The sequence below is a fragment of the Nocardioides sp. 616 genome (genome assembly GCF_002930065.1).
Lineage (GTDB): Bacteria > Actinomycetota > Actinomycetes > Propionibacteriales > Nocardioidaceae > Nocardioides > Nocardioides houyundeii.
In genome coordinates, this window is sequence record NZ_POAG01000011.1 from 1 (window position 1) to 55,780 (window position 55,780).

Consider the following 55,780-nt stretch of genomic DNA (forward strand, 5'->3'; position numbering starts at 1 on the left):
ATGTTGACGGGGCATAACAAACTAATTCGTCGACTATGACACACTGTTGAGTTCTCAAGGATCAAACGCGTCCCGGGCTTTTCCCTCTCGGGTCAAGCTGCGGGGCTTGTGTTCTTAGCTTAGCGGACTTTCTTTCCCGAAGCAATTCCGGGCTTTTCCGCTAATGGCTTTCCGAGATATTCGCTTTCGCGTTTCTCTCTTCGACCCGGTGAAACTTAGCGGGCGTTTGAGCCAGACGCAAATCCGGCCTTTTCCCGCATTCCTGCGCACAATTTCCGTCCGATTCCTGCGAGGCCGCTATCGCGCGCACTCGCCAACCTCGGACCGAGGTGTGTGAGGAGGTGGTCTGCCCGGGGCCGGGAGCCCGACCTGATGGTCTTGCTCCCCGCCGCTCCCTGGCGACGAGGAGAAACATTAGGTGACCACCCGAGGCTGCGCAAATCCTTCCGGTGTGAGTGCGGCCACAAGTGTGTTTGCGCAGGTCAGAGGTGGGTATGGGCGCTAAATCCGGTGTTGCCGGCGGGCTCAGGTCGCCCGCACGCCCGCGATCTTCTTCTTGCCCCGGCGCAGCACCAGCCAGGCGCCGCCCAACAGGTCGGCCTCACTCGGGATCAGGTCTGGGTCCTCGACCCTCACGTTGTTCACGTAGGCGCCACCCTCCGCGATGGTGCGGCGCGCCTCCCCCTTGCTCTTGGCCAGCCCCGACCCGACCAGCAGGTCCACCACCGACGGCATCTGAGCAGCCTCGACCTCGAGAACCCCGACCTCCGCCAGCGCGGCCGCCAGGCTGCCGGCGTTCAACGTCGTCAGCTCCCCGCCCCCGAACAGCGCGGCGGCCGCGGCCTTGGCACCCGCCGTCTCGCCCGCCCCGTGCACCAGAGTGGTGACCTCGTCGGCCAGGGCCTTCTGAGCCGCACGGAGGAACGGCTTCTCCGCCGTCTGCGCTGCCAGCTCCTCGATCTCACCGTGCTCGAGGAAGGTGAACAGCTTCAGCAGCTCCACCACCTTCTCGTCCTCCACGTTCAGCCAGAACTGGTGGAAGGCGTAGGGCGACATCATGTCCGGGTCGAGCCAGAGGGCGCCTCCCTCCGTCTTGCCGTACTTGGTGCCGTCGGCCTTCGTCACCAAGGGCGTGACGAACGCGTGCACCCGGTCGCCGTCCGCACGGCGGATGAGCTCCACTCCCCCGGTGATGTTCCCCCACTGGTCCGAGCCCCCGATCTGCAGCTCGACCCCGTGGGCACGATGCAGGTGGAGGTAGTCCATGGACTGCAGGAGGACGTAGCTGAACTCGGTGTAGCTGATGCCGTCCTCGAGCCGGTTGCGCACCACGTCGCGCGCCAGCATCCGGTTGACCGGGAAGTGCTTGCCGATGTCTCGCAGGAACTCGATCGCCGACATCCCGGCGGTCCAGTCGAGGTTGTTGACCATGGTCGCGGCGTTGTCCCCCTCGAAGGAGACGAACGGCTCGACCTGACCGCGCACCCGCTCGGTCCAGGCCTGCACGGTCTCCTCAGGATTCAGGGTCCGCTCTCCGGAGTCGCGAGGATCACCGATCATCCCGGTCGCGCCGCCCACGAGGACGAAGGGAGTGTGTCCCGCGCGCTGCAGGCGCAGCAGCGTCACGATCTGCAGCAGGTTGCCCATGTGCAGGCTCGGAGCGGTCGGGTCGAACCCCACGTAGAACCTGACACTGCGCTCCCCGAGCGCCGACCGCAGCGCGTCGAGGTCCGTCGAGTGCGCGACCAAGCCGCGCCACTCGAGGTCGTCCAGGATGTTGGCGCTCGCCACGGTGAGTCCCTTTCAGTGCATGGTTCAGTGCTTGCCTCAGTGCATGGTCCGGAGCCGTCGGGGACGGCGTACCCAGCCTGCCAGATGTGCCCCATCTCCTGGCACCTGCCTAGGGTGGCGGGTGTGATGGCAGACAGGTACGAACTCGGGCGCGAGATCGCCCGCGGTGGCATGGGTGCGGTCTGGTTGGGGCGCGACACTGTCCTGGACCGGGTGGTCGCCCTCAAGCGGGTCGGTATGGTCCCCGGCGGCTCGACCCCCGACCTGGCCCGCGCGGAGCGCGAGGCCAGGCTTGCCGCCGCACTGAGCCACCCGCACGTCGTCGCCGTGTTCGACCTGGTGGCGGACGGCCCCGAGCACTGGCTGGTGATGGAGTACGTCCCGGGAGCCAGTCTCGCCGAGGTGATCCGGCAGGACGGGCCGCTGCCTGCGGAGCGGGCGGCGGCGCTGCTGGCCCAGACCGCCGACGCGCTCACTGCTGCCCACGGGGTGGGGATCGTGCACCGGGACGTGAAGCCCTCGAACATCCTGGTCACCGCGCAGGACGAGGCGAAGCTGACCGACTTCGGGATCGCCCGTGCCGAGGCGGACGCCTCACTGACACAGACCGGACTGGTCACGGGCTCACCTGCCTATCTCTCCCCCGAGGTCGCCTCGGGGAGCTCGGCCACGCCGGCCAGCGACGTGTGGGCCCTGGGCGCGACCCTGTTCCACGCCCTCGCCGGCCGACCGCCGTACGACGCGAGCGACAACGTGCTGGGGGCGATGTACCAGATCGTCCACGAGACACCCCCGCGGCTCCCCGAAGCCGGGTGGCTGGGACCCCTGCTGGAGCACACGATGGCGACCGACCCGGCCGACCGCTGGTCCATGGCCCAGGTGCGCGACTTCCTGCACGACGGGGAGCAGCGTGCGGCACCCGGCCCGACGAGGACGCTTCCCGCAGTCACGCCCCCACCCGCGACCAGCCCGGGCTCGGGGGTGGACCAGACCACGGCCGTCCCGCCGGTCACGCCCGGTACGACGGCGACGCGCGCACGGCCGAGGTGGCCGGTGCTCGCCGCCGTCCTCGCGCTGCTCGCCGTGGGCGTCCTGGCCTTCTCGGTGGGCCTGCTCTCCTCGCCCGAGGACCGGGAGTCGCCGTCGGCGCAGACCACGGGCGCCCCGGAAGCCTCACCGGTCACGGGGTCGCCGTCGGCGTCCACCTCGCCGTCCACCTCGGCGTCCACCTCGCCGTCCGCCTCGGCAACGCCCGCGTCCTCCGCCGAGGCGGCGCAGGAGATGGAGTCGTTCGTGGCCGACTACCTCAGCACCGTCACCCAGGACCCCAAGAGCAGCTGGCAGCAGCTGACCCCGGAGTTCCAGAAGGCGAGCGGGGGCTTCGGCCAGTACAAGAACTTCTGGCGCACCGTCGCCGCCGCGACCGTGTCCCAGGTGCAGGCCGACCCGGAGAGCTCCACGGTCACCTACACCGTGACCTACGACATGGTCGACGGCGGACAGCGCACGGACAACCCCACCCTCAAGCTGCTGCGCGAGGGGTCCGGCTACAAGATCCTGAGCGAGGCCTGACTACCAGGTACGGACCCAGACACAGTGCTTCTGGGCACGCAGGCGCTCCAGTGATGCCTCGGAGAGCTCGCTCGCCGCGTCGGTGACGACGTAGCCGAGGTCGCCTCGCGTGGCCAGCTGCTGTCCGGTGACGTTGTCACCCTCGGAGGCAAGCATGGAGTTGAACTCCGCCAGCACTCCCGGGACGTTGGCGTGCAGGATGCCGATCCGGTGCTCGTGGACCTCGGGCGTCACGTTGACCACGGGCAGGTTGACCGAGAGCGCGGTGCTGCCGGCTTGGGCGAAGCTCACCAGCTTGCCCGCGACGAACCAGCCGATCTCCTCCTGGGCCTCCTGGGTCGATCCCCCCACGTGGGGGGTCAGGATCACGTTGTCCAGCCCCCGCAGCACGGACTCGAAGGGCTCCCCCTGGGCCTTGGGCTCGACGGGGAAGACATCGATCGCGGCACCCGCGATGTGTCCGGACAGCAGGTTGTCGCGCAGCGCCAGGTCGTCGACGACCATGCCCCGTGAGGCGTTGATGAACAGGGCGCGCGGCTTCATGGCCGCGAACTGCTCGGCCCCGAAGAAGCCCTCGTTGCCGAGCCGTCCGTCCACGTGCAGGCTGACCACGTCGGCCACGGACAGCAGCTCCTTCAGCGAGCGCATCCGCTGGGCGTTGCCGTGAGCGGGCCGGTCGGCGGTGTCGAAGAAGACCACTCGCATCCCCATGGCCTCGGCGAGGTTGGACAGCTGGGTGCCGATGTTGCCGTAGCCCACGATGCCCAGGGTCCGGCCGCGGACCTCGTGGCTGCCACGGGCTGACTTGTCCCAGACGCCGTCGTGCATGCGCTGGATCTTCTCCGGCAGGCGGCGGGCCAGGGCGATGATCTCCCCGATCACCAGCTCCACCACGCTGCGGGTGTTGGAGTACGGAGCGTTGAAGACCGCGACGCCACGCTCCGAGGCTGTGCGCAGGTCGACCTGGTTGGTACCGATGCAGAAGCAGCCGATGGCCATCAGCTCGGGCGCGGCCGCCAGCACCTGGGCCGTCACCTTGGTGTTCGAGCGGATGCCGAGCAGGGCCACGCCCTCGAGGGCCTCGATCAGCTCCGCCTCCGAGAGGGACTCGGACCGCAGCTCGACCTCCAGACCTCGACTCTCGAGCACGTCGACGGCGGCAGGGTGGATGTTCTCCAGGAGCAGGGCCTTCATGCGGCCACACTATGCGTTGCCCCTGGCAGTCTCGCGCCGAGTCCGCAGTAAGGCACCACCGCTGCTCGGGACTCCCCCGCCCAGCCCACCCACTCCTGCCCCGTCCCCGATAGGCAGCGTGCTCAGGGCTTGGGTGCGGCCAGCGACCAAAGAAGCAGATCGTGATCCGCAACTTCTTCACTGGCGGCGACTGAGATGGCGGAGGTGCGTTTGCCCGTGCGCAAGTCGTAGCTCTCGAGCGTGAGGCGATCGGACCCGTTGCGCTGGAACAGGATGGTGAGGCTGTTCCCGTTCCACGCGGACGCTGCCTTCACGGCGTCGCGGGCGGCACCGCTGACCCGGCCGACCACGCGAAGCCGCGCCTTCTTCAGCCGGATCCGCAACAAGTCACCCTGACCGTTGACGTTGTACAGGGAACCCTGGAACAAGTGCCCCGTGCGGGCACTCGCCCCCGGCGAGAGCCCGCTGGCCTGCTGGTCAAAATATCAATCAACACCACTGTCCGCATTCTGAAAAGTTCCCACCGACACGAGGGCCGGCTCAGTAGTTTCCTGTGAGCTGTTCCATCAGGGAACGGCTCCTTGGGAGGGAGCAGTAATGCGAAGACTATTTTTCCTCGGCTTGGTAACCACCTGCATCGCGGCGTCGGCTTCAACGCCATCCTTCGCGAAAGCCAGGATCACGGAAGAACCTGCGGGCAGCCAGAGTTTTACCCTTACATTGACCGAACCTCCAGCCAAGAGTCCTAATCCCAGCGAAGGGCCGCAGACGTTGGGCGGGATATCTCTTGGCGGGGGCACCCGCTCCCTCACTTGCAACGTGACCGTAGACAATCCACATTATTCTAACGGGGCCGCCGGAATGATCGCAAAAGTAAAGTACAGTTGCATGGGCAACATGTCTGGGACGCTGCGAGCTAGCGGTAATATCTACCGGTACAAGCCGGGAGAGTACGGGCCCTATGCCCCTCGGGCCTCCAACACGGGCAGCGCTGCAGTGGGCCCGTTGGCAGCAAGCACCCTAATGTACCTGCCAGCCGCCCCGGGCGGAATCCACTGCAACATGAATCACTGGTATTACGCGGACGCGTACCTCACGTTGGTTGCCGGACCGTCGGCCAACAGCACCTCCGTTACAAGCGCTACTGTCCACCCTCAGAAATGCGCATGATGTAGGAACCGCGTAGTGGGGCCTATGGATGGCTTCCCTTGGCCCCACTTCACGGCGCGTAGAACGAATCATTTAAGTCTCGCCCGACCAACCAAATCAATCCGCGCCCACAGCCAGGGTTGGTCTGCTCTGCCAAGGCATCGTCGTACACGAGTGCAACCCCAAAAGCCCTGTCAGAACCCGCCTTCGCAGCAGCCCAGTCGATCACACGCACAACGTCTTCACCAATAATGTCGTACGTCGCCGTGGAGTGCGACCGCCCAGGCGCTCCTTTCGTCTGCAGATATACGCGAAACCGCGGCGTCGTTGATTCCCAGTGACTGTCCCGTTCATCTACGAGGACAATCTCCATATCTGACTCCTCCATGTGCCCAGCGTCCCACGGACACTTGAGCTTGGCTACGTCGGCAGCTGCGCATGTCCGGGTGCGGCACCGGGGTCGTCCGGACACGAGGAAGCATGTGCCCCAACCCCCAGGTCCCCCGTCGTCCCCACCTAGGCCGAGGCCGAGCTCCTGTCCACGATGATCCACCACGGCGGCACTTTCTACTCAGGCGAGCCCGGCACAAGCCGCGCGACGGCCGCAGCTCATGACCATGGGCGTCAACGGCCTGGTCACCTTCCTCGACGCCGAGGCCGGCGACCGCCGCTACCTCTCAGAAGAGTCCATGGCGCTGCTCAACACCGACATGGATACTGGAGATCACGCCGCGATCGAGAGCGACGAGTGGGGTACCGAGGACACCTCAAAGCCCACCACCCAGCGGGGCTCAGTCGATCCTGACCATCGGCGAGGTCAATCATCACCGCGAGCGCTTCCCGAACAACGCTCTGGCCATCGTCCACTCGATCGAGCTCACCCGGATCAACCAAGCCCCGGTTGCTAGCGGTGGCGAGCTGCACATCACCAAGCCCGGGGGTTGTCGAGGAGGCCGACCTCGACCCGATGGCGTTCAAGTATCGGACCGGCCTGGCGTGGCCACGGGTGGGGTACGACCCTCCGTCGCGATGCCAAGGATGAATCTCGGATGAAGGATTACTGCACGTTTGAGGCGGGCCGCTTCCCCGCGATATCTCGCTGGTGTTCGTGACAGTACGAGGACGGTTGTCGGTGCGATGTTGCAAGATGATGGGGTGCCGGTCCGCAAACTACCTGACCTCAGCCCCGACCAGGTGTCGGAGCTCCAGGACGCCCTGCTTGCCAACGCAGACGCCCTACTGACCTCCGCACTGGCTGTGCTCGGTCTGGACCACACCGCGCTCGCCCGTTCCTTGGCCATCCTGGGTCTCGAGGAGTCAGGAAAGGCAATCGCTATACATGAACGCCGTGTGGAGATGACCTCAGCACCCGAGGGCGAACCTTTCCGGTGCGTTTGGCTGGACGAACTGTGGGCGAGCCACCAGCGAAAACTGGACAAGGTCCACGGCTTTCTTCTCCTGGAGAACTATTGGTTTGGCACCGAGCCCGCCGACCCCGCGGAGAACGCCTCCGCCCTTGGCGCGATCAAGACGTGGTCACGCCGCCATGACCGCTCCAAGCAACGCGGGTTCTACGTGGACCTGGGCTCTAACGGGACCATTCTGTCTCCAGCGGACGTGGCCGATGAGGAAGCCCTGCGCGACGTAATCGCCCACGTTCACCAGATCGGCTGGCAGATCCGGCTGGGCGAGCACATCGAAGGCAAACGTCAAGACGAGCAAGTGGCCGGGATGCCTCCCGCTACCGCTGAGGACCTGGCTTGGATGAAGGGTCGCGCGTGGTCAGACTCGTCACCGGCAGTGCAGCAGATCATCAGTAACGCGGTGGAGTCCTTGAAGGACGGCACCCCCGGCGAGCCGCTAAACAACGCTGAATACCGCTTCAATCCGCCCAGCGCTGACCGGACTCCGTTCCGCAACGTCGGCAAGCCCGGCTACGAAGCCGAGACCCGAGAGTTGCTGCGTTTGGAGGAAGAGCTCGACCGGGTGGCCGAGCGGGACAAGTAGCTGTGCCGAAGAAGGGCGATGAGTGAGTACCCAGACGCTGGCTGCGATCGGCACAACGGCTTGGTCCCCCTCAATACGGGGTTCCAATCGCGGGCAACCACTCTGGCAACGGACGTTCCCATGCAGGTTTCGTACAGATCCAGATCCCATCGAGAGAGCGTGCCTGCCGTATCCCGGCCTTGCCGCCCCGCGCGTGCGCGTTGGAAACCGGGGGGTTATGTGGAGACCTAGCGGCCGTCCTTGAAATCCAGTCGGCGAAGCTCGCCTCCATCGTCTCGGTCCATCAGGTGGTACTTCCGCACAGTCGCGCGGGCTGCGCTCTCGACGTTGCGATTGAGACCTGAGGGAACTCCCAACTCCTGAGCGTGGAGGTATGTCAGCAGGTTCCGGTACTCGGCGGGCCGCAGCTCCTTAGCAAGAGCGACGAGCTGCTCGGCGACCCGCACTCCGCCGTATGGATTGGACCACCCAACGCGCTCGAAGTAGACCTCGGCAACCTCCTCAAGCCGGTCAGCGACGCAGTCCGTCATGGTCAGCAGCCCTCTCTTCTTGAGCTCGGAGCGGCGGAGCTGGGCCTCGAAGCGCAGTTGCCCTTTGCTCACCTCAACCCATGCTTCCAGGAAACCCCGGTGGGCAGGGTTCCTTGTACGCCGCGCCAGGCGTGCAAGCTCGTACTCCTTGTCATACCCCCGAACGAGATAGTTCCGCTTGGTGCCCCGCACGATCGTCTGCATTCCCCCGTCGGGACGCAGGTAGTTCGCCTGGTCCTGCGCATATGCAGTGACGCGGTGGCTCAGGGCGGCGAGTACGGCAGTCGGCGAGGGGACGCGATGAAAGTCGCGCGTGAGATCAAGCCGCTGAAGGTCGAGTTGATCGCGCTGCGGGACGTCTGGCAGCCGTGCGCGAAGGTCGTCGAGCACGAGATCGACGACGTCCGCCAGCAGGTCCACGGCCAGGGGGTCGCGGTTGTGGCCCCGTAGCACGGTCGGGGCCGAGAACTCGATCGTCACCGTCGGCCCGGTGGGTGGACGACGGCCCTTGACCCTGGCGGTGCCTAGGCCGACCTCGAGAATGCCGAGCGCGCCGGTTCGGCGGTCGACTCGCTCTCCAGTGTCGTGGTTGTCGTGCGAGTGACGTTCTGGAAGAGCAGCTCGTCCAACAAGTCATCTGTGGTGGGAGCCTGGACGGCGATGGTGTCCACCCCGACCCCGCCCCATGAATCGTGGGTCCAATCGAACCTGTCAGTAGGGAGAAGGTGGCGTTCGTCGTAGACGACGGTGTCGAGATCGTCTCCGGCGAGTTCGACGATGGCGACGCGGGGGCCGGGAGATCGCCGGAAGAGCGTGCCTGGCATGCGTCCTCCATTCCAGGATCAAGGGGTCAGTGATGGCACGGCGATAGAGGGATGCGGGCAGACCTTGAAGTTGTTGTTGAACTAGGGATCAGTCATCCCTTTCGGCACCTAAAACACCAGGTCAGCGCGTTGCTGCTAACGGACTGCTACGGCGTCGTCGGGGTCCTCAGGGAGCCCAGCGAGCTTGACCCCAATGATCTGCGCGATCATCTCGTCGGGCAGGCCGAGGCGACGCAGGATCGCGTGCGTGGGCACTACCTTGCGCCGCCCGACCTTGATGCTCTCGATCTCGCCTCGATCGGCGCCGCGGCGAGCTCGCCGGCCTGACTTGGGCGCGGGTCGACCTCGACGCCGGGACCGTGGCGGTGGAGGTCTCCACGACGCAGCTCGGCAACGAGCGCGTGACCACGACCCCGAAGAACCACGAGCGCCGCACGATCGCGATCGACTCCCACATGGTCACACGCTCCGCACCTGGCGGAAGCAGCAGGCGACCGAGCGGCTCGCCATGGGTCCGGCGTACGCCGACCGCGAGGGCCTGGTCTTCACCTGGGAGGACGGCCGCCCAGTGATGCCAGACTACATCACGAAGGCGTTCGACTCGCTGCAGACGTCGTTGCGAAAGACGCTCGAAGCGGCAAGCGAGCCGGTGTTCCCCCGCCTGGTCGTGCACGAGCTGCGACACACTCACGCGACGCTCCTGCTGCGCGCCGGCGTGCCGGTGCACATCGTGGCGAAGCGGCTTGGCCACAAGGACCCGTCGGTGACGCTCAACGTGTACGCCGACGTTATCCCCGACGACGACACCAGTGCCGTCGACATCTTCAGAAAGGCAGTGTGGGGCGCATGAGCTTCGACGAGGAGACCATCCCTGAGCCGACGCCCCAAGACCTGGCCATCTGGGGCCGCATTAGCACCCACGCAGAATTCGGCGAGGCGACGGCTGATTGGCTCACGCGCAAGCATCCGTACTACCCCACGTACCTGTCACCCGGACCAGCAGCCGAATCGGCCGACCTGATCGAGGGCCTCGCGACGATCAACCGCTTGGGCTTCGTGACCGACAGTTCTCAGCCCGGCGTGCCCGTAGACGACGCAGGAAGCGGTCAGAGGGCCTACGTCACGGGTTATTGCGACGAGGCGACCGCAGAGACGATCGCGTCCGCGTTGCGCTTCTCCGACCTCATCGTCCTTCACTTCTCGCCCGACTCCCTCGGCGACGGGAGCATCGTCGTCAGCACCGACGAAGGCGAAGAGTTCACATGGGTGGGTCGCCGGGACTCGATCTCGGCGGCAGAGGGCTACAGGGAGAGGGCAGGGGACAGCTTGGCGGACCTCATTCTCGCCAGCTGGGAGCTGCACATCATTGACCCAGCTTGGGGCCGCAACGACCGACTGATCCCTGCCCTGCTCCATGCCCTGGGAGCCGACTCATGAACCGACACGTGCCGGCTGTTAGCAGATCCGTAGCAACCGCACCACGCCTGCTGGCTGCCGGCCCGGACAACAGGCCGCTCACCTGTGGTTTTCATGGTGGGGCGGGTGGGGCTCGAACCCACGACCCAAGGATTATGAGTCCTCTGCTCTAACCGACTGAGCTACCGCCCCGAGTGACATCGCAGACCCTATCGAGCACCAGCGCGGGGGCGACGAAGCGGTGGGCAGCGTCGCCGTGACGTGCCATGCTCCACAGCATGGAGCCTGACAAGCTGGTGCCCCTGGCCGAGGACTGGAACCGGGCGCTGTGCGTCGTCGCGCACCCCGACGACATGGAGTTCGGAGCCGCGGCCGCCGTCGCGCGCTGGACCCAGCAGGGCAAGGAGGTCGTCTACTGCATGGTGACCAGCGGAGAAGCCGGCATCGACGGGCTGGCACCAGAGGACTGCCGCCTGGTCCGCGAGCGCGAGCAGGTCGAGTCGGCGCGGATCGTCGGCGTCGACAAGGTCGACTTCCTCGGCCTTCCCGACGGCGTCCTGGAGTACGGCGTCGCGCTGAGGCGCGCCATCGCCGCACCGGTGCGCCAGCACCAGCCGGACATCGTGATCACCGGGAACTTCCGCGACACCTGGGGTGGGCGCAACCTCAACCAGGCCGATCACATCGCCGTGGGCCGCGCCGTGCTGGACGCCGTACGCGACGCGGGCAACCGGTGGGTCTTCCACGACCAGATCGAGCAAGGGCTGCTGCCGTGGGGCGGTGTCCGCGAGGTGTGGGCGTTCGGCTCCCCCCAGGCCGGTCACGGCGTGGACACCACCGACCACTTCGATGCCGGCGTCGCCTCGCTCGAGGCCCACGCGGCGTACATCGACGGGCTGGGGTGGGAGAACTGGGACGCCAGGGAGTTCCTCGAGGGCCTGGCGCGCGGAGCCGGCACCCGGCTGGGAGCCTCGTTCGCGGCGCCGTTCGAGGTCTTCCCCATGGGCTGGGGCGAGTAGCACCGACCCGCCTACGGGGCGCTGGCCAGCAGCTCCGCCGGAATCCACTCCTCCACCAGCGCCCATCGTCCGGGCCGCAGCTGAGCGGAGTAGACCACCCGCCCCTCCCACCGTCCGCGGGCACCCTGGCGCCATTCCAGCAGGAGTCCGGGGCGGGCGCGCGGGCCGTCCACCGGCACCGTGACCCAGCAGTGCCGCCCCGGGCGCCCGGCCGCGTCTTCGCCGTCGCCTCCGGAGCGCTCGGGGGGAGTCGTCGGCGAGGAGGCCGCCGGGTCCGAGCGCACCCGGTCGCTCAGCGGGACTCCGCTGCCCGATCCGTATCCGCCTCTTGCCACCAATCCATTAGAACATGTGTTCGAACGACAGTGGTGGGCGGTCAGGAGGCCGAGGCGTACCTGGCGACGTACTCCCCCGTGGTCGCGTCTAAGAACGCGTACTTCACGCCCTTGACGCGGCGGATCGTGGTCTCGTCCTTGCTCCAGCGCAGGTCCTCGAACCGGGAGGCGTAGCGTCCGTCGGCCCAGTCCAGGAGCCGCTGCCCGGAGACCATCGGCACCCCACGTGCCAGGGCTACGTCGATCACCTGGGATGTGCGTGCCGAAGCGCAGCGCCGAGGCCACGGACGCGCCCGAGTCGTCGCCGAGGGAGAAGTCCAGGTCGCGTGTGCCCTCGTCGAGCGGCTTGTCGAACACGACGAAGACCAGGGACGAGGCGGGCCCGTCTCCGCGCCGTTCGCGGGGAAGTGGCTGACTGCCCGGGGCGGGCGTGGGCGAGCATCCGCCAGCGACGTGCCCCTGGTGCCAAGGCGTTGCTCCGTGATCGCGCCACCCGCCAGCAGATCCAGTGAGTCTGCGAGCGGAGCCAGTAGACCAGCGCCACCAAAACGAAGAGGGCCTGACCCACGTTTCCGCAGGTCAGGCCCTCTCTCTTGCTCCCCCGGTTGGACTCGAACCAACAACCCTCCGGTTAACAGCCGAATGCTCTGCCAGTTGAGCTACAGGGGATCAGCTGCCCTTGCGGGCAGCGGAGAGAAGATTAGCAACTGTCGCGCTGGGCGGGCTAATCGGGTCGCCTCAACAGGGCGGCTCAGCTGTGCCCGACCTCGTTGCGGGCAGCGGCGATGGCCGTCCGGGCTGCCTCCCGGACCACCGGGTCGCTGGGGTCGGTGCCCTCGTCGTACTCCACGAACCACGACAGCTCCCTCGCGCCGGTGGCGCCGCGGCGCGCGATCACCCTGACCCCCCGGCCCCGCCCGAGCGACACGTGGCGCTGCAGCACGATGCTCGCCGTCACGCGCTCCCGCACCAGCTCGAGCACGCGACGGGGGTCTGGCAGGACCAGCACGTGCACGGGCCGCGGCTGGCCCCACTGACCCACCTCGCTGAGCCTGAACGTGGAGGTCTCCAGGTCCCAGTCGGCGGCCTCCACCTGCTCCCACGGGACCCGGACCGTGTCCCGGGCCGGCTCGGGGGCCGCCAGGTAGACGGCATCCCTGGTGCCTGCCAGCACCGTGCCGTCCTCGGCCTCGCACCAGGCCAGCACCCGCTCGCCCGGTGCCACGACCAGGGCTACGGGCGGCCGCTCGCGGCGCGCGGTCATCCTCATGCCCCCACCGCCTTGTCCCTCAGGTCGCGGCGGTGCTGCTCCAGCGCCACCAGCTCCCCGAACATCTTGTTGTAGTCACTGGCCTGGTCGACCGGGTTGGTGCGCTGGAGCCGCGACTTGAGCTCGCCGATCCGGCGCAGGGCCGTGAGCTCGCGCAACCGGTACACGTGAGCGTTGACGTAGCTCTCCCCCGGCTCGCCCGAGGACCTCACCGGCTCAACGCCGAGCTCGCTGATCGCCGAGGAGATGATCGGGTTCGACACCCCGTTGCGCACCCGCGCGGCCCAGCCGGGGTCGGCGGCCCCCTGGGCCACTCCCCCGGCCGCGACGATCGCCTCCCACACGTGCCGGTACGTCGGGTGGCTGAAGTCCTCCGACGCCAGGCCCGACGCGCTTCGCCCGACCGTCTCGGGATGCTGGATCACCAGCTTGAGCGTCTCCCGCTCGATGGAGAAGCGGGGGTCCCTCAGGTCCGGCAGCTCGCGTCGGGGCGGCCCGGCGGGGGCGCTGCCCTGCTCACCCCGGTGGTCCTGTCCGTCCGTGCGGCCTCGCTGCGGCCGAGCCGACCTGTCGTCGGGTCGGCCCCGCGCGGCGGCGCGGCGCACCTCGGTGCGGGCCTCATCGACGTCGACGCCGATCATGGCCGAGAGCTCGCGCGCGAACGCGTCGACCTTGGACTTGTCCCGCACGCTGGCCACCAGCTTGGCCGCCTCGCGCAGGGCGTCGATCCGGCCGTCGGCCCGGTCCAGGTCGTACTTGCTGGCCACGTTGCCCAGGACGAACCGGTACAGCGGCTGACGCCGCGCGATCAGCTCCCGCACGGCCGCGTCGCCCTGCTGGATGCGCAGGTCGCACGGGTCGAGGCCCGAGGGCTCCACCGCGACGTAGGTCTGGGAGACGAAGTTCTGGTCCCCGCCGAACGCCCGCAGGGCCGCCTTCTGCCCGGCCTCGTCGCCGTCGAAGGTGAAGATCACCTCGCCCCGGAACTCCTCGTGGTCGTGCAGGAACCGGCGGAGCACCCGGGCGTGGTCGTCGCCGAAGGCCGTGCCGCAGGTGGCGACGGCGGTGCCGACGCCGGCCAGGTGGGCGGCCATCACGTCGGTGTAGCCCTCCACCACGACCGCCTGGGAGCTGCGCGCGATCTCGCGGCGGGCCAGGTCGAGGCCGTAGAGCACGTGGCTCTTCTTGTAGATCGGGGTCTCGGAGGTGTTGAGGTACTTGGCGTCGATCCGGTCGTCGTCGAAGATCCGGCGTGCCCCGAACCCGATGGTGTCCCCGTTCGCCTCGCGGATCGGCCACAGCAGCCTGCCGCGGAACCGGTCGTAGGCCGACCGCCCGACCGCCACCAGGCCGGCGGTGGTCATCTCCTCCTCGGTGAACCCGCGCTGGCGCAGCAGTCGGGTCAAGGCCTCGCCGTCGCGGGGGGCGAAGCCGACGCCGAACGTCTCAGCCGCGGACTGGTCGAAGCCGCGGGTGGACAGGAACTGGCGGGCCACGATGGCGTCGGGGTGGGAGAGCTGGTCGGCGTAGAACTCCTGGGCCACCTTGTGCGCCTCGATCAGCCGGCTCCGCTGAGGCCCTCTGGGGCGCTGCAGCGGGGCGTCACCCTCCTCGCGCCGCAGCTGTACGCCGTACTTGTCGGCGAGCTGCTCCACCACCTCGGAGAAGCCGAGGCCGTCGATCTTCATCAGGAAGCTGATGACGTCGCCGCCCTCCTGGCAGCCGAAGCAGTGGAAGAACCCCCGAGAGGGCGTGACGTGGAAGGAGGGGGACTTCTCGTCGTGGAAAGGGCAGAGCCCCTTCAGCGCGCCGCCACCGGCCTTGCGCAGGGTGACGTAGGAGGAGATCACCTCGTCGATGCGAGCCTTCTCGCGCACCGCTGCGATGTCGTCCTCACGGATGCGGCCTGCCACGCGCTAAGTCTACGGTGCCGCCAGCAGGATCGTGCCCGGAGCCGATCCCTGTGCCCGCAGCCGGAGCGGGTTTGCCTCGGGGGGGTGCAGGGCACAGGGAGGCCATGAGCGCTCCGCAAACACCTCCCCCGGCCGGTCCCGGCCCGGGCGGGAACCACGACGAACCCACGGTGGGGGGCCTGGTCCACGACCTCACCCAGCAGGTGCCGGACCTGATCCGCTCCGAGCTCCGGCTCGCACAGGCCGAGATGACGGAGAAGGGCAAACGGGCCGGCCTGGGCATCGGCATGTTCAGCGCCGCCGGTCTGCTCGCGTTCTTCGGCCTCGCGGCCGTGATCACCGCCTGCATCGCGGCGCTCGCCCTGGTCCTGCCCACCTGGGCCTCCGCCCTGATCGTGGCGGCGGTCCTCTTCGCCGCCGCGGCAGGAGTCGGCCTGGCCGGCAAGTCCAAGGTGAGCGCGGCCACCCCGGTCAAGCCGGAGAAGGCCATGGAAGGCATCAAGGAAGACATCGACACCGTCAAGGGAGGCCACCACCGTGTCTGACCACAAGGACCCGGCCGACATCGAGGCCGATATCGAGCGACAGCGACAGGCCCTGGCCCAGACCCTCGACGAGCTGGGGACCAAGCTGGACGTCAAGCGGCAGTTCAAGGAGCGGGTCCAGCCCGTCCCGCTGGCCGCCGTGGGCGCCGTCGTGGTGGCTGTCATGGCCATCGCATGGTGGCGGAGCCGGCGCTGATGAGCATGGAACGGCTCGACAAGCGCTCCCTGAAGTACGTCGTGAAGCGGGCGGTGCGGGAGTTCTCCCAGGACCAGTGCACCGATCTGGCCGCGGCCCTGACCTACTACGCCGTGCTCTCCATCCTGCCCGCCGCGGTCGCCCTGACCGCGATGCTGGGCGTCGTCGGCCAGGCCGAGGAATCGGTCGACACCCTGCTGGAGGTGCTGGCTCCCCTGGTCTCCGACGACATGCTGGGCAACATCGAGCCCACCCTGCGGGACCTTGCCAACTCCCAAGGCGCCGGGATCGCCCTGCTCGTGGGTCTGGCCGGAGCCCTGTGGACCGCGTCCGGCTACGTCGGCGCCTTCTCCCGGGCGATGAACCGGATCTACGAGGTCGAAGAGGGTCGACCCATCTGGAAGCTCCGCCCCCAGATGCTCCTGCTGACCCTGGTGCTGCTCGTCCTGATGGCCCTGGTGCTCGTCATGCTGGTGGTCTCCGGCGGCCTGGCACGTTCCATCGGGGACGTCATCGGACTGGGCAGCACCGCGGTCACGGTGTGGAACATCGCGAAGTGGCCGGTGCTGGCGATCGTGGTGATGGTCATCGTGGCGATGCTCTACTACTTCACCCCCAACGTGAAGCACCCCAAGATCAAGTGGCTCTCGCCGGGCGCCATCGTGGCGCTGCTGACCGGAGTGGTCGCCTCGGTGGGCTTCACGTTCTACGTCGCCAACTTCGCCAGCTACAACAAGACCTACGGCTCGCTCGCCGGCGTCATCGTGGCCCTGCTCTTCCTGTGGATCACCAACCTGGCGCTGCTCCTGGGCGCCGAGATCGACGCCGAGCTGGAGCGCGGCCGCGAGCTCGAGGCAGGGGTCCCTGCCGAGGTCGAGCTGCAGCTGCCGCTGCGCGACAGCCGCAACGTGGACAAGTCCGCGGACAAGGAGCAGAAGCAGATCGACGAGGGCCGCAAGATCCGTCTCGAGTCCGGCATGGACCCGGCCCAGGACGAGGCCACCGAGACACCAACCACACAGATCTCAGACCACGACAAGGCACGGACGAAAGGTGATGTCAGATGAGGAAGTCAACTCTGCTACTGGCGATGGGGGCCGGATACGTGCTGGGCGCCAAGGCTGGTCGTGAGCGCTACGAGCAGATCCGCAGTGGGTTCAACAAGGTTCGCCAGAACCCCAAGGTCCAGGCGACCGCCCAGCAGGCGGCCGACGCGGCCAAGGACAAGGCCCCGGTGGTCAAGGAGAAGCTGGCCGGCGCGGCCGGCGCGGCGGCCGAGAAGGTCAAGCCCGGGGGCCACAAGGACGAGAAGGACGGACTGGAGACCCAGCTCAACCCAGAGAACGTCGCTCTCCAGGACAACCCCTACCCCCAGGGCACGTTGCCCTGAGCGTGCAGAGGTGAGTCGCTGGCCCCTCAGCGGGCCGTGACCACTGCGGCATGACGGGAGACGGCGCTGGCGTCGGTCAGGGAAGCAACCTGGTCGATGACCACGCGCCGTCTCCCGTTGTCGTCCTCGGCGTCCTCCCAGTCCTGCGCGAAGGGCGCGTCGAGGGATTCTGGGCCGCGCTGCCACATCGCCTCGACCAGCTCGGCGAGCAGCTCACGCTGGCGGGCCATCATCGCGACGCGGTCGTCCGCGCTCATCACGTAGTGCGCGGCGATGCCCTTGAGGACCGCGATCTCCAGCCGGGTCTGCTCCGGCACCACCAGGGTTCCTCGGTAGCGGACGAACGGGCCCGGGCCCGAGTCGAAGGTCGCCTGCTGCACGCTTCCGCAGAAGCGACCGATCAGGTCACTGGTGAGGTTCTTCAGGGCCGCCAGGTCACGACGCCCGTGAGCGTACGGCGTCCGGGGCCAGCTGTCCTGCGCCTGCAGGTCGTTGAGCACCCGGTCGAGCCGGTCGTCGGGCATGCCGGGCAGGTACCACTCCCGGACCGTCTCCCACAGCGCCGAGCGGTCCAGGCGCGTGAGGTCCACCCGGTCCGCCACCACGCCGTCCTCCACGTCGTGCACCGAGTACGCCACGTCGTCGGCGAGGTCCATCACCTGAGCCTCCAGGCACTGCGCGGTGCCCCGGGCCCCGGCGCGCATCCAGTCGAAGACCTCGCGGTCGTCGTCGTAGACCCCGAACTTCACCACCACCCGCGGAGTCCCGTCGCCGTGCACCCCGTGAGGCGGCTGGGCCGACGCCCGGGGCCATGGGTACTTGGTGCAGGCGTCCAGGGTGGCCCGGGTCAGGTTGAGCCCGACGCTGCGCCCCGTCGCGTCGAAGGTCTTCGCCTCGAGCCGGGTGAGCAGCCGCAGGGTCTGGGCGTTGCCCTCGAACCCGCCGCACTCCTGGCTCTGCTCGGCCAGCACCCGTTCGCCGTTGTGGCCGAACGGCGGGTGGCCGAGGTCGTGGGCGAGCGCGGCGGTCTCCACGATGTCGGGGTGACAGCCCAGGGCCCGGGCCAGGTCGCGTGCGACCTGGGCGACCTCGAGGCTGTGGGTGAGCCGGTTGCGCACGAAGTCGTCGGCCTGCGGCCCCATCACCTGCGTCTTGGCCGCCAGCCGGCGGGACGAGGCGGCGTGCACCACGCGCGCCCGGTCGCGTTCGAAGGCCATCCGCACGGGAGCGTCGACACGCTTGGGTGGCTCGGGGACGAGGCGCTCACGCGCGGAGTCGTCGTAAAGGTGCTCCATCGTCATCGGAGGCTACCGGGTGCCCCCGACACCGGCCCGGCCAGGCTCAGTAGACCGTGACGTGCACGTGGTCGTAGTGGTTGGCCGTGGTGGAACCGCGGTCCGACATCCCACGCCAGCCCTCGCCGCCGCGCTCGACGGACCAGATCTTCTGCGCGTAGATGAGGTACTCCACACCGAGCGCGACGTAGTTCGCCCGCACGAACTCCGCGATCTCCCACCCGCGCTCACCGCTGATCATGATGTCCACCGCCCGGCCCTGGCCGTGCTCACCGTCGTTGCGGAAGGTGCCGTACGAGGTCACGTCCGGGAAGGCCGCGCACACCGCCTGGTGCACCTTCGTCACGTTGGGGTCCACGCCGCTGGGCACCGAGCTGCCGTTGGTGCAGGCGCCGCCGATGCCGGCGACCGGCTTCTCATCGTCGAGGTAGCCCGCGGTGACCCACCGGGACCTGCCGTCGAGCACGATCTCCTGGCGCTCGGCGCTCTTGCGTCCTGTCACCAGCACTCGCTCGCCTGCCTCCAGCACACCGACCTGGTCAGCGTCGGCGCTCGGCCCGGTCCAGATGTTGAGGTCCTCGGTGGCCCAGAGCCGGGTGTCGGCCTGCCGCAGTGCGATCCGAGTCGCCTCCGCCTCCTGCTCGAGCTCCCGAGCGGCCTGTCGGGCCAGCCCGGCCTTGCGCGCCTGGCTGGCCTCGCTGGCCTTGCGTGCGAGCCCGGCCTTGTCAGCCTTGCGGTCCTTGACCTTCTCCTTCTTCGCCGCAGCCACGCGGGCCTTGGACCGGCTGACCGACGGCGCACGCACGGGAGTGGCGTCCGCCGCCGGAACCACGGTGTGCGCGAGCAGCTCGCGGGTGGGCTCCGGACTCTGGGTGATGACGCCGAACGAGACGGCTGAGACTGTCGCCAGGACGGCGACCGGCGCCGCGATGAGAGCGGCTCTGGACATGTTGCGGGGCATGGTGCGGGCTCTGGCGTCCCGCTTGTGGCGATGATTTGCCACAGCGCTGATCCTTCGCTGATTGCTGACACGGTCGCACCCGTGCAGCAGATCGTGCTTCGGGGTGAGATCGACGAGTCAAGCACACGACGGACCGGGCCGAGGCATCCGTGCCACGTTTTTCGTCGTGGGCATCATCACCCCCGTCGGTCAGCCGCCGGTGACCTCGAGGGCGTCCTCGCGCACGTGCATCCCTCGGCCGTCCGCGTCGTCCAGCCACCCCTCGGGGATGACCACCCGGCTCCGCGGGGATCCCTGGCGTCCCCGCGGAGTGCCCAGGGCCGACTCCGGGAACGGCTCGTCGCCGTCCAGCTCCTCCAGCAACCGGTCCAGCGCCGCCAGCGAGTCCACCAGGGCCAGCGAGTGGCGTAGCGAGCCGCCGGCCCGGAAGCCCTTGAGGTACCAGGTGACGTGCTTGCGGAACTCCTTGCAACCCCGCTCCTCGCCCATGTGCTCGCAGAGCAGCTCGGCGTGGCGCCGCATCATGGTCCGCACCTCCCCCAGGCTCGGCAGCGCCGGCGACGACGGTCCGCCCGAGAAGGCAGCCGCCAGGTCACGGAACAGCCAGGGGCGCCCCAGGCAGCCCCGGCCCACCACCACGCCGGCGGCACCGGTCTCGGTGACCATGCGCACCGCGTCGCCGGCCTCCCAGATGTCCCCGTTGCCCAGCACCGGGATCGACACGTGGTCGACGAGCTCGGCGATCGACTCCCAGTCCGCCTCACCGGAGTAGGCCTGCGCCACGGTGCGCCCGTGCAGGGCGATGGCTGCGACACCGGTCTCCTGGGCGATGCGGCCGGCGTCCAGGTAGGTCAGGTGGTCCTCGTCCAGGCCCTTGCGGGTCTTGATCGTCACGGGCACGCCGTACGGCGCGGTGGCGGCCACCGCGGCCTCGAGGATCTCCGCGAGCAGCCCCCGCTTCCAGGGCAGCGCGCCACCGCCCCCCTTGCGTGTCACCTTGGGCACGGGGCAGCCGAAGTTCAGGTCGACGTGGGCCACGCCGTACTCGGCGCACAGGATCTCCGCGGCCTTCGCCACGTACCTCGGGTCGGTGCCGTAGAGCTGGACCGAGCGGACGGTCTCCCGCTCGTCGAAGACCAGCATCTTCAGGGTGGTCTCGTCGCGCTCCACCAGGCCGCGGGAGGTGATCATCTCGCAGACGTAGAGCCCCGCCCCCTGCTCGGCACAGAGTCGCCGGTAGGCGGCATTGGTGATGCCCGCCATCGGGGCGAGGACCACCGGCGTGGCGACCGTGAGGCCGCCGAGCTCCAACGCTGTGGGCAGCTGCGGGACAGACATGCCCTCATTGTCGCCGGAGCGTGGCGGCCGTCGCGAATCGTGCCTCAGCAGCCCACCAGGCGCTCGGCGAACCAGCGGGTGATCCCGTCGAGGCTGATCCGCTCCTGGTGCATGGAGTCACGCTCGCGCACGGTGACGGCGTCGTCCTCGAGGGTGTCGAAGTCGATCGTCACGCAGTACGGCGTGCCGATCTCGTCCTGCCGGCGGTAGCGGCGGCCGATCGCACCGGAGTCGTCGAAGTCGACGTTCCAGTTGCGGCGCAGCTCGGCCGAGAGCGCCTTCGCCTTGGGGCTGAGGTCGCTGTTGCGGCTGAGCGGCAGGACCGCGACCTTGATCGGGGCCAGGCGCGGGTCGAGCCTGAGCACGGTGCGCTTGTCCACCCCGCCCTTGGTGTTGGGGGCCTCGTCCTCGGCGTACCCGTCGACGAGGAAGGTCATCAGGCTGCGGGAAAGCCCGGCGGCCGGCTCGATCACGTACGGCATGTAGCGCTCGCCCGCGGCCTGGTCGAAGTAGCTCAGGTCATGGCCGGAGTGCTTGGAGTGGGTGGAGAGGTCGAAGTCGGTCCGGTTGGCGATCCCCTCGAGCTCACCCCACTCGGAGCCGGCGAACCGGAACCTGTACTCGATGTCGACGGTGCGCTTGGAGTAGTGGCTCAGCTTCTCCTGCGCGTGCTCGTAGTGACGCAGGTTGTCGGGGTTGATGCCGAGGTCGGTGTACCAGCGGGTGCGCTCGTCGATCCAGTACTGGTGCCACTCCTCGTCCTCACCGGGCTTGACGAAGAACTCCATCTCCATCTGCTCGAACTCCCGGGTGCGGAAGATGAAGTTGCCCGGAGTGATCTCGTTGCGGAAGCTCTTGCCGATCTGCGCGATGCCGAACGGGGGCTTCATGCGGCTGGAGGTGACCACGTTGGCGAAGTTGAGGAAGATGCCCTGGGCGGTCTCGGGCCGCAGGTAGTGCATGCCCGACTCGTCCTCGGTGACGCCGAGGTAGGTCTTCAGCATCCCGGAGAACTGGCGCGGCTCGGTCCAGGCGCCGCGGGTGCCGCAGTTGGCACAGGCGACCTCCTTGAGGTCCACGTCGTCCGGGTCGGCGATCCCCTTCTTCTCCGCGTACGCCTCCTGCAGGTGGTCCGCGCGGTAGCGCTTGTGGCACGACTGGCACTCGGTCAGCGGGTCGTTGAAGGTGTCGACGTGACCGCTGGCCTCCCAGGTCTGGCGCGGCAGGATCACGCTGGAGTCGATGCCGACCATGTCGTCACGGCTCTGGACCATGGACTTCCACCACTGGCGCTTGATGTTGTCCTTGAGCTCAACGCCCAGCGGCCCGTAGTCCCACGCCGACCGGGTCCCGCCGTAGATCTCCCCGCAGGGAAAGACAAAGCCCCGTCGCTTGGCGAGGGAGACGACGTTGTCGACAGTTGATGCGGGCGGCTTGGCCACGGTGTTGGCTCCTGGTGCAGCACGGCCGGCTGGCTACCGGCCTGGAACACTCAGCCTATCGACCGGCTTCGCTGCTCGTTGAGGGCGGCACCCGGGACCACGCGCTCGTAGGCACTGGGTTCGTCGATCGCACGGCTCAGCACCGGCACGGCGGTGATCTTGACGTCGTAGGACGACAGGGCCCGCCGGTAGGAGCCCACGTCCTTCCACTCCGTCGACAGCACCCACAGAGTGGGGTCGTCCACGTTGCACCCGATCGCCCCGTGCAGGTGGCCCCGCTGGCCGGCCAGGGCCTCCAGGGCGGCCTGGAGCTCGACCCGGAAGACCTCGGCATCGGACTGGTCGACTCGGAACCTGCTGACCACGATCACCCTCCGAGCCTAGGGCAGCCGCCGTTTTGACAACGATTCTCACCCGCTTGAGAATCGTTCTCATGCTTTCTGCGCTGCGCACCGCTCCGGCCATCGGTCTGCTGACCGCCGCCGTGGCGCTCACCGGCTGCGGCGCCCTGGCGGATGACTCCGAGGGGATCACCGTGGCTGCGGGCTTCTACCCGCTGGCCTACGTCGCCGAGCAGGTGGCCGGCGACCACGCCGAGGTCGTCAACCTCACCAAGCCCGGTCAGGAGCCCCACGACAGCGAGCTGACCATCGCCAAGACCGCCGCGATCGCCCGCGCCGACCTCGTCATCGTCTCCGGGGGATTCCAGCCGCCCGTGGAGGCCGGGGTCGAGCAGAATGCGACCGGGGCGGTGCTCGACGTGGCCGAGGTCCTCGACCTCGAGCCGGCAGCCGGGGCCGACGGGGACGAGCACGGCTCGCAGGAGGGGCACGAGGGCCATGACCACGGCGACCTCGGGGACCTGGACCCGCACTTCTGGCACGACCCGTTGCTGATGGCCGACCTGGGGGACGAGGTCGCCGACGAGCTCGCCGACCTCGACCCCGAGCACGCCGAGGACTACCAGCAGAACGCGGCCGCACTGCGGGAGCGGCTCACCGAGCTGGACCAGGAGTTCACCGACGGGCTCGCGCGCTGCGAGCGGGACACCGTGGTGGTCAGCCACGACGCCTTCGGCTACCTGCGCCGGTACGGGCTGGAGTTCGAGCCCATCGCCGGGCTCTCCCCCGGCGCCGAGCCCACCCCGGCCGACCTGCAGCGCCTGCAGCGCCTGGTCCGCGACAACGGGATCACCACCGTCTTCTCAGAACGACTCGCCAGCTCGGCCATGGCCGACTCGCTGGCCGACGACCTGCAGGTGAGGACCGACGTGCTCGACCCGATCGAGGGCCTGACCGAGGACACCGCCGACGAGGACTACGTCTCGCTGATGGAGGCCAACCTCCGGGTCCTGCGCAAGGCCAACGGATGTTGACCCCTCACCCGGACCCCTCACTGGGGGTTGCCCCCGTCGAGGCCCGCAACGTGGCGGTCAGCATCGACGGCCGCCCGGTCATCCGCGGCGTCGACCTGCGCGTGGAGCCCGGGGAGTTCGTCGCCCTGATGGGCGCCAACGGCTCGGGCAAGTCCACGCTGGTGCGAGCCCTGACCGGACTCCGCCCGCTCGCCAGCGGCTCGGTCTCGCTCTTCGACGAGCCGCTGGAGTCGTTCTCCGCCTGGCACCGGATCGGGTTCGTGCCCCAGCGCTCGGGAGCCACCTCGGGCGTGCCGGCGTCGGTGTGGGAGCTGGTGGCCTCGGGCCGGCTCACCCGCCGCAAGCTCTTCAGGCCGCTGTCCTCGCAGGACCGACGGATCGTCTCCGACGCCCTCGAGGTCGTGGGCCTGGAACAGCTCGCCGGAGCCGGGATCGCGACCCTGTCCGGGGGACAGCAGCAGCGGGCCCTGATCGCCCGCGCCCTCGCGGGCCAGCCGGAGCTGTTCTTCCTCGACGAGCCGACCGCCGGGGTCGACCTGCCCAACCAGGAGGCGCTGGCCGACGCTCTGCGCGTCCTCTCCGAGCGCGGCGCCACCATCATCCTGGTGGCCCACGAGCTCGGTCCGCTGGCGGAGCTGATCGACCGCAGCGTGGTGATGCGCGACGGTCGCGTCTCCTACGACGGCCCCCCGCTGGACGACCACGAGGTGCACGAGGTGCACGCCCAGCTCGGCGCGCACGGCCACCACCACCAGCCGGCCCGGCAGCACGACCACGCCCCGCACGTCGCCTCCCCCCTGGACACCGGGTCCTTCGACCGCGAGGAGCGCACGTGACCAGCGACCTGGCAGCACTCTTCTCGCTGCCCTTCATGCAGCGGGCTCTCCTGGCCGCGTTCTTCACCGGACTCGCGGCGCCGGCGGTGGGCACCTACCTGGTGCAGCGCCGCATGGCACTGATGGGCGACGGCCTGGGCCACGTCGCCGTGACCGGGGTGGCCATCGGCCTGGTGACGGGGTTCGCCCCGACCTGGACCGCCGTGGCCGCCGCGGTGGTGGGAGCCGTCGCGATCGAGGTGATCCGCGAGCGCGGCAACACCAACGGCGACCTGGCCCTGGCGCTGCTCTTCTACGGCGGGCTCGCGGGCGGGATCTTCGTGGCGGGGCTCGGCGGCGAGACCACCGCGGGGCTCCAGCAGTACCTGTTCGGGTCGATCACCACGACCTCGGTCACCGACGTCCTGGTCACCGTCGCGCTGGCCGTGGCGGTCATCGTGCTGTGCGTGGGGCTGGGCCCCCAGCTGTTCGCGATCACCCAGGACCAGGAGTTCGCCCAGGTGGCCGGTCTCAACGTCCGGGCCTACAACCTGATGATCGCGGTCCTCGCAGCCGTCTCGGTGACCGTGGCGATGCGCACCGTGGGGCTGCTGCTGGTCTCGGCGCTGATGGTGATCCCGGTCGCCACCGCCCAGCAGCTGACCAGGTCCTTCCGATCCACGCTGCTGATCAGCATGGGCCTGGGGGTGACGGCCTCCCTCGGCGGCCTCGTCGTGGCCGCCGTGGCGTCGTACCAGGCCGACGTGGCCCCGGGCGCGACCATCGTGCTGCTCAGCCTGCTGTGCTTCGCGCTCGCCTGGCCGGTCGGCGCGGCTCTGCGCCGTCGGGAGCGGGACCGTGTCCCCTTCCCCGCGGACCAACCGTCCGACCACGTGCCCAGCAGCACGCACCCGCACGTCCACGGCGAGGAGTGCGGCCACCGGGCGATCGCCCACGGCGACCACGTCGACTACGTCCACGACGGGCACCGTCACGCACCCCACGGGAGTCACTATGACGAGCACTGAGCCCCCGAGCGAGGCCGGGGCGGGCCTGCGGCCCACCAGGCAGCGGACCGCGGTGACCGAGGCCCTGGCCAGCTATCGCGACTTCCGCTCCGCCCAGGAGATCCACGACCTGCTGGCGGTCAAGGGGGAGCGCGTCGGGCTGGCGACCGTCTACCGCACGCTCGCCGCGCTGGCCGAGGCGGGCGTGGTCGACATCCTGCGCAACGAGGACGGCGAGGCGATCTACCGGCGGTGCTCCACCACGCACCACCACCACCTGGTGTGCCGCTCGTGCGGCGCCACCGTCGAGGTGGAGGGGCCGGCCGTGGAGCGGTGGACCCAGTCCATCGCCGCGGAGCACGGGTACGCCGACATCAGCCACGACCTGGAGATCTTCGGCACCTGCCCCGGTTGCCGCACCACCTAGAGCGGCCCCGCACTAGGCTCGGTGCTCGTGAAGCGCGAGGTTCGACCCCCCACCCCCCACCCCTCCGGCGCCCAGCCCCCGCGCCTGCCGTCGGAGCTGGTGCCCCGGCACGTCGCGATCGTGATGGACGGCAACGGACGATGGGCCAAGGAGCGAGGGCTGCCCCGCACCCGAGGCCACGAGCAGGGCGAGTCGAGCCTCTTCGACGTGGTGGAGGGAGCGATCGAGATCGGCGTCAAGGCGATCTCCGCCTATGCCTTCTCCACCGAGAACTGGTCGCGCTCACCCGAGGAGGTCCGCTTCCTGATGGGCTTCAACCGCGACGTGATCCGACGGCGCCGCGACGAGATGCACGAGCTGGGCGTCCGGGTCCGGTGGGGCGGCCGGGCTCCCCGCCTGTGGTCCTCGGTGATCAAGGAGCTGAAGATCGCCGAGGAGCTGACCCGGGACAACGACGTGCTGACCCTGACGATGTGCGTCAACTACGGCGGTCGCGCCGAGATCGCCGACGCGGTGCGGGCCATCGCCCGCGAGGTCGCGGAGGGCCGGATCAAGCCGGACCGCATCACCGAGAAGGTGATCGCCAAGCACCTCTACGTCCCCGAGTGGTCCGAGGCCGACCTCATCTGGCGCACCTCGGGCGAGCAGCGCCTGTCCAACTACATGACGTGGCAGTCGGCCTACAGCGAGCTCGTCTTCTCCGACGTGCTCTGGCCCGACGTCGACCGCACCCACCTGTGGGCCGCGGTCGAGGAGTACGCCCGGCGCGACCGCCGCTACGGCTCGGCCTGAGGCGTGCTCGCGCGGCTCAGCGCTCGACGTACTCCAGAGAGCGGAGCCCGCGCTCCAGGTGCCAGGCCAGGTAGGCCGAGACCAGCGTGCTGGCCTCCTTGAGGTGCCGGGGATCGGCGGTGTCGACCACCGCCCAGTCCCCCGACAGCAACGCCCCGAGCAGCAGCAGCGTCTCTGCCGCCGGCGCCGCCGAGCCCGGGACCCGGCACAGCGTGCACAGCACCCCGCCGGCGGCGGGGTTGAAGAAGCGGTGCGGGCCACCGGTGCCACACCGCACGCAGTGGTCGAACGAGGGCGCGTACCCGGCCACCGACAGCGACCGCAGCAGGTAGGAGTCGAGCACCTGGCTCGCCCTGTGCTCCCCGGCCACCATGGCGCGCAGGCCGCCCACGAGCAGCAGGAACTGCTGCACCGCCGGCTCCTTCTCCTCCATCACCAGCCGCTCCGCGGTCTCGAGCATCACGGTCCCGGCGGTGTAGCGGTCGTAGTCCAACCCCAGCCCGGACCGGAAGGGTGAGAGGGTCTCGGCCTGGGTGATCGTGTCGAGGGAGCGCCCCTGCGCCAACTGCAGGTCGACATGGGTGAACGGCTCCAGCCGGGAGCCCCAGCGCGAGGTGGTACGCCGTACGCCCTTGGCGACCGCGCGGACCCGGCCGTGGTGGCGGGTCAGGAGGGTGATGATGCGGTCGGCCTCACCCAGCTTGTGGGTGCGCAGCACGACCGCCTCGTCGCGGTAGAGGGACACCGCACCATTGTGCCTCGCTCAGTGGGCAGTTCCACGTCGCCGGGGGCGTGTCCGGCGCACGTCCCAGGCGTCGAGCACGAACCGCACGGCCTCCGCGTCCAGCCGCTCCGGCGCCAGGCGCCACTCCATGATGCTGCGCGCCCGGACGAACCGGCTGCGGGGCAGCTCGCCGGCCAGCATCTCCGCGTCGGCCACGGGATGCAGCGGATCCGCGTCGTGTCCCACGACCAGCACCGGGACCCCGATGCTGCGTCGCTGCTCGGCCGAGGGGGCGAGGCTCCCGAAGAGCACCCCGTGCAGGACCGCGGCGAGCGGTCCGGAGCGCTGGTTGCACGAGTCCAGCCACACCCCGGCCCAGAACGGGACGACCCCGCGAGGAACCGCCCTGGTCGCGCGGCGGACCGCGGCGACGGTGAAGGGCGCGAAACGCGCCGCGAGCAGGAGCGGGGTACCGGCCAGGAGCCCGACGGTCAGCGCGTTGTCCAGCAACGGCATCTCCACGACCAGCCCACGCACCCGGTCAGGGGCCGACACCGCCACCTGGAGCGCCACGTTGGCCCCTAGGGACGTGCCGCCGACCACGGCCCGCTCGGCGCCCAGGTGGTCGAGCAGCGCCAGCACCTGGGCGGCGAAGGCGGGCACCGAGTAGGCCGGCGGATCCGCCGGCCGATCGGACCGGCCGTGGCCCAGCAGGTCCAGGGTGACAACGTGCAGGCCCTGCGACGCCAAAGTCCGGGCGAGGGGCTGCTGGACCCTGCGGGTCATCAGCTGCGGGTGGAGCAGCACCACGAAGCGCTCACCGGCCCCGAACTCGGTGTACTCCAGTCGGTCGCCGGTGTCGAGGAAGAACTGCCCGATGCGCTCCGAGACCAGCATGGTCACCCAATCTAGCGACCCGGCGGGACACGTTGCCCATTCTCGCCATGATTCGGCGTCCGGCCTGAGACACTTCGACCCATGTCGACTCGGGTGCGCGAGGTCGAGGACGTCTGGGCCGTGCTGCTCCTGGTCGTTCTCGTCTTTGCCGCAGGTTGCTTCGCTCTGGGAGTGGCCTCCCCCGGCACGACGGCGCTCGTGACGTGGTGGCCGGCCGCGGGGGTCGCCACCATGCTGGCCACCGTCTCCCGCCCCTCGTGGTGGTGGTGGGTGCTGCCGGCCATCGGGGTGGCCAACGCCGGCGCCAACCTGCTCTTCGACAGGCCGTGGGGCATCGCACTGGTCCTCTCCCTGGTCCTCATGGTCGAGGCGGTGGTGTTCAGCCTCGTCCTGCGACTGCGGCAGGGCGGGCTCGCCGTGATGGCGACCCAACGCGACGTGCTCCGGCTGACCGTGGCCGCGACCGCCTCGGCCTGCGCGGGCGGCCTGCTGGGAGCCGTGGTGCTGCCCTGGGTGGGGAGCACCGCGACGTTCGGCGACCTGCTGCTGACCCTCACCCCCTCCCACGTGGCGGCGATGCTGGTCGTGGCCCCGGTGGTGATGAGCCTGCGCCGCCCGCTGCTGCCGATCCTGACCTGGGAGCTGGTGCTCCAGGCCACCTCCCTCAACCTCGCGGTGCTGGCCACGTTCTGGCTGGGCCAGCAGGTGGCTCTGACGTTCGTCCCACTCCCCTTCGTCGTGTGGGCGGCGTTCCGCTTCGGACTGCGGGTCGTCGCCTGGCAGCTGATGATCGTGGCGGTGGTCGCCACGTCCTCGACCGCCCTGAAGCACGGCCCCTTCGCGGTCGGCTTCTCAGACGACGTCTCGGGGCGACTGGAGGCGGCGTCCCTGGTGCAGGTCTTCCTGGTCTGCATGGTGCTCATCTGTGTCCCCCTGGCGGTCAACGTCGAGCAGGGTGTCCGGCTCACCGACCGGCTGCGAGCCAGCAGCAACCTGTTCCGGACGAACTTCGCCGAGTCCCTGGTCGCGATGCTGGTGCTCAGGGACGGCCGCGCCGGGCTGGAGGTCTTCGATGCCAACCACCGGGCCGCGGAGCTGCTGGACCGCGACGTCGCCGAGATCGTGGGCTCCGCGCTGGCCGACCTCGTGCTCACCGACCTCCCCCTGGGCCTGGCCGCGGACCGGATGAAGCGTGGCGAGCTCGACGCCTGGCGCGACGAGGGCAGCCTGACCCACCGTCCCACGAGCCGCGTGGCCCTGAGCATCGCCCGCCTCTCCGGCGGCGACGGCGAGTCGATGTACAGCGCGCAGCTGATGGACCTGACCGCCGAGCGGGACGCGATGGCCGGTCTCCAGGCGGAGCGGCAGCTCAGCGAGATGATGCTGGCCACCACCGCCTGCATGATCCTGGTGACCGACATGGACGGGTCGGTGCTGCGCGCCAACCCGGCGGTGACCCAGATCCTGGGCCACCGCAACGAGGCCCTGGTCGGGCATCCCCTGTGGGAGGTGATGGTCCCGCCGTCGCTGCGCGAGGGGGTCAGGAGGATGTTCCAGGACTCCGAGGGGGCCGGCATCCCCCGCTCGAGCGAGAGCACCGCCAGGGACACCAGGGGTGTCGAGCACCGGATCGCGTGGACCACCGGGGTGGTGCGCGACCAGGCGGACCGGGCCAGCCACCTGGTGCTGACCGGTCTGGACATCACCGCGGAGCGGCACGCCTCCGGCCTGATGAGGCACCTGCTGCAGGCGGCGCTGACCACGGCGCTGATCGGGGTCGACCTGCGCGGCTGCATCACGCTGTTCAACTCAGGCGCTCGGACCCTGCTCGGCCAGGAGCCGGAGGAGGCTGTGGGCACGGCCTTCCTCGACCTGCTGGCCCCCGAGGATCTGGCCGGCTGGGCGGACGGGCACGCCGCGGCGCCCACCTTCGACCTGGTGGTGGAGCACCTGGTCGACGAGCCCGCCCGGGAGTGGCGCTGGGCCCACGCCGACGGCCGACACAGCCTGGTCTCCATGACCCTGACGTCGGTCCGGGACCACGCGGGCGCGTTGATCGGCTACCTGTGCGTCGGCAGCGACGTCACCGAGATGGTGCAGATGCAGGAGATGCTCATGAAGGCCCTGGACAAGGAGCGCCAGGTGGTCGAGCGGCTCAAGGACCTCGACTCGGCCAAGGACGACTTCGTCTCCACCGTCAGTCACGAGCTGCGGACCCCGGTGAGCAGCATCGTGGGCTACACCGAGCTGCTCCAGGACGGGGACTTCGGAGACCTGACCCAGCAGCAGGTGCCGGTCCTGGACGCGATCAGCCGCAACGGTGAGCGGCTGATCACCCTGGTGGACAACCTGCTCGCCCTCAGCGGCCTCTCCAGCGACGCGCTGACCTGGGACCATGCCAGCACCGACCTGGCCGAGGTGGTCCTCGGCATCCAGCGCCGGTTCGCCGGGTACGTCGGCCAACGCCGACTCGAGGTCACCTTCACCGTCCCCGACGTGCCCGTGCTGGTCGAGGGGGACTCCGGCCAGCTGGACCGCGCCCTGCTCAACCTGCTCAGCAACGCGGTCAAGTTCACCGAGGACGGCGGTCGGATCAGCTGCTGCCTGACCACCGATGACGATCACGCGGTCCTGGTCGTCCGCGACGACGGGCTCGGCATCCCCCGGGAGGAGCAGGCCAACCTGTTCGGTCGGTTCTGGCGCAGCTCCACCTCCCAGGCCCGGCACATCCAGGGCACCGGCCTCGGTCTCTCGCTGGTGCACGCCGTGGTGACCGCGCACCGGGGCGCCATCGACATCGAGTCCGAGCACCTCCAGGGCACCACGGTCCGGGTCCGGATCCCACTGCAGCGAGTGCCCAGCAAGGATGTGTCCACCGTCTAGCGGTGGACACACCCCGCTGGTCTCAGGCGCGGTTGATGGCGCTGACCACGGCCTTGAGGGACGCCGTGACGATGTTCGGGTCCAGGGCCACGCCCCACAGGACCTGGTCGCCGACGGCGCACTCGACGTAGGCCGCCGCGATGGCGTCGCCGCCGGAGGAGAGCGCGTGCTCGTGGTAGTCCAGGACCCGCACGTCGCCCCGGTCCAGGTAGGCCGGGTTGCCCGCCTCCTGCTCGGCTGCGACCAGCTCGTTGATCGCCGCCACGAACGCCGCGATCGGGCCGTTGCCCTCCCCGGTCAGGGTGCGCGACGTGCCGTCGACGAAGACGTTGACGCTGAGCCGGTCCTTCTCCCCCGCCGACGAGGAGGTGTGCACCGAGTCCAGGCGCAGGGGCTCCTCGCGGTGCAGGTACTCGGCCTGGAATACCGACCAGATGGCCTCGGGGGTGACCTCGCCGCCCTCGGCGTCGGTCCGCTCCTGGATGACCCGGCTGAACTCGATCTGCGCCCGGCGCGGCAGGTCGAGCTTGTGCTCGGACTTCAGGATGTAGGCCACCCCGCCCTTGCCCGACTGGCTGTTGACCCGGATGACCGCTTCGTAGGTCCGACCCACGTCCTTGGGGTCGATCGGCAGGTACGGCGCCTCCCACGGCATCTCGCCGACCGGTACGCCGCGCTCGGCGGCCTGGCGCTCCAGGTCCTCCAGCCCCTTCTTGATGGCGTCCTGGTGCGACCCGGAGAACGCCGTGTAGACCAGGTCGCCGGCGTAGGGGTGACGGGGGTGGACCGGCAGGTTCGTGCAGTACTCGACCGTCCGGCGTACCTCGTCGATGTCGGCGAAGCTGACCTGCGGGTCGATCCCCTGGCTGAACAGGTTCATGCCGAGGGTGACCAGGCAGACGTTGCCGGTGCGCTCGCCGTGGCCGAAGAGGCATCCCTCGACCCGGTCGGCGCCAGCCATCAGGCCCAGCTCGGTCGCGGCCACCGCCGTGCCCCGGTCGTTGTGCGGGTGCAGGCTGATGGCGCTGTGCTCGCGCCGGGTCAGACCGCGGCCGAAGTACTCGATCTGGTCGGCGTAGGTGTTGGGGGTCGACATCTCCACCGTGGCGGGCAGGTTGAGGATGATCTCGCGGCCGGCCTCCGGCTGCCAGACGTCGGAGACGGCCTCGCACACGTCGAGGGCGAAGTCGGTGTCGGACTGGGTGAAGATCTCGGGGCTGTACTGGTAGCCGAAGTCGCCGGTGCCGACCAGGTCGCCCAGGAACTCCTCGGCGTACTTCATCACCATCTCGGTGCCCCGCACGGCGATGTTGCGGCACTCGTCGGGGGTGACGCCGAAGACGACCCGCTGGAACAGCGGAGCGGTCGCGTTGTAGAGGTGCACCGTGGCCCGGTCCGCGCCGACCAGCGACTGCACGGTGCGCTGGATCAGGTCCTCGCGCGCCTGGGTGAGCACCGAGATCTGTACGTCGTCGGGGATCCGGTCGGTCTCGATGAGCTGGCGCACGAAGTCGAAGTCGGTCTGGCTCGCGCTGGGGAAGCCGACCTCGATCTCCTTGTAGCCCATGGCGACGAGCAGCTCGAACATCGCCATCTTGCGCGGCGGCGTCATCGGGTCGATCAGCGCCTGGTTGCCGTCACGCAGGTCGGTGGAGAGCCAGCGGGGAGCGGCGGTGATCTTCTTCGTCGGCCAGGTCCGGTCGGGCAGGTCGACGGGCACGAACGGCTGGTAGCGCGCGAACGGCATCGCGCTGTGAGACTGACGGTTGCTGCTGTTGCTCAGGTTGGTCATGGCGGCTTCCTCGCAGGGGGCTGACGGGCGACCGGCGCGCGGCACACTCCGCAACGAGGGGGCCGGCGGGTTCAGGCCTCGTTGCGGCAGCGAAGGAGCAGTCGTCGCATCATGACGTCCTCACCCTACGCCGCGACGTCCCCCGGCGCAGCCGTAGGGTCCGGATGCTGACTCGCTCGTCGGGGTCGCGGCCCGCCACGCCGCCGCCGGGGCCGTGCCGGGCCGCCGTAGGCTCGACCCATGCCTCGCCTGCTCGTGGTCCACCACTCGCCCAGCACGAACGCCGCTCGGTTGAGCGAGGCCGTCGCCGCGGGGACGGTTGATCCGGCGGTCCGCGACGTCGAGGTCGTCGTGCGCAGCGCGCTGACCGCCACCGCCCAGGACGTGCTGTCCGCCGACGGCTACCTCCTCGGGACCACCGCGAACTTCGGCTACATGAGCGGCGCCCTGAAGCACTTCTTCGACACCGTCTTCCTCGAGGCCGGCGGGGCGCTCAGCGAGGACGGCTCGGCCGGCCCGGGGGCCGGCGGACGGAAGCCGTTCGGCCTGTGGGTGCACGGCCGCTACGACACCACGGGGGCGACCAGGTCGGTGCTCGCCATCGCCGGCGCGCTGCCCTGGCGGCAGGCCGCCGGCGTGCTGGAGGTCCTGGGCGAGGTCGGGGAGCCCGAGGTGGAGTCCGGCTACGAGCTCGGCGCCACGCTGGCCGCACTCGTGCAGGAGCCCTCATGAGAAGCGTCCTGGCGGCACTGGCACTGGCCCTGGCACTCTCCGCCTGCACGGGCGAGGACCCGGGCGGCGACGAGGCGCCCGGGGGTCCCTCAGCGAGCAGCTCCGAGACAGCGCCCACGGCGAAGCGGCCCCGAGCACCCCGGCAGGGCGCCTGCTACCGGTTGCGCCTCGACGACGCCCTGTCCCCCACCACCACGCGCAAGCCAGTGCCCTGCCGCCGCCGCCACACCGCCCAGACCTTCCACGTCGGCCGCCTCGACCTCAAGCAGCGCGGGCGCACACGCCGGGTGGACGCCCCCGCCGTCCAGCGACAGCCCGCGCGCCGCTGCCCCGCCCGGTTGCCCGGCTTCCTCTCCGGGTCGCGCGACCAGCTGCGGCTCAGCATGCTCACTGCCGTCTGGTTCACCCCGACGCTGCCGGACGCCGAGGCGGGCGCCAGGTGGTTCCGGTGCGACGTCGTGGTGCTCGGGCGCGGCGGCGCGCTGGTGCCGCTGCGGATCGGCCTGCGCGGAGCGCTGGCCGACCCCGACCTGCGCGAGCGGTTCGCGATGTGCGCCACGGCCGCTCCCGGCACCAAGGGGTTCCGCCGCGTGCCGTGCGGGCAGAGGCACTCGTGGCGCGCCGTGCAGACCGTCGACCTGCCGGGCCGCAGGTATCCCCCGGCTCCGCAGATGACGGCCCGGATGGACGCTCCCTGCACCGCGGCCGCGCAGGAGTACGCCGACGACCCGCTGGACTACACCTGGGCCGAGGAGCGCCCGACCCGCTCCCAGTGGCGAGCCGGTCAGCACTACGGGACCTGCTGGGTCCCGCAGAACTGACCCGGTGCTCGGCTAGAAGCCGAGCTTGCGCAGCTGACGCGGGTCGCGCTGCCAGTCCTTGGCGATCTTGACCTGCAGGTCCAGGTAGACCGGAGTGCCCAGCAGCGCCTCGATCTGGAGGCGGGCCGCCTTGCCCACGTCGCGCAGCCGGGACCCCTTGTGACCGATCATGATGCCCTTCTGGGAGTCCCGCTCGACATAGAGGTTGGCGTAGATGTCGAGCAGCGGCTTGTCCTCGTCCCGGCCCTCGCGCAGGTTCATCTCGTCCACGACGACCGCGATGGAGTGCGGCAGCTCGTCGCGCACCCCTTCCAGCGCCGCCTCCCGGATGAGCTCGGCCACCAGGACCTGCTCCGGGGCGTCGGTGAGGTCACCGTCCGGGTAGAGCTGCGGGCCCTCCGGCAGCAGCCCGACCAGCAGGTCCGCCAGCAGCCCCACCTGACTGCCGTCCACGGCAGAGACCGGGACGATCTCGGCCCACTCGGTGTCCGTCTCCACGCCGAGCGCGGCGATGTCGAGCAGGTGCTGCCCGATCTGCTCGGGGGTCGCCAGGTCGGTCTTGGTGGCGATGGCGACCTTGATGGTGCGCCGCACCTTGCCGAGCTCGCGCACGATGAACCGGTCCCCGGGGCCGATCTTCTCGTTGGCCGGGAAGCAGACGGCGACCACGTCCACCTCCGCCCAGGTGGTCTTCACCAGGTCGTTGAGCCGCTCCCCCAGCAGGGTGCGGGGCCGGTGCAGGCCCGGCGTGTCGACCAGGATCAGCTGGGCGTCGGGGCGGTGCACGATGCCCCGCACCACGGTGCGGGTGGTCTGCGGCTTGGAGGACGTGATGACGACCTTGCTGCCCACCATCGCGTTGGTCAGCGTGGACTTGCCGGCGTTGGGGCGACCGACGAACGACACGAAGCCGCTGCGGTGGGTCGGGGTGGTCTCGGTCATCGGTCCTCCCGGGCGGAGTCGTAGTCCGCCCAGATCTGCTCGTCGGTCCGGTCGGCAGCCTTGCCGGCCCGGTAGATCGGACCCGGGTCCACGGCGCGGGGCTGCCGCACCGCGTTCCCGCGCCAGTAGCCCATCACGTCGTACGCCGTGCCGGGGAGGTTGCGGACCCGCATCAGGTGCTTGCGGATCGCCCGCATCTGCCCCGACTCCCCCGCCATCCAGAAGTAGCCCGGCCCCGGGGGCCAGTCGATGCGCTCGACCACCTCGGCCAGGGACGAGTCGCCGCCCGCCGGGGGCCGTAGCCAGGTCGTGTCCCGGCCGGCGGGCAGGTAGTCGGCCAGGTCGTCGGGGACCTCGGCCCAGATCCGGGTCGGCAGCGCCACGGACTCGGTGATCCGGGCCATCGCCGGCAGGGCGGTCAGGTCCCCGACCAGGATGAGCCACTCCGCGTCCGGCGGCAGGGCGAACGAGCCCTTGGGCTCGCTGATGGTGACTGTGCTCCCGGTGCACTCGCCGGCGGCCCACTCGGTGACCAGGCCGACGTCGTGCATCACCACGTCCAGGGTCAGGCTCGCCCCGTCCCAGTCGCGCACCGTGTAGTAGCGGCTCTGGAACTGTCCCGGGACCACCAGCCCCACCCACTCGTCGGGCACTCCGGTGCTGGTGAACTCCGCCAGACCCGGCCCGCCCAGGACGAGTCGCACCAGGTGCGCGGAGAGCTGCTCACGCCGCAGCACCTGCGCGGTGTACTGCCTGGCCCGGGTGCTCACCGGGCAAATCTAGTCACCAGTGCGGCCGCAGCCCGAATCCGTTGCTCCCTGAGGCGTCGGTGCGCAACGCCAGCACCTGGTGCAGCTGGATGTTGTTGCGCTCGAAGGCCAGCCGCGAGCCGGCCATGTAGAGGCCCCAGACCCGTGCCGTGGCCTCCCCCACCTCGGCGACGCAGGCGTCCCAGTTGGCCTGCAGGTTCGCGCACCAGTCCCGCAGGGTCAGCGCGTAGTGCGGCCGCAGGTTCTCGCTGTGCACCACTTCCAGCCCGGCGTCCTGGGCGGCGGTGATGATCCGCCCGGATCCGGTCAGCTCCCCGTCGGGGAAGACGTAGCGGTCGATGAAGGCGCCAGTGTCCACCCGCCGGTTGTGCGGCCGGGTGATCGAGTGGTTGAGGAGGCGGCCGCCCGGACGCAGGCGGCTGGACAGGAACTCGAAGTACGCCGGGTAGTTGCTGACCCCGATGTGCTCGGTGAGCCCGATCGAGCTCACCGCGTCGAAGTCGGACTCGGTGACCTCCCGGTAGTCGCCGTGCCGGATCTCCACCAGGTCCTCCACCCCGGCGCGGACGACCTCCTCCTGCGCCCAGGCTGCCTGCGCCTCGGAGAGGGTCACGCCGAGCCCTCGCACGCCGTGCTCACGCGCCGCGTGGATCACCATGCCGCCCCACCCGCAGCCCACGTCGAGCAGCCGTTGGCCCGGGGCCAGACCCAGCTTGTCCGCGACCAGCGCGAACTTGGCCCGCTGCGCCTCCTCCAGCGTCGCCTGGGGGCTGGGGTACACAGCGCAGGTGTAGGCCATCGAAGGTCCGAGCACCATCTCGTAGAAGCGGTTGGACACGTCGTAGTGGTGCTCGATCACCACGGCGTCGCGCGACAGGGAGTGCCGCAGCCCCTCGATGCTGCGGCGCCAGCGGGGCAGGTGCTCCTGGGGCGGCGGTGGCGGCGGCACCAGGTGCGAGAGCCCCAGGGCGCGCAGCAGCGAGATCAGCTCGGTCGGGCTGGGAGTGCGGAACCGGGTGTGGTCCTGCAGGAAGCTCAACAGGGCGTGGGGGTCACCAAGTGGCACCCCGACCATGTCGAGGTCGCCAGAGACGTAGGCACGGGCCAGGCCCAGGTCCCCCGGTGCGGTCAACATGTAGCTGAGACCACGCTCGTTGCGCAGCTCCAGCTGGAACGAGGCGTCCGCAGGACCGGCCGAGCTGCCGTCGTAGGCGGTGAAGCGCACCGGCAGTCCGTCGCGCAGCAGCGAGTCCAGCGCCTCGGCGATGGTCATGGTCCGGGTCAACGTCAGGCTCATGGGCGTCGCACCACCTTGTCGTAGAGGTCGGTCAGTCGGTCGTCAGGATCGAACCGTCGCTTGATGGCCGCCAGCTGCTCACCGCCGTACAGGCGATCGAAGGTCTCGCGGTCGTAGAACGCCTCGGAGTACAGGGACTTGTGTCCCGACAGCTCTCCGACGCGTCTCTCCACGGCGCGGTTGAGCGGGGCCAGCGGCGCGGTCGGGCCCACTGGCACGGTGCCCCAGAAGCCGACGTTGAGGTACGTCGTCCCGGGCCGCATCGGGTAGGTGGGCCAGGCCTTGGCGCCACGCAGACGCACCGGGCACAACCACACCGGCCGCATCCCGATCTCGGAGTCGAACCACGCCAGGAACTCCGCCAGCCGGTCCAGCGGCACCTCCACGTCCTGGATCACCCGCTCCCGGGCCGGCCGCCCGGCCCGGCGGTCCAGCCGGTCGACGACGCCGTGGCGTCGGTCCAGGCCCACCAGCCGCTGGTAGACGTCGGAGCGCCGCCAGCGGCGCGGCCAGAGCCTCCTGACCAGCGGGTGCTCCAGCCCGAAGGCTCGGCTGCACCAGAACCAGTCGGTGTCCCAGCGCCACAGGTAGTCGTGGCTGGTGAGCAGGTCGTGGCCGCGCTCGGCCACCGACCGGTAGTAGATGTGCCGCCCGGTGTAGTCCGACACCCGACCTCCGGGTGCCTCGAACCGGGCCAGCGTGAGCCGCAGGTCGGAGGGTGAGAACCCCACTCCGTCGACGGCGTCCACCCGATGCCCCTGCCACGCCCGCGTGGCGACCACCTCCTCCACCGCCCCGGCCAGCGCGGCGGCGTCGGAGAATCGCAGGTGTCGCAGCGCGACGTGGCCGCCGATCGGCTCGAGCTCGATCTTGAGCCGGGTGGCGTAGCCCAGGGACCCGAGGGAGTTGGGGAAGGCGTCGAACAGCTCGTCGCCGGGACGACAGGTCACCACCTCGCCGGAACCCACGAAGACGTCCATCTCCAGCACCGACTCGTGCGGCAGCCCGTTGCGGAAGCTGGTCGACTCGATGCCGAGGCCGCTGACCGCTCCGCCCAGGGTGATCGTGCGCAGCTGGGGCACGACCAGGGGCATCAGTCCGTGCCGCAGGGTTGCCTCGACCAGGTCCTCGTAGGTGCACATCCCCTGCACCTGGGCGGTGCGGGAGACGGGGTCCACCTCCAGCACCCCGGCCAGTCCGCTGACGTCGAGGCCGTGGGTGGCCCGCTCGCGCGGGCGGAACAGGTTGCTGGTGCTCTTGGCCAGCCGCACCGGGGCGTCGGGCGGAAGGTCTGCGTACGAGGCCCGGAGCCGGGCGACAGCGGCCAGGTGGCGCTGTCCCTCCTCGGGAGCTACGTCGAGGCTCACCCTCAATACCATAGGGGCGCAGAGCGCCTGGGGCGACCCCTGATACGCGGGATAGACCGGCGGCCCGTGGGCTCAGCCCGCGGAGGTGGTGCTGGCCACGATCGTGCCCCGGGGGTCGCCCAGATGCACCACGACCGTCGGCCCCGCGAACTCGGAGAGGGGCGCGCGGTCGGCCGGCGCGAGGTCGGTCTCGGCGCCCAGCACCACGGCGGCCTCCAGGCCACCGGCCCCGGAGGCGACCGCCATGGCCAGGCACACCTGGAGCGCGCTGAGCTGCAGGGAGGGCAGGTCCACGGTGGCCGCGGCGTAGGTCCGGCCGTCGCTGTCGCGCACCGCCGCCCCCTGGGCCGCGCCCACGCGGGCACGGGTCGCACGGGCCAGCGTCACCAGCTTGGCGTCCTCGGCAGACAGGTCAGACATCGCTCTCCTCCGGATACTCGTTCCTGCGCCGCTCGGGGGCGTCGTCCTCGTCGGCGACGTGGGGCGCTCCCGAGGCCAAGCTGATCAGCACCGTGGCCACCTTGTTGCGTCGGCCAGAGGGCCGCTCGGCCTCGAACCGCAGCCCGTGCACCTCGACCGAGGACCCCGGGATCGGCACCTTGCCCAGGTGCTTGGCCATCAGTCCGCCCACGGTGTCGACGTCGTCGTCGATGACGTTGATGCCGAAGAGCTCGTCCAGGTCGTCGACCGGATAGCGGGCCGAGACCCGGGTTCCGTCCTCGGTGACCACGATCTCGTCCTCCGCCTCGTCGTACTCGTCGGTGATCTCGCCGACGATCTCCTCGAGCACGTCCTCGATCGTCACCAGCCCGGCGACGCCGCCGTACTCGTCGACCACCACGGCGATGTGCTGGCGCGAGGCCTGCATCTCGGCCAGCAACGCGTCCACCGGCTTCGAGTCCGGCACGTGGTGCACCGGCCGCATCACCTCCTCGATGCGCTGCACGGTCTCTGCCTCGGGGTCCTCGAAGTCGCGCCGCACGATGTCCTTGAGGTAGGCCATGCCGACGATGTCGTCGAGGTTCTCCCCGATCACGGGCACCCGGGAGTATCCGCTGCGCAGGAAGAGCGACATCGTCTGGCGCAGGTTCTTGTGCCGCTCCACGTACACGATGTCCGGGCGCGGCACCATCACCTCACGGGCGATCGTGTCCCCGAGCTCGAAGACCGAGTGGATCATCTTGCGCTCGCCCTCCTCGATCACCGCGGAGGCCTCGGCCAGGTCGACCAGCTCGCGCAGCTCCGTCTCGGTGGAGAACGGACCTCGGCGGAAGCCCCGACCCGGCGTGATCGCGTTGCCCACCAGGATGAGCAGCTGCGGGACCGGACCCAGGATCCGGGTCACCGCGACCAGCGGGGGTGCCAGGAGCAGGGCCACGGTGGCGTCGTGCTGGCGTCCCAGCGTGCGAGGCGCCACCCCGATGAAGACGAACGAGACCAGCAGCATCACCGCCAGGGACGATCCCAGGGTCCGCCACCAGGCCCCGTCGAAGAGGTCGTGGAGCCACAGGGAGACGATGACCGTGGCGGCGATCTCGAAGAGCAGCCGCAGCATCAGCACCGTGTTGAGGTACCGCGGAGCGTTGTCGAGGATCTGCAGGACCCGGCGGGCACCGCTCCGTCCCTCGACCAGCAGCTCCTCGGCACGCGCTCGCGAGAATCCCGCCAGCGCTGCGTCCGCAGCGGAGAAGAGTCCTGCGAACACCACCAGCACGGCGGCGATGGCGGGAGGCCAGACCTCGTTCACCGCGCTGAGGTCTGGGCGCGCCAACGGGCCAGGAGCTGGTCCTGCAGCGCGAACATCGTCTTGTGCTCCTCGGGCTCGGCATGGTCGTAGCCGAGCAGGTGCAGGATGCCGTGCACGGTGAGCAGCTCGATCTCCGCCTCGGTGCCGTGGCCTGCGGCCTCGCCCTGGCGCCGGGCCACCTCCGGACACAGCACCAGGTCGCCCAGGACGCCCTCCTCAGGCTCCTCGTTGACCAGGCCGGGACGCAGCTCGTCCATCGGGAAGGCGAGCACGTCCGTGGGGCCCTCCTTCTCCATCCACTGCTCGTTGAGCTGCGCGATGGTCTCCTCGTCCACGGCCTTGATGCACAGCTCGGCCAGGGGATGGACCCGCATGGCGTCCATCACGAAACGGCTCAGGCCGGCGAGCGCCTTGACGTCCAGCTCGTGTCCGGACTCGTTGAGGACCTCGATGCTCAACTGTGGTGCTCCCTCGACTTGGCAACCCGACGCTGGGCCTGCTGCACGCCGTTCTCGCTGCGCGCGTCGAACTCGTCGTACGCCGCCACGATCTTGCCGACGAGCCGGTGGCGGACGACGTCGTGGCTGGTGAGCCGGTTGAACGAGACGTCCTCGACGCCCTCTAGGATGCCCTCGACCACCTTGAGCCCGGACTTGGTGCCGCCGGGCAGGTCGACCTGGGTGACGTCTCCGGTCACCACGATCTTGGAGCCGAAGCCGAGCCGGGTCAGGAACATCTTCATCTGCTCGGGAGAGGTGTTCTGGGCCTCGTCGAGGATGATGAACGCGTCGTTGAGCGTCCGCCCGCGCATGTAGGCCAGCGGCGCCACCTCGATGGTCCCGGCGGCCAGCAGCTTGGGGATCGTCTCGGGGTCGATCATGTCGTGCAGCGCGTCGTAGAGCGGCCGTAGGTAGGGGTCGATCTTCTCGCTCAGCGTGCCGGGAAGGTAGCCCAGCCGCTCCCCCGCCTCCACCGCGGGACGGGTGAGGATGATGCGGGTGGCCTGCTTGCTGGTCAGTGCTTGCACGGCCTTGGCCATCGCCAGGTAGGTCTTGCCCGTGCCGGCCGGCCCGATCCCGAAGGTGATGGTGTGCTTGTCGATCGAGTCGACGTAGCGCTTCTGGTTCAGCGTCTTGGGGCGGATGGTGCGGCCGCGGTTGGACAGGATGTTGAGCGAGAGCACGTCGGCCGGGCGCTCGGTGGTCTCCTGCCGCAGCATCGCGATGATCCGCTCCACGGTCTCGGTGGTGATGCCCTGGCCGGTGCGCAGCATCGCCACGATCTCGTCGACGAGTCGCTCGGCGAGCGTGATCTCGCCCGCGTCCCCGTGGAAGGTGATGCGGTTGCCACGCACGTGCACCTCGGCGTCGAACGAGTCCTCGATCAGCGAGAGGTGCTCGTCACCGGGTCCCAACAGGCTGACCATGTTGATGCTGGCGGGTACGACAACGGTGTGCTTGGTGGTGAGTGGCGTCTCAGTCATGGATGCCCCGGGCGGGCGGCCTTTCGCGTCGGCAGGTCGAGATGGCCAATCCTACGCCGAGGCCATCACCCGGGCGCAGTCGGTTTACGCCCACCAGGTGCGCCGCCCCACCGGTCATGGCCTGCTGTACTGGAGCATCCCCAGGCACATCTCGTCGGTGGTGCCCTCGCCCCACACGACGTAGCGGTCGGGCTGTCCCTCGAAGGAGGGCAGCTGGTCCCGCAGCCACTGCACGTGGCGACAGCTCACCGTCACCGTGTCCTGGGGTTGCAGGGCCACCGGCTTGATGGGGATGCCGCCTTGCTGGTCGAAGTCCCACACCGGGATGTCCAGGACCGTACGGGCCCGATCGGTGCCGGCGTTCACCTCGATCTTCAGCTGTCGACCGAGCAGGTGCATGTGCCCGGCGACCCCGTGGATGGTCATGGGCTCCTTGACGGTCCGCTTGCAGGACTGCCAGGCGCCGGGATCGATCTCGCCACAGAGCAGGTGCAAGATGTCTGCGGTGCTGCCCTCCTTCTCGCCGAAGCGCTCCTTGACGTCGGCCAGGGCCACGTCGCGGTCGCACAGCTCGCCGTCGGCGTGCTCGGGCCGGCACGGCAGCTCCACCGGAGCCGGGAGCAGCATGGTCGTCAGCGGCGTCATCTGCTTGCTCACCGGCGCCAGGCGCAGCTGGGTGGCGCTCACGTCGGCGCGGGTGCCGGCCAACAGGTTGTAGTGGACCTGCATGACGATGCGCGAGCCCTTCTCCAGCCGCTTGCCGTAGCCGGGCTTGGTCACCGTCTCCTTGCCCCCGGGGGCCCAGGCCGCCAGCCACGGCGCGTCGTCGATCTGCGCGGACGGGGTGAGACCGGTCCCTCCGAAGCAGGTCCAGCCCGGGCCGTCCTCGACGCCGTCGAAGATCTCGGCCTTCCGGACCAGGTCGGGCGGCACCTCGAAGAGGATCACGTGGTGCACGACGTCCGGGTTCCCGGGCAGCACCTGCGTGCCGGTGAGGTACTTGTCCTCCTCCAGACCCGGATCGAGCAGGAAGCACCGGTAGTCGTCGGTGCCGACCCCGGTCGGCGCCGAGGCGGTGTAGGGCTCCTGCATCGCGACGGTCACCCGCTCCTCGCCGGGGCGGAGCTTCTTGCCCCCGACCACGGGTGCGTCGGTGTGGGGGTGCGAGGCGTCCTCGGCCGAGCTCCCCGCCGCCGGCGTGTCGCTCCGCGCCGGCGCTGCCTCGTCGTCGCCGCCACAGGCGGTGAGCAGCGCCAGCGGAAGCACGGCCGACAGCAGTGCGGCACGCACCCGGCGGCTCATCCGGGCGGCCAGTTCATGGGACGCCCACCCAGGACGTGGAGGTGGGTGTGGAACACCGACTGCCCGGCCCCGGCACCGGTGTTGAACACCAGTCGATAGTCACCCGCCAGCCCCTCGGACTCCGCCACCTTGTCGGCGACCTCCACCAGCTCGGCCAGTCCCGAGGGGTCGTGCCGGGCGAGCTCCACCGCGTTGGCGTGGTGGCTGCGGGGCACGACCAGCACGTGGGTCGGCGCCTGCGGCATGGTGTCGCGGAAGCAGAGGGCAGTGTCGGTGCTGAGCACCACCTCGGCGGGCACGTCACCCCTGACGATGCCGCAGAACAGGCACTCGGCGGTGTGGCTCGGATCACTCATGGGGTCACTTTGACACGTCGCCAGGCCGCTGTCTCCCCCTCTCCGCCCGATGTCTGGCGCGGGCCCGGCGTGGCAGGGGCGCCGAGCCCGCGCCTGCTGGCAGATTCGTGGCCATGACCGGACTCCGCCGACGAACTTCCCAGGCCCAGGCCCTGGCCCGCCCCCTGGCCCGCTCCCTGACGCGGACCCTGGCCGCGACCGCTCTCCTCGCGGCGGCCACCGGATGCGCGGCCCAGCGCGCCGATCCCGAGACCCGGCCCGCGGCGGACAGCCCCTCGTCCGTGGCCCAGGATCCCTCTGTCTCCTCCAGCCCGACACCCGCCCCCGCCGAGACCGCGGACCCCGAGGCCGAGGGTCCTGCGACGTCGGTGCCGGCCGAGCGGACCACGGTCGGGGTGTACTTCGTCGGGGACGCACCCTCGGGACCGCGCCTCTTCCGCGAATTCCGCTCGGTGTCCGCGGACGACCCGCTTGCGGAGGCTGCGGCGCTGCTCACCTCCGGTGACGTGCTGGACCCCGACTACCGCACCTTGCTTCCCCGCGGTTCGTTCGGCTCCGTCCGGACGAGCGACGGCCTGCTCGTCGTGGAGCTGGCCGACGGCGCGTGGGTCAAGCGCCCCCGGGGCATGAGCCGGGCGCACGCCGAGCTCGCCGTCCAGCAGTTGCTGCACACGCTGCAAGCCGTCATCCAGGCGCGCGCGCCGATGACCGTGCTGCTCGGCGGCGAGCCGAGCACCCTGCTGGGGGTGCCGACCGCCGGTGGGGTGACCAACGCGGACCCGCTGGAGGTGCTGGGCCTGGTCAACGTCACCAGCCCCGAGCAGGACTCGCGGCTGAGCGGGTCCTTGCGCGCCAGTGGGGTGGCGAGCTCCCCCGAGGCCAACGTCCCCTGGGAGATCCGTCGCGGCCAGGACGTCGTACTGAGCGGCTTCGCCACCGCGCAGGGCTGGATGGACAAGCTCTACCCCTGGCAGACCGAGGAGATCGACCTCTCCGGCCTGGCACCCGGGCGCTACACCTTCGTGGCCTCGACCGACGACCCTTCCGACGGCGAGGGCCACGGGCCCACCACCGACTCCAAGGACTTCACCCTGCGGTAGTCCCAGCGCCCCAGCGCGAGGTGCGCGACATCAGCGCACCGAGGGCCACCACGCCCGCGGTCGAGGTGCGCAGCACCTCGGACCCCAGTCGCACCGGCACCACGCCGGCGAACGTCTCCAGCTCCTCGGCACTGATCCCGCCCTCGGGGCCCACGACCACCACGACATGGCCCTTCGCAGGCAGCTCGAGCTCTGCGACGGTGGCGGTTGCCTCCTCGTGCAGCACCACCGCGACGTCGGCCGCGGCCAGCAGCGCGGCCACCTCCGAGGTGGAGGCGAGCGGCGCGACCTCGGGAAACCAGGCCCGCCGCGCCTGTTTGGCCGCCTCCCGAGCGGTGGCGGCCCACTTGGCGTGGGACTTCACCGCCCGCTCGCCGCGCCAGACGGCGACGCTGCGGGAGGCCGCCCACGGCACGATGCGGTCGGCACCGACCTCGGTCAGCACCTCGACGGCGAGCTCGCCGCGCTCCCCCTTGGGCAGTGCCTGGACCACCGTGAACCACGGTCCGGCGCGGACCACGCTCTCCCGGTCCTCGACCCGCACCTCCAGAGAGCGCTTGTGGGCCCCGGTGACCTCGCCGGTGACGCGCAGCCCGGCGCCGTCGGTGAGGACGAGCCGCTCGCCGGCGCGCAGCCGACGTACGGCGACGGCGTGGTGGGCCTCGTCCCCGGTCACCTCGACGGTGTCGCCGGGTCGGACGTCGACCAGGGTCGGCACCCAGTGGACCGGCAGGGACACGACAACCCTCAGTGCGCGTTGAAGGCGTCGCGGAGCCGCCCGAAGACGGACTTCTGCGAGTCCTTGACGGTGCCCTCGGGGGACTCCTCGCCGCGGATCGCGGACAGCTCGCGCAGCAGCTCCTCCTGGCGGGCGTCCAGCCGGGTGGGCGTCTCGACGACCGTGGTGACGATCAGGTCACCGCGGCCACCGCGCAGCCCCGGGACGCCGAACCCGCGGATCACCTGCTCGGCACCGGACTGAGTGCCGGCCGGCACCTCGAGGTCGAAGGTGGTGCGCAGGTCGGGGTCCTCGGAGGCCAGGTCTGCCTCCAGCAGCGGCAGGGACAGGCTCGTGCCGAGCGCCGCGGCCGTCATCGGCACCGAGACGGTGCAGTGCAGGTCGTTCCCGTTCCGGATGAAGGTGGCGTGCTCGGCCACCCTGATCTCCACGTAGAGGTCGCCGGCTGGCCCGCCACCGGGGCCGACCTCACCCTGTCCGGCGAGCTGCACCCGCGTGCCGTCGTCGACGCCCGGCGGGATCTTCACGTTGAGGGTGCGACGCGACCGGACCCGGCCGTCGCCACTGCACTCGCGGCACGGGTCGGGGATGATCGTGCCGAAGCCGCGGCAGGCCGCGCACGGGCGCAGGGTCCTGATCTCGCCGAGGAACGAGCGCTGCACGTGGGCCACCTCGCCGGCTCCGCGGCAGGTCTCGCAGGGCACCGGTGTGCTGCCGGGTGCCGCGCCTTCCCCGTGACACGCGGTGCAGACCACGGCCGTGTCCACCTTGATCTCGCGCGTGACGCCGAAGGCCGCCTCCGCCAACTCGACCTCGAGGGCGATGAGGGCGTCCTGGCCGCGCCGGGTGCGGGGGCGCGGACCGCGGCCACCGGCCTGGGCCCCGGGGGCGCCGCCACCGAAGAAGGCGTCCATGATGTCGGTGAACGAGAAGCCCGCCCCCTGGCTGAACCCGCCGGCGCCGCCGGCGCCGAAGGGGTCGCCACCGCGGTCGTAGTAGGCCCGCTTCTGCGGGTCCGACAGCACCTCGTAGGCGGCCGAGACCTCCTTGAACTTCTCCTGCGTCTCCGGATCGGGGTTGACGTCCGGGTGCAGCTGCCTGGCCAGCCGGCGGTAGGCCTTCTTGATGGCGTCGCCGTCGGCATCGCGGGCGACACCGAGCAGCTCGTACAGGTCCTGGCTCACACTTCGTCCTTCTCGTCCGTCATCTGTATGTGCATGGGGGCTCAGGCCTCGTCGAGGATGCGCGACACGTAGCGCGCGACAGCCCTGACGGCCGCCATCGTCCCGGGATAGTCCATTCGCGTGGGCCCCACGATGCCCAGGCTCGCGAGCGCGTCGGGACCGGCACCGTAGCCGGTCGCGACCACGCTGGTCGCCGCCAGCTCGCTGTAGGGGCCCTCTGCTCCGATGCGCACCGTGACGGCGCCGCCACTGGTCGCCTCACCGAGCAGCTTGAGCAGCACCACGTGCTCCTCCAGGGCCTCCAGCAGAGGACGCACAGCGGTCTCGAAGCTGTCGCCGTAGCGGGCCAGGTTGGCCGCACCGCCCACCGCGACCCGCTGGTCGCTGCGGTGGTCCGACATGGCCTCGACCAGGGCGTCGACGACGGCGGTGACCAACGGCCGTTCCCGCTCCGCGACCTCGTCGGGCAGGGCGGCGAGCGCGGTTCCGGCATCGGCGATCCGCTGGCCGCCGGCGGCCCCGTTCACCCGGGTGCGCAGCTCCGCGAGCAGCTCGTCGTCCAGCGCCAGCCCTTCGGTGTCCACCAGTCGCTGCTCCACGCGGCCGGTGGACAGGATCAGCACCACGAGCAGGCGGGTGGGCGCCAGCGCGACCACCTCGACGTGGCGGACGGTGCTGCGCGAGAGTGTGGGGTACTGCACCACTGCCACCTGGCGGGTGAGCTGGGACAGGGTCCGCACGGAGCGCTGCACCACGTCGTCCAGGTCGACGGCGCCGTCGAGGAAGGTCGAGATCGCGCGCCGCTCCGCGGCGCTCATCGGCTTCACCGTGGTGAGCCGGTCCACGAACAGGCGGTAGCCCTTGTCGGTGGGCACCCGACCAGCGCTGGTGTGAGGCTGGTGGATGAAGCCCTCGTCCTCCAGTGCCGCCATGTCGTTGCGCACCGTGGCCGGAGACACGCCGAGACCGTGACGTTCCACCAGCGCCTTGGAGCCCACGGGCTCCTCGGTCGCCACGTAGTCCTCCACGATGGCACGCAGGACGGCGAGCTTGCGGTCCTCCGACACTGGGTCACTCCTCGTCGAGATCATGGGGCGGGCAGGGCACGGGACCGGTAAGCCCTGACATTGGCACTCCGAACCCGCGAGTGCCAAGTCTACTAGGCGCGCCACGCGGGACTAGGCTCGCCACCATGGCTGACTTCACCGAGGTGGCACACCGGGTCTGGGTCGCCCGCTACGAGTGGTTCGACGCGAACGTGACGGTGGTGGCGGGCGACCGGGGGTTGGTGGTGGTGGACACCCACGGCTCGACCACCGCAGGACGTGCCGTCGTGGACGACGTACGTCGGCTCGGGGTCGGCGAGGTGACCGCCGTCGTCAACACGCACTGGCACTTCGACCACACCTTCGGCAACGAGGCATTCCGCGAGGCGTACGGCGCCCTTCCCGTGCACGCCCATGAGGAGGCCCTCGCCGAGCTCGCATCCGGCGCCGCCCGGGTGCGCGAGCGGTACGCCGCCTCCGACGACCCGCACCGTGACGACGTCCTGGCCACGAACGTGGTGCTGCCCACCGACACTTTCTCGTCGGTCCGCGTCCTGGACCTCGGCGACCGGACACTCGAGCTCGTCCACCCCGGGCGGGGCCACACCGCCGGGGACCTGGTGGTGCGGGTGCCCGACGTCGACCTGCTCCTGGCCGGTGACCTCGTGGAGCAGTCGGCCGCCCCGTCGTACGGCCCCGACTCGTGGCCCTTCGAGTGGCCCCTGGCGCTGGACGTCGTGCTGAGCCTGACGACCTCGCGCTCTGTGGTGGTGCCCGGGCACGGGGCACCGGTGGACCGTGAGTTCGTCGAGCAGCAGCGTGCGGAGGTCGGCATCGTGGCCGAGACCATCCGCGACCTCGCCGGCCGCGGCGTAGCCGTGACCGGGGCTCTGGCCGCGGCCGAGTGGCCGTTCCCCGCCGAAGGCCTGGCGAACGCCGTCACCCGCGGCTACGAGCAGCTCCCGCGCAGCCAGAAGCGCCTGCCGCTCGTCTGAGTGCGCCAGGCGACGACCGGGTCGGTGCGGCGGACCTGCCGTGCCGCCACGGCGGCGCATCTGCGCAGTTCGGGCCGTGTGGTGAGAGGCCGTGTGGTGAGAGCAGGCGCCGGCGCGTGCGGCGTACGCCGGGTGGGTACCGAACCTCATGACCCAACCTCCCGAGATGCCCGACGCCCCCTCGAGCAGCGGTGACGCCACCGCCGACGACGAGAACGGCACCGCCCCCGAGCAGCCCAGCCTGGCCGGGGTCGACGACGACCAGCTGCCGGAGGACCTGCGGCCCGAGGAGAACCCGCTGGCCCGGCCCCTGGACACGGACGACCCCACCACCCGCAGTCGCGAGGAGCTGGACCTGCTCGGGGACGAGGGACAGGAGCCCGGGCAGTCCTGAGCCGCTCCCCGGCGCGTCGGCGTCGCCCGGGGTGACCGGGTGCCTAGCGTTGGCGGGTGCCTTCCTCCACTGATCGCCCCACTGACCGATACGGCTCCGACGTCCTCGCCACCGACTGGCGCAAGCCCAAGCGCGGCCGCGCCGCCGAGCACGCCGCGAAGCTGGGTCTGGTGGTGGAGGAGGTGACGACCCAGTGGTGCGGGGAGATCGTGGCGATCGACCGTGACCTGCGCACGCTGACCCTGGAGGACCGGCGCGCCAAGCGACGCACCTTCCCGATGGGGCCGGGCTTCCTCCTCGAGGGCGCGCCGGTGGTCCTCACTCCCCCGGTCCAGGTCGCCGCCCCCGCCAAGGCGACCCGGACGGCCTCGGGGTCGGTCGCCGTCCACGGGGTGAAGGCCCGGGTGGCCCGGCAGAGCCGGATCTTCGTGGAGGGCCGGCACGACGCCGAGCTGGTGGAGAAGGTCTGGGGTGACGACCTGCGGATCGAGGGGGTCGTGGTGGAGTTCCTGGGAGGCGTCGACGACCTCGCCGACCACCTGCTCGACTTCAAGCCGGGACCAGACCGTCGAGTGGGGGTGCTGGTGGACCACCTGGTGCCGGGCTCCAAGGAGAGCCGCATCGCCCAGGGCATCATGCGCTCGCAGGTGGGCAAGCACGTGCTGATCGTGGGCCACCCGTTCATCGACATCTGGCAGGCGGTGAAGCCCGGCCGGCTCGGCTTCTCGCGCTGGCCCGACGTCCCCCGGTCGATCGACTGGAAGAAGGGCACCTGCCAGCAGCTCGGATGGCCGCACCGCGACCAGGCGGACATCGCCCGGGCCTGGAAGCACGTCCTCGGCGCCGTACGCGGCTTCCAGGACCTCGACCCCTCGCTGCTCGGCCGGGTCGAGGAGCTGATCGACTTCGTCACCGCGCCCTGACGGGTGGCTGGTCCTGGTCAGTCGGGCAGCAGGTCGCGCACCACGCCGTCGGCCAGCAACCTGCCCTCGCGGGTGAGCACCAACCGCTCCCCCTCCAGGACCGCCAGGCCGCGGTCCAGCACGGTCGGGATCCTGGTACGGCCCGCCGGGTCGAGCACGGCGGGGTCCAGTCCCTCGCGCAGCCTCAGCTCCAGCAGGACCCGTTCGGTGTGGCGGTCCTCGGCGGTGAGCACCTCCCGGCCCTGCCCCGGGCTGCTGCCCTGGGCCAGTCGCTGACCGTAGGCCGCGGGGTGCTTGACGTTCCACCACCGGACTCCGCCGACGTGGGAGTGGGCGCCGGGACCGACGCCCCACCAGTCCCCGCCGGTCCAGTACAGCCGGTTGTGCCGGCACCGGCTGCGCTCGCGCCGCGCCCAGTTGGAGACCTCGTACCAGTCGAACCCGGCCGCGGAGAGCCGTTCGTCGGCGAGCAGGTACTTGTCGGCCAGGTCGTCGTCGTCGGGCATCGGCAGCTCGCCGCGACGCACCCGTCGCGCCAGCGCGGTCCCCTGCTCGACGATGAGGGAGTACGCCGAGACGTGGTCGGGGTCGCTGGCCAGTGCCGCCTCCAGCGAGGTCGCCCAGTCCGCGATGGACTCCCCCGGCGTGCCGTAGATGAGGTCGAGGCTGAGCTCCTCGAAGCCCGCCGCACGCGCCCACTGCACCGCCAGCGGCACTCGCAGCGGGTCGTGCGTCCGGTCCAGCGTCGCCAGCACCGCGGGCACGGCCGACTGCATGCCGAACGAGAGCCGGGTGAACCCCGACTCGCGCAGCAGCGCCAGGTCCGCTGCGCTCACGCTGTCGGGGTTGGCCTCGGTCGTCACCTCGGCGTCGTCGGCCAGACCGAACTCCGAGCCCACGGCGGCGAGGATCCGGCCCAGGTCGCCCGGCGGCAGCAACGTGGGGGTCCCTCCGCCGAAGAACACGGTGGAGACAGGCCGATCCACGGGCCCGAGGACCCGGCGCGCCAGCCGTAGCTCGGCGATGGCCGCGTCGGCGTAGGAGGAGACCGATGCGCCGGTCACGTCACCGAGCTCGGTGGCGGTGTAGGTGTTGAAGTCGCAGTAGCCACAGCGAACCCGGCAGAACGGAACATGCACGTAGAGCCCGAAGGGCCGGTCGGCGGCACCGAGCAGGGCTGGCTCCGGGAGGGCGCCGTCGGCGGGGACCGGCTCGGCGGAGAGTTGGACGGATGGCACGCCTCCATCCCACCACGGCGTGGGAAACAGGGCCCAATACCCGACATGACGAACGGGTGCCGGCAGCTCAGCCGGCACCCGTCGTCACAGGTGGTGAAGGTGCAGGGTCAGGCGTACATCTTGTCGATGACGTCGGTGTAGTTCTTCTGCACCACGTTCCGCTTGACCTTCATCGAGGGGGTCAGCTCACCGGACTCGACGGTGAGGTCGTGGTCGAGCAGCTCCCACTTCTTCACGGTCTCCCAGCGGTTGAGCTGGCCGTTCATCTCATCGACGTAGTCCTGGACCATCGACTTGACCTTGTCGCTGCGCACGATGTCGGTGTACGACGATCCGGCCATCCCGTTCTCCTCCGCCCAGACCGCCATGGCGTCCGGGTCGAGGGTGACCAGCGCCACGCAGTAGGGCCGCTCGTCGCCGAAGACCATGAACTGGCTCGCGTAGGGGCACACGGCCTTGAACTTGGACTCGATGGCCGGCGGGGCGACGTACTTGCCGTTGGAGGTCTTGAACAGCTCCTTGATCCGACCGGTGATGGTCAGGAAGCCGTTCTCGTCCAGCGACCCCTTGTCGCCGGTGTGCAGCCAGCCGTCGGGGGTCAGCGCCTTGGCGGTCTCCTCGGGCAGGTTGTGGTAGCCGTCCATCACGCCCGGACCCTTGATCAGGACCTCGTCGCCGTCTCCGAGCTTGACCTCGGAGCCGGGGAACACGGTGCCGACGGTGCCGAACTTGAAGTCGTCGGGGTGCCCGACGAAGGAGCCGGCCGAGGACTCGGTCAGACCGTAGCCCTCGAGGATCGTGATGCCCGCGGCGTGGAACCACTCCGCGATGTCCTGGTTGAGCGCTGCCGCCCCGGAGATGAAGAACCGGACGCGACCGCCGAACCGGGCGCGGATCTTGGAGAAGACCAGCTTGTCCAGGACACCGTGCTGGAGGTTGAGGCCGAAGGGGATCGACTCGCCGTCCCGCTTGAGCTCCTCGACCTTCAGCCCGACCTCGAAGGCCTTGAGGAAGAGCTTCTCCTTGATGCCGCCCTCGGCGGCCTGCATCGTGATGATCTTGCCGTGCGCCTTCTCGAAGATGCGGGGAGCGGCACCCATGAAGGTGGGCTTGACGATGGAGAGGTTCTCCACGATCTTGTCCACCCGCCCGTCGATGGCGGTGGGGAACCCACAGGCGAGCTGCGTGGAGAGCAGCACCTTGCCGAAGGAGTGGGCCATCGGGAGCCACAGGAACTGCAGGTCGTCCTCGCTGAGGATGTTCTGGGAGTAGATGGCCGCACCCTCGTAGACCCACGACTCGTGGCGCAGCCGGACGCCCTTGGGGCGACCCGTGGTCCCGGAGGTGTAGATCAGGGTCGCGAGCTGGTCGGGACGGATCCCGGCCGCCTTCTCGGCGATGATGCCGGGGTTGGCGGCCAGGTACTGCTCACCGAGCTCGGCGAGGTCCTCCAGTCCGATGATCCAGTCCCCGTCGCTCCGACCGTCGAAGGTCACGACCTTGTTGACGTAGGGCAGCTCGGACTTGCGGTTGACCAGCTTGGCGATCTGCTCGTCGTCCTCGGCGAACACCACACGGCTCTCGGAGTCGCTGAGGATGTAGGCGGTGTCATCCTCGTTGGTGCTCGGGTAGACCGTCGTGGTCGCGCCGGCGGCGCACATGATCGCCAGGTCCGCCAGGATCCACTCGTAGCGCGTACCGGAGGCGATGCCCACTCGCATCTCGGGCTGCAGCCCCAGGGCCAGCAGGCCCCCTGCCAGCTTTTCGACGACCTCGCCGGCCTGCGCCCAGGTGACCGACTCCCAGCTCTCGGACTTGGTGGGGTAGCGGAACGCCTCGCGCTCGGGAGACTTGGCCACGCGGTCGTGGAACTGGACGGCCACGTTCGGGAGCAGATTCGCCATGAAGCTGCTGTCGTGGTTGATGGGCATGCGACTCCCTGTACTTGCGGTTAGTGGCGCATCTAACGCCGCCCGGTCTGCTTGGAAGTAACCTAGATCACTGTGCAACTGGCCGGTAGCAATTCACCGCTTTGACCCGTGATTCGAGACACCTCGCCCAATGACCCTCGTGAGTTCCGCAGGAGGGCGCCGCTCCGCCTCAGCGCACTCCCGCCATGAGCCGCTGGATCGGGGTCTTGGCGACCAGCACGAGCAGCCCGACCGCCACCGAGACCGCGCCGATGATGAGGAAGAAGCCGGTCTCGTCGTCGGGGTGGTAGTAGCCGGCCAGCTTGCCCGAGACCGCGGAGCCCAGCGCCACGGAGAGGAAGAACAGGGCCACCATCTGGGTGTGGTACTTGGCCGGAGCCAGCTTCGTGGAGACCGAGAGACCCACCGGGGAGATCAGGAGCTCGGCGATGGTGAAGAGCAGCAGGATGGCGGTCAGCCCCAGCAGGGGCGCCGAGTTCTCGCCCGACGGCATGAGCAGGAAGGCCAGGAAGGCCAGCCCCATCACCACGGCGGCGAGGCCGAACTTGGCAGGCGTCCGCGGCGCGCGGTCGCCCAGCCGGGTCCACAGGGCCGCGAAGACGCCCGCGAACACGATGATGAAGACGGGATTGATCGACTGGACCCACGAGATCGGCATCTCCCAGCCGAACAGGTCACGGTTGAGCCTGTCGTCGGCGTAGATGGTGACCACGGTGAACTGCTGCTGGTAGAGCGACCAGAAGACCGCACTGCAGACGAAGAGCGGGATCATCGCCAGCACTCGGCTCCGCTCCCGGCCGACGACCGCACGGTCGGCGAGCATCAGGGCGAACAGCCCGACGGCTGCCACCACGCTGACCCAGATGACGATGTCGGCGAGCCGGCCTGCGGTGATCACCCCGACGAGGACCAGGACGACGACCAGGGCCAGCACCGCCGCCGCGCCCACGCCGTACCGAGGCAGGGCGCCTGCGGGCAGCGGGTCGGGGACGTGATGAGTCTTCTCGGGCAGCCGGCTGCGCCCGCGGGCGTACTGCGCCAGGCCGAACGCCATGCCGATCGCGGCGAGACCGAAGCCGAAGTGGAAGCCCCACTCCTTCTGGAGCACTCCGGTGAGCAGGGGGCCGACGAGGGCACCGATGTTGATCCCCATGTAGAAGATCGAGAAGCCGGCGTCCCGGCGGTCGTCGTGCTCGCCGTAGAGGGACCCCACGAGCGAGGTTGCGTTCGCCTTGACCCCGCCGCTGCCGAGGGCGACCAGCACCAGTCCGACCCCCACCCCCACCAGGCCAGGAAGGACGGCGAGCGCCACGTGGCCGATCATCACCAGGACGGCGGAGTAGAACAGCGTGCGCTCGGCCCCGAGGACCCGGTCGGCGAACCAGGCACCCAGGATGGTGCTCAGGTAGACCGATCCGCCGTAGGCGCCCACGATCCCGGCTGCGACCGCGCGGTCCAGCCCCAGGCCCCCGTCGGAGACGCTGAAGTACAGGTAGATCAGCAGGATCCCCTGCATGCCGTAGAAGCTGAACCGCTCCCACAGCTCGACCCCGAACAAGTTGGCCAGGACCGCCGGTTGACCGAAGAAGGACCTGTCGGTGGGTTGCGGTGTGCTTTCGGTGTGCGAGCTACTCACCCTTCGAACGTACCTCTGGCCCGAGCACCCGCATCCCTCGCCCCTCAGCGGACGAGGCGCGTTGTGATCTTCCTCCTGAGGTCCTCGGCGAGGTCGTCGACCACCAGCAGCTCCGGCAGCAGTGCTCGCTCGGTGGTGACGGCACGGAAGGCCAGCTGCATCGTCACGCCGTGGTCCGGTCGGTGCACCACCTCCAGCTCGTCGCCCCGCTCGACCGCCCCCTCCTCCAGCACCCGCAGGTAGGCGCCGGGTCGCCCGTGGGCGGTGAACCTCTTGATCCACGCGGTGTCGTCGTAGCCGCGCAGACCCATCCAGTTGGCGAAGACCCGGCAGGCGGTCCGCACCGTGGCCACCTCCACCAGGGCCGCGCCCACCCGCCACCGCTCCCCCAGGAGGGCGGCGCCCAGGTCGATCCCAGAGGTGGTCAGGTTCTCGCCGAACTGCCCGTCCGGCACCGGTCGGCCCAGCGCCGTCTGCCAGTGGTCCAGGTCCTCGCGAGCGAACGCGTAGACCGCCCTGTCGGGTCCCCCGTGGAACTTCAGGTCGCACACCGAGTCCCCGTCCAGGCCCGTACGGCGAACCATCACCGGTCCGTGGACCGGCCGCTTCCGGATGGCGGTACGCCCCACCCGCCCGGTCCACGGCCCGGTCTCGGGTCGCCCCACGTTGACGGCCAGCACCTGCGCGCCCACCGGCGTCCCCTCTCAGTCCTGCACGGCCTTGGCGACCGCCACACAGATGGTGAGGAAGCGCCGAGTCTCCGCCCACGCCAGGTCCCGGTCATCGGCCAGGGCCCACATCGCATTGTGCAGCATCCGGACCACCACCCAGTCCCGAGCGCGCTCCTCGTCGAGGGCGGCCGCGTCGACCACGGCGTG

58 protein-coding genes and 2 tRNA genes (1 of these 60 cut by a window edge) are annotated in these 55,780 nt (G+C 70.1%); 22 read left to right on the forward strand and 38 right to left on the reverse strand.

The window, feature by feature from the left end; genetic code table 11:
• Positions 1–525: 525 nt before the first annotated feature.
• The gene (gene tyrS / locus C5H89_RS03840; protein ID WP_104105777.1) at positions 526–1,791 is read right to left on the reverse strand and encodes a tyrosine--tRNA ligase; all 1,266 of its coding nucleotides are present in this window, start codon (positions 1,789–1,791) and stop codon (positions 526–528) included.
• A gap of 126 nt (positions 1,792–1,917) precedes the next feature.
• Between tyrS and C5H89_RS03845 the strand changes: the two genes are divergently transcribed.
• Positions 1,918–3,363 carry a serine/threonine-protein kinase gene (locus C5H89_RS03845; protein ID WP_162799192.1) on the forward strand — a complete coding sequence of 482 codons (1,446 nt, stop codon included), beginning with the start codon at positions 1,918–1,920 and terminating at the stop codon, positions 3,361–3,363.
• On the opposite strand, the gene serA is transcribed toward C5H89_RS03845, so the two are convergent.
• The 3 genes from serA to C5H89_RS18810 form a co-directional block, all read right to left on the reverse strand.
• Entirely contained in the window at positions 3,364–4,557 is a 1,194-nt protein-coding gene (gene serA / locus C5H89_RS03850) for a phosphoglycerate dehydrogenase (protein WP_104105779.1), read from the reverse strand.
• Between the two features lie 122 nt (positions 4,558–4,679).
• Positions 4,680–4,985, reverse strand: a complete 306-nt coding sequence (locus C5H89_RS03855; RefSeq protein ID WP_104105780.1) for a hypothetical protein — start codon at positions 4,983–4,985, stop codon at positions 4,680–4,682.
• Positions 4,986–5,776: 791 nt separating this feature from the next.
• On the reverse strand, positions 5,777–6,094 hold the full coding sequence (locus tag C5H89_RS18810) for a hypothetical protein (RefSeq protein ID WP_162799193.1): 318 nt from the start codon (positions 6,092–6,094) through the stop codon (positions 5,777–5,779).
• Between the two features lie 767 nt (positions 6,095–6,861).
• Between C5H89_RS18810 and C5H89_RS03860 the strand changes: the two genes are divergently transcribed.
• Positions 6,862–7,713, forward strand: a complete 852-nt coding sequence (locus C5H89_RS03860; protein ID WP_205304850.1) for an AbiV family abortive infection protein — start codon at positions 6,862–6,864, stop codon at positions 7,711–7,713.
• A gap of 227 nt (positions 7,714–7,940) precedes the next feature.
• Here the strand turns inward: C5H89_RS03860 and C5H89_RS18815 are convergent, their stop codons facing one another.
• Together C5H89_RS18815 and C5H89_RS03870 are read right to left on the reverse strand one after the other, a co-directional pair.
• Positions 7,941–8,723: a hypothetical protein gene (locus C5H89_RS18815; RefSeq protein ID WP_162799194.1), complete on the reverse strand. Its 783-nt coding sequence runs from the start codon at positions 8,721–8,723 to the stop codon at positions 7,941–7,943.
• A 44-nt stretch (positions 8,724–8,767) separates the two neighbouring features.
• Complete coding sequence (locus C5H89_RS03870) at positions 8,768–9,067, reverse strand: hypothetical protein (protein WP_104105783.1); 300 nt, start codon at positions 9,065–9,067, stop codon at positions 8,768–8,770.
• A gap of 51 nt (positions 9,068–9,118) precedes the next feature.
• On the opposite strand from C5H89_RS03870, the gene C5H89_RS18820 reads away from it, so the two are divergent.
• From C5H89_RS18820 to C5H89_RS03880, 3 genes are all read left to right on the forward strand, one after another.
• Complete coding sequence (locus C5H89_RS18820) at positions 9,119–9,394, forward strand: hypothetical protein (RefSeq protein ID WP_162799195.1); 276 nt, start codon at positions 9,119–9,121, stop codon at positions 9,392–9,394.
• Positions 9,395–9,575: 181 nt separating this feature from the next.
• The gene (locus C5H89_RS18825) at positions 9,576–9,917 is read left to right on the forward strand and encodes a tyrosine-type recombinase/integrase (RefSeq protein ID WP_162799196.1); all 342 of its coding nucleotides are present in this window, start codon (positions 9,576–9,578) and stop codon (positions 9,915–9,917) included.
• Complete coding sequence (locus C5H89_RS03880) at positions 9,914–10,504, forward strand: hypothetical protein (protein WP_162799197.1); 591 nt, start codon at positions 9,914–9,916, stop codon at positions 10,502–10,504. The genes C5H89_RS18825 and C5H89_RS03880 overlap by 4 nt, the downstream gene beginning before the upstream one ends.
• A gap of 94 nt (positions 10,505–10,598) precedes the next feature.
• Here the strand turns inward: C5H89_RS03880 and C5H89_RS03885 are convergent.
• Positions 10,599–10,675: transfer RNA gene (locus C5H89_RS03885), tRNA-Ile, on the reverse strand.
• Between the two features lie 86 nt (positions 10,676–10,761).
• On the opposite strand from C5H89_RS03885, the gene C5H89_RS03890 reads away from it, so the two are divergent.
• Positions 10,762–11,502, forward strand: coding sequence for a PIG-L deacetylase family protein (locus C5H89_RS03890; protein WP_104105880.1), 741 nt, complete (start codon positions 10,762–10,764; stop codon positions 11,500–11,502).
• 11 nt (positions 11,503–11,513) lie between these two features.
• On the opposite strand, the gene C5H89_RS03895 is transcribed toward C5H89_RS03890, so the two are convergent.
• The 5 genes from C5H89_RS03895 to dnaG form a co-directional block, all read right to left on the reverse strand.
• Positions 11,514–11,837, reverse strand: coding sequence for a hypothetical protein (locus C5H89_RS03895; RefSeq protein ID WP_104105786.1), 324 nt, complete (start codon positions 11,835–11,837; stop codon positions 11,514–11,516).
• Between the two features lie 41 nt (positions 11,838–11,878).
• Entirely contained in the window at positions 11,879–12,085 is a 207-nt protein-coding gene (locus C5H89_RS18830; protein WP_162799198.1) for a hypothetical protein, read from the reverse strand.
• Positions 12,086–12,433: 348 nt separating this feature from the next.
• Positions 12,434–12,506 (reverse strand) — tRNA-Asn (locus tag C5H89_RS03900).
• A gap of 82 nt (positions 12,507–12,588) precedes the next feature.
• The gene (locus tag C5H89_RS03905; RefSeq protein ID WP_162799199.1) at positions 12,589–13,107 is read right to left on the reverse strand and encodes a hypothetical protein; all 519 of its coding nucleotides are present in this window, start codon (positions 13,105–13,107) and stop codon (positions 12,589–12,591) included.
• Entirely contained in the window at positions 13,104–15,020 is a 1,917-nt protein-coding gene (dnaG, locus tag C5H89_RS03910) for a DNA primase (protein WP_104105788.1), read from the reverse strand. Before dnaG ends, C5H89_RS03905 begins: the two co-directional genes overlap by 4 nt.
• A 104-nt stretch (positions 15,021–15,124) precedes the next feature.
• On the opposite strand from dnaG, the gene C5H89_RS03915 reads away from it, so the two are divergent.
• Genes C5H89_RS03915 through C5H89_RS03930 form a run of 4 tightly spaced genes read left to right on the forward strand, consistent with a single transcriptional unit; the run spans position 15,125 to position 17,151 of the window.
• Positions 15,125–15,565, forward strand: a complete 441-nt coding sequence (locus C5H89_RS03915; RefSeq protein ID WP_104105789.1) for a phage holin family protein — start codon at positions 15,125–15,127, stop codon at positions 15,563–15,565.
• A complete protein-coding gene (locus tag C5H89_RS03920; RefSeq protein WP_104105790.1) occupies positions 15,558–15,761 on the forward strand; it encodes a DUF3618 domain-containing protein in 204 nt (67 codons plus the stop codon). Before C5H89_RS03915 ends, C5H89_RS03920 begins: the two co-directional genes overlap by 8 nt.
• Positions 15,761–16,828, forward strand: a complete 1,068-nt coding sequence (locus C5H89_RS03925) for a YihY/virulence factor BrkB family protein (RefSeq protein ID WP_162799200.1) — start codon at positions 15,761–15,763, stop codon at positions 16,826–16,828. The genes C5H89_RS03920 and C5H89_RS03925 overlap by 1 nt, the downstream gene beginning before the upstream one ends.
• A complete protein-coding gene (locus C5H89_RS03930) occupies positions 16,825–17,151 on the forward strand; it encodes a YtxH domain-containing protein (RefSeq protein WP_162799191.1) in 327 nt (108 codons plus the stop codon). Before C5H89_RS03925 ends, C5H89_RS03930 begins: the two co-directional genes overlap by 4 nt.
• Before the next feature lie 26 nt (positions 17,152–17,177).
• On the opposite strand, the gene C5H89_RS03935 is transcribed toward C5H89_RS03930, so the two are convergent.
• From C5H89_RS03935 to C5H89_RS03955, 5 genes are all read right to left on the reverse strand, one after another.
• Complete coding sequence (locus tag C5H89_RS03935; protein WP_345840635.1) at positions 17,178–18,452, reverse strand: deoxyguanosinetriphosphate triphosphohydrolase; 1,275 nt, start codon at positions 18,450–18,452, stop codon at positions 17,178–17,180.
• 40 nt (positions 18,453–18,492) lie between these two features.
• A complete protein-coding gene (locus tag C5H89_RS03940) occupies positions 18,493–19,395 on the reverse strand; it encodes an SH3 domain-containing protein (RefSeq protein ID WP_162799201.1) in 903 nt (300 codons plus the stop codon).
• A gap of 201 nt (positions 19,396–19,596) precedes the next feature.
• Positions 19,597–20,745 carry a tRNA dihydrouridine synthase DusB gene (dusB, locus tag C5H89_RS03945; protein ID WP_104105795.1) on the reverse strand — a complete coding sequence of 383 codons (1,149 nt, stop codon included), beginning with the start codon at positions 20,743–20,745 and terminating at the stop codon, positions 19,597–19,599.
• Positions 20,746–20,789: 44 nt separating this feature from the next.
• Positions 20,790–22,187 (reverse strand): glycine--tRNA ligase, encoded by a 1,398-nt coding sequence (locus C5H89_RS03950; RefSeq protein WP_104105796.1) that lies wholly within the window; start codon positions 22,185–22,187, stop codon positions 20,790–20,792.
• Positions 22,188–22,237: 50 nt separating this feature from the next.
• Positions 22,238–22,558: an antibiotic biosynthesis monooxygenase family protein gene (locus tag C5H89_RS03955; RefSeq protein WP_104105797.1), complete on the reverse strand. Its 321-nt coding sequence runs from the start codon at positions 22,556–22,558 to the stop codon at positions 22,238–22,240.
• A 62-nt stretch (positions 22,559–22,620) separates the two neighbouring features.
• Between C5H89_RS03955 and C5H89_RS03960 the strand changes: the two genes are divergently transcribed.
• From C5H89_RS03960 to C5H89_RS03980, 5 genes are read left to right on the forward strand one after another with little or no spacing between them, the layout of a single operon-like run.
• Entirely contained in the window at positions 22,621–23,562 is a 942-nt protein-coding gene (locus tag C5H89_RS03960) for a metal ABC transporter substrate-binding protein (RefSeq protein ID WP_104105798.1), read from the forward strand.
• The gene (locus C5H89_RS03965) at positions 23,556–24,398 is read left to right on the forward strand and encodes a metal ABC transporter ATP-binding protein (protein WP_104105799.1); all 843 of its coding nucleotides are present in this window, start codon (positions 23,556–23,558) and stop codon (positions 24,396–24,398) included. Before C5H89_RS03960 ends, C5H89_RS03965 begins: the two co-directional genes overlap by 7 nt.
• Entirely contained in the window at positions 24,395–25,405 is a 1,011-nt protein-coding gene (locus C5H89_RS03970) for a metal ABC transporter permease (RefSeq protein WP_345840636.1), read from the forward strand. Before C5H89_RS03965 ends, C5H89_RS03970 begins: the two co-directional genes overlap by 4 nt.
• The gene (locus tag C5H89_RS03975) at positions 25,392–25,811 is read left to right on the forward strand and encodes a Fur family transcriptional regulator (protein ID WP_104105800.1); all 420 of its coding nucleotides are present in this window, start codon (positions 25,392–25,394) and stop codon (positions 25,809–25,811) included. The genes C5H89_RS03970 and C5H89_RS03975 overlap by 14 nt, the downstream gene beginning before the upstream one ends.
• A 27-nt stretch (positions 25,812–25,838) precedes the next feature.
• Positions 25,839–26,603 (forward strand): isoprenyl transferase, encoded by a 765-nt coding sequence (locus tag C5H89_RS03980; RefSeq protein ID WP_101526215.1) that lies wholly within the window; start codon positions 25,839–25,841, stop codon positions 26,601–26,603.
• Positions 26,604–26,619: 16 nt separating this feature from the next.
• On the opposite strand, the gene recO is transcribed toward C5H89_RS03980, so the two are convergent.
• Entirely contained in the window at positions 26,620–27,348 is a 729-nt protein-coding gene (gene recO, locus C5H89_RS03985; protein ID WP_101524840.1) for a DNA repair protein RecO, read from the reverse strand.
• Positions 27,349–27,366: 18 nt separating this feature from the next.
• Positions 27,367–28,224: an alpha/beta hydrolase gene (locus C5H89_RS03990; RefSeq protein WP_104105882.1), complete on the reverse strand. Its 858-nt coding sequence runs from the start codon at positions 28,222–28,224 to the stop codon at positions 27,367–27,369.
• An 81-nt stretch (positions 28,225–28,305) separates the two neighbouring features.
• Between C5H89_RS03990 and C5H89_RS03995 the strand changes: the two genes are divergently transcribed.
• On the forward strand, positions 28,306–31,107 hold the full coding sequence (locus C5H89_RS03995) for an ATP-binding protein (protein ID WP_104105801.1): 2,802 nt from the start codon (positions 28,306–28,308) through the stop codon (positions 31,105–31,107).
• A gap of 22 nt (positions 31,108–31,129) precedes the next feature.
• Here C5H89_RS03995 and leuA read toward each other — a convergent pair whose 3' ends face one another.
• Complete coding sequence (leuA, locus tag C5H89_RS04000) at positions 31,130–32,899, reverse strand: 2-isopropylmalate synthase (RefSeq protein WP_104105802.1); 1,770 nt, start codon at positions 32,897–32,899, stop codon at positions 31,130–31,132.
• A gap of 240 nt (positions 32,900–33,139) precedes the next feature.
• Between leuA and C5H89_RS04005 the strand changes: the two genes are divergently transcribed.
• Both C5H89_RS04005 and C5H89_RS04010 read left to right on the forward strand, forming a co-directional pair.
• Entirely contained in the window at positions 33,140–33,631 is a 492-nt protein-coding gene (locus C5H89_RS04005) for a flavodoxin (protein ID WP_104105803.1), read from the forward strand.
• A complete protein-coding gene (locus tag C5H89_RS04010) occupies positions 33,628–34,452 on the forward strand; it encodes a septum formation family protein (RefSeq protein WP_104105804.1) in 825 nt (274 codons plus the stop codon). Before C5H89_RS04005 ends, C5H89_RS04010 begins: the two co-directional genes overlap by 4 nt.
• Before the next feature lie 12 nt (positions 34,453–34,464).
• Here C5H89_RS04010 and era read toward each other — a convergent pair whose 3' ends face one another.
• From era to C5H89_RS04060, 10 genes are all read right to left on the reverse strand, one after another.
• The gene (gene era, locus C5H89_RS04015; RefSeq protein ID WP_101524847.1) at positions 34,465–35,394 is read right to left on the reverse strand and encodes a GTPase Era; all 930 of its coding nucleotides are present in this window, start codon (positions 35,392–35,394) and stop codon (positions 34,465–34,467) included.
• The gene (locus C5H89_RS04020; RefSeq protein WP_104105805.1) at positions 35,391–36,164 is read right to left on the reverse strand and encodes a siderophore-interacting protein; all 774 of its coding nucleotides are present in this window, start codon (positions 36,162–36,164) and stop codon (positions 35,391–35,393) included. Before C5H89_RS04020 ends, era begins: the two co-directional genes overlap by 4 nt.
• A 13-nt stretch (positions 36,165–36,177) precedes the next feature.
• Positions 36,178–37,461: a cyclopropane-fatty-acyl-phospholipid synthase family protein gene (locus C5H89_RS04025; RefSeq protein WP_104105806.1), complete on the reverse strand. Its 1,284-nt coding sequence runs from the start codon at positions 37,459–37,461 to the stop codon at positions 36,178–36,180.
• Positions 37,458–38,828 (reverse strand): FAD-binding oxidoreductase, encoded by a 1,371-nt coding sequence (locus C5H89_RS04030; RefSeq protein WP_240181691.1) that lies wholly within the window; start codon positions 38,826–38,828, stop codon positions 37,458–37,460. The genes C5H89_RS04025 and C5H89_RS04030 overlap by 4 nt, the downstream gene beginning before the upstream one ends.
• A 72-nt stretch (positions 38,829–38,900) precedes the next feature.
• Positions 38,901–39,248, reverse strand: a complete 348-nt coding sequence (locus C5H89_RS04035; protein ID WP_104105808.1) for a cytidine deaminase — start codon at positions 39,246–39,248, stop codon at positions 38,901–38,903.
• Positions 39,241–40,575 (reverse strand): hemolysin family protein, encoded by a 1,335-nt coding sequence (locus C5H89_RS04040; protein ID WP_104105883.1) that lies wholly within the window; start codon positions 40,573–40,575, stop codon positions 39,241–39,243. The genes C5H89_RS04035 and C5H89_RS04040 overlap by 8 nt, the downstream gene beginning before the upstream one ends.
• Positions 40,572–41,033: an rRNA maturation RNase YbeY gene (ybeY, locus tag C5H89_RS04045; RefSeq protein ID WP_104105809.1), complete on the reverse strand. Its 462-nt coding sequence runs from the start codon at positions 41,031–41,033 to the stop codon at positions 40,572–40,574. Before ybeY ends, C5H89_RS04040 begins: the two co-directional genes overlap by 4 nt.
• Entirely contained in the window at positions 41,030–42,058 is a 1,029-nt protein-coding gene (locus C5H89_RS04050) for a PhoH family protein (RefSeq protein WP_104105810.1), read from the reverse strand. The genes ybeY and C5H89_RS04050 overlap by 4 nt, the downstream gene beginning before the upstream one ends.
• Before the next feature lie 114 nt (positions 42,059–42,172).
• Positions 42,173–43,348, reverse strand: a complete 1,176-nt coding sequence (locus C5H89_RS04055) for a hypothetical protein (protein WP_240181692.1) — start codon at positions 43,346–43,348, stop codon at positions 42,173–42,175.
• An 8-nt stretch (positions 43,349–43,356) separates the two neighbouring features.
• Entirely contained in the window at positions 43,357–43,716 is a 360-nt protein-coding gene (locus C5H89_RS04060; protein WP_104105812.1) for a histidine triad nucleotide-binding protein, read from the reverse strand.
• A 113-nt stretch (positions 43,717–43,829) separates the two neighbouring features.
• Here C5H89_RS04060 and C5H89_RS04065 point away from each other — a divergent pair, with 113 nt between their 5' ends.
• On the forward strand, positions 43,830–44,816 hold the full coding sequence (locus C5H89_RS04065; RefSeq protein ID WP_104105813.1) for a Gmad2 immunoglobulin-like domain-containing protein: 987 nt from the start codon (positions 43,830–43,832) through the stop codon (positions 44,814–44,816).
• On the opposite strand, the gene C5H89_RS04070 is transcribed toward C5H89_RS04065, so the two are convergent.
• The 3 genes from C5H89_RS04070 to hrcA are packed head-to-tail and all read right to left on the reverse strand — an operon-like array spanning position 44,803 to position 47,806.
• Positions 44,803–45,555, reverse strand: a complete 753-nt coding sequence (locus tag C5H89_RS04070) for a 16S rRNA (uracil(1498)-N(3))-methyltransferase (protein ID WP_104105814.1) — start codon at positions 45,553–45,555, stop codon at positions 44,803–44,805. The two genes, C5H89_RS04065 and C5H89_RS04070, sit on opposite strands and share 14 nt — an antisense overlap.
• Before the next feature lie 8 nt (positions 45,556–45,563).
• Positions 45,564–46,739: a molecular chaperone DnaJ gene (gene dnaJ, locus C5H89_RS04075; RefSeq protein ID WP_104105815.1), complete on the reverse strand. Its 1,176-nt coding sequence runs from the start codon at positions 46,737–46,739 to the stop codon at positions 45,564–45,566.
• Positions 46,740–46,780: 41 nt separating this feature from the next.
• The gene (gene hrcA / locus C5H89_RS04080) at positions 46,781–47,806 is read right to left on the reverse strand and encodes a heat-inducible transcriptional repressor HrcA (protein WP_104105816.1); all 1,026 of its coding nucleotides are present in this window, start codon (positions 47,804–47,806) and stop codon (positions 46,781–46,783) included.
• 125 nt (positions 47,807–47,931) lie between these two features.
• Here hrcA and C5H89_RS04085 point away from each other — a divergent pair, with 125 nt between their 5' ends.
• The 3 genes from C5H89_RS04085 (at position 47,932) to C5H89_RS04095 (ending at position 50,097) form a co-directional block, all read left to right on the forward strand.
• Positions 47,932–48,780 (forward strand): MBL fold metallo-hydrolase, encoded by an 849-nt coding sequence (locus tag C5H89_RS04085; RefSeq protein WP_104105817.1) that lies wholly within the window; start codon positions 47,932–47,934, stop codon positions 48,778–48,780.
• 166 nt (positions 48,781–48,946) lie between these two features.
• On the forward strand, positions 48,947–49,174 hold the full coding sequence (locus C5H89_RS04090) for a hypothetical protein (RefSeq protein ID WP_104105818.1): 228 nt from the start codon (positions 48,947–48,949) through the stop codon (positions 49,172–49,174).
• 56 nt (positions 49,175–49,230) lie between these two features.
• Entirely contained in the window at positions 49,231–50,097 is an 867-nt protein-coding gene (locus C5H89_RS04095; protein WP_104105819.1) for a DUF3097 domain-containing protein, read from the forward strand.
• Positions 50,098–50,114: 17 nt separating this feature from the next.
• Here the strand turns inward: C5H89_RS04095 and hemW are convergent, their stop codons facing one another.
• From hemW to C5H89_RS04120, 5 genes are all read right to left on the reverse strand, one after another.
• Entirely contained in the window at positions 50,115–51,335 is a 1,221-nt protein-coding gene (hemW, locus tag C5H89_RS04100; RefSeq protein WP_104105820.1) for a radical SAM family heme chaperone HemW, read from the reverse strand.
• A 107-nt stretch (positions 51,336–51,442) separates the two neighbouring features.
• The gene (locus tag C5H89_RS04105) at positions 51,443–53,266 is read right to left on the reverse strand and encodes an AMP-dependent synthetase/ligase (protein WP_205304851.1); all 1,824 of its coding nucleotides are present in this window, start codon (positions 53,264–53,266) and stop codon (positions 51,443–51,445) included.
• Positions 53,267–53,435: 169 nt separating this feature from the next.
• Complete coding sequence (locus tag C5H89_RS04110) at positions 53,436–54,902, reverse strand: oligopeptide:H+ symporter (RefSeq protein WP_104105821.1); 1,467 nt, start codon at positions 54,900–54,902, stop codon at positions 53,436–53,438.
• A 44-nt stretch (positions 54,903–54,946) separates the two neighbouring features.
• Positions 54,947–55,594, reverse strand: coding sequence for an MOSC domain-containing protein (locus tag C5H89_RS04115; protein WP_205304852.1), 648 nt, complete (start codon positions 55,592–55,594; stop codon positions 54,947–54,949).
• A gap of 12 nt (positions 55,595–55,606) precedes the next feature.
• Positions 55,607–55,780, reverse strand: partial view of an aminoglycoside phosphotransferase family protein gene (locus C5H89_RS04120; RefSeq protein ID WP_240181693.1) — the 3' end only. It continues 744 nt past the right edge of the window; only the last 174 of its 918 coding nucleotides appear in the window; the start codon falls outside the window, past its right edge; its stop codon occupies positions 55,607–55,609.

What these genes read in the sequence shown, in the direction of transcription:
- C5H89_RS04035 (WP_104105808.1), bottom strand. Translation starts at nt 39,248, where the DNA reads ATGTCTGACCTGTCTGCCGAGGACGCCAAGCTGGTGACGCTGGCCCGT.
- C5H89_RS03935 (WP_345840635.1), bottom strand. Translation starts at nt 18,452, where the DNA reads ATGACGATGGAGCACCTTTACGACGACTCCGCGCGTGAGCGCCTCGTC.
- C5H89_RS04090 (WP_104105818.1), top strand. Translation starts at nt 48,947, where the DNA reads ATGCCCGACGCCCCCTCGAGCAGCGGTGACGCCACCGCCGACGACGAG.
- C5H89_RS03905 (WP_162799199.1), bottom strand. Translation starts at nt 13,107, where the DNA reads ATGAGGATGACCGCGCGCCGCGAGCGGCCGCCCGTAGCCCTGGTCGTG.
- C5H89_RS04050 (WP_104105810.1), bottom strand. Translation starts at nt 42,058, where the DNA reads ATGACTGAGACGCCACTCACCACCAAGCACACCGTTGTCGTACCCGCC.
- C5H89_RS03960 (WP_104105798.1), top strand. Translation starts at nt 22,621, where the DNA reads ATGCTTTCTGCGCTGCGCACCGCTCCGGCCATCGGTCTGCTGACCGCC.
- C5H89_RS03940 (WP_162799201.1), bottom strand. Translation starts at nt 19,395, where the DNA reads ATGTCCAGAGCCGCTCTCATCGCGGCGCCGGTCGCCGTCCTGGCGACA.
- C5H89_RS04085 (WP_104105817.1), top strand. Translation starts at nt 47,932, where the DNA reads ATGGCTGACTTCACCGAGGTGGCACACCGGGTCTGGGTCGCCCGCTAC.
- C5H89_RS04005 (WP_104105803.1), top strand. Translation starts at nt 33,140, where the DNA reads ATGCCTCGCCTGCTCGTGGTCCACCACTCGCCCAGCACGAACGCCGCT.
- dusB (WP_104105795.1), bottom strand. Translation starts at nt 20,745, where the DNA reads ATGTCTGTCCCGCAGCTGCCCACAGCGTTGGAGCTCGGCGGCCTCACG.
- C5H89_RS04010 (WP_104105804.1), top strand. Translation starts at nt 33,628, where the DNA reads ATGAGAAGCGTCCTGGCGGCACTGGCACTGGCCCTGGCACTCTCCGCC.
- C5H89_RS03880 (WP_162799197.1), top strand. Translation starts at nt 9,914, where the DNA reads ATGAGCTTCGACGAGGAGACCATCCCTGAGCCGACGCCCCAAGACCTG.
- C5H89_RS03930 (WP_162799191.1), top strand. Translation starts at nt 16,825, where the DNA reads ATGAGGAAGTCAACTCTGCTACTGGCGATGGGGGCCGGATACGTGCTG.
- C5H89_RS18825 (WP_162799196.1), top strand. Translation starts at nt 9,576, where the DNA reads ATGGGTCCGGCGTACGCCGACCGCGAGGGCCTGGTCTTCACCTGGGAG.
- C5H89_RS04065 (WP_104105813.1), top strand. Translation starts at nt 43,830, where the DNA reads ATGACCGGACTCCGCCGACGAACTTCCCAGGCCCAGGCCCTGGCCCGC.
- C5H89_RS03965 (WP_104105799.1), top strand. Translation starts at nt 23,556, where the DNA reads ATGTTGACCCCTCACCCGGACCCCTCACTGGGGGTTGCCCCCGTCGAG.
- C5H89_RS03915 (WP_104105789.1), top strand. Translation starts at nt 15,125, where the DNA reads ATGAGCGCTCCGCAAACACCTCCCCCGGCCGGTCCCGGCCCGGGCGGG.
- C5H89_RS03925 (WP_162799200.1), top strand. Translation starts at nt 15,761, where the DNA reads ATGAGCATGGAACGGCTCGACAAGCGCTCCCTGAAGTACGTCGTGAAG.
- C5H89_RS03995 (WP_104105801.1), top strand. Translation starts at nt 28,306, where the DNA reads ATGTCGACTCGGGTGCGCGAGGTCGAGGACGTCTGGGCCGTGCTGCTC.
- era (WP_101524847.1), bottom strand. Translation starts at nt 35,394, where the DNA reads ATGACCGAGACCACCCCGACCCACCGCAGCGGCTTCGTGTCGTTCGTC.
- C5H89_RS04105 (WP_205304851.1), bottom strand. Translation starts at nt 53,266, where the DNA reads ATGCCCATCAACCACGACAGCAGCTTCATGGCGAATCTGCTCCCGAAC.
- serA (WP_104105779.1), bottom strand. Translation starts at nt 4,557, where the DNA reads ATGAAGGCCCTGCTCCTGGAGAACATCCACCCTGCCGCCGTCGACGTG.
- C5H89_RS03870 (WP_104105783.1), bottom strand. Translation starts at nt 9,067, where the DNA reads ATGCCAGGCACGCTCTTCCGGCGATCTCCCGGCCCCCGCGTCGCCATC.
- C5H89_RS18810 (WP_162799193.1), bottom strand. Translation starts at nt 6,094, where the DNA reads ATGGAGGAGTCAGATATGGAGATTGTCCTCGTAGATGAACGGGACAGT.
- leuA (WP_104105802.1), bottom strand. Translation starts at nt 32,899, where the DNA reads ATGACCAACCTGAGCAACAGCAGCAACCGTCAGTCTCACAGCGCGATG.
- C5H89_RS18820 (WP_162799195.1), top strand. Translation starts at nt 9,119, where the DNA reads ATGCGGGCAGACCTTGAAGTTGTTGTTGAACTAGGGATCAGTCATCCC.
- C5H89_RS03990 (WP_104105882.1), bottom strand. Translation starts at nt 28,224, where the DNA reads ATGCTGGTCTCGGAGCGCATCGGGCAGTTCTTCCTCGACACCGGCGAC.
- C5H89_RS03890 (WP_104105880.1), top strand. Translation starts at nt 10,762, where the DNA reads ATGGAGCCTGACAAGCTGGTGCCCCTGGCCGAGGACTGGAACCGGGCG.
- C5H89_RS03975 (WP_104105800.1), top strand. Translation starts at nt 25,392, where the DNA reads ATGACGAGCACTGAGCCCCCGAGCGAGGCCGGGGCGGGCCTGCGGCCC.
- C5H89_RS04025 (WP_104105806.1), bottom strand. Translation starts at nt 37,461, where the DNA reads ATGAGCCTGACGTTGACCCGGACCATGACCATCGCCGAGGCGCTGGAC.
- C5H89_RS04060 (WP_104105812.1), bottom strand. Translation starts at nt 43,716, where the DNA reads ATGAGTGATCCGAGCCACACCGCCGAGTGCCTGTTCTGCGGCATCGTC.
- C5H89_RS03845 (WP_162799192.1), top strand. Translation starts at nt 1,918, where the DNA reads ATGGCAGACAGGTACGAACTCGGGCGCGAGATCGCCCGCGGTGGCATG.